Source organism: Streptomyces changanensis (genome assembly GCF_024600715.1).
Classification (GTDB): domain Bacteria; phylum Actinomycetota; class Actinomycetes; order Streptomycetales; family Streptomycetaceae; genus Streptomyces; species Streptomyces changanensis.
Genome location: NZ_CP102332.1, coordinates 4,735,869 through 4,793,057, shown reverse-complemented (window position 1 = coordinate 4,793,057; position 57,189 = coordinate 4,735,869). Strand labels below are relative to the sequence as shown.

Genomic DNA, 57,189 nt, shown 5'->3' with positions numbered 1-57,189 from the left:
ACAGGAGCCGACCGCAGAGGCGCTCGCCGCCGTCCGCGCCGACCTCGGGCTCGACGCCGGCCCGCTGACCCTGCTCGGCACCTGGCTCCGCGGACTGCCCGGCGGCGACCTCGGCACCTCCTGGGTCTCCGGCGCCGACGTCCTGCCGTCCGTCGCCGCGGGCCTGCGGGTGTCGCTGGGGCTGATGGGCGCCGCGCTCGGCGTGGCACTGGTGGTCGCCGCCGTGCTCGCCGCGCCGACCCTGGTCCGCGGGCGCGGCACGTCTGGCGCCGTCGCCGCGGTGCTCGCCGCCCTGCCGGAGTTCCTCCTCGCCGCGGTGCTCCTCGTCGTCGGCGCGGTCTGGCTCGGCTGGTTCCCCTCGGCGGGCTGGCGGGGCCCGGCCCACCTCGTCCTGCCGGCCCTCGCCCTGGGCGTACCGGCCGGGGGGCTGCTGGGGCGGCTGGCCGCCGACGCGATCCCGGCCGTGCTCGGTGAACGGTGGGTCGAGCTGTGGCGCGGCTCCGGGGTGAGCCGCGCCCGGATCACCCTGGCCGCGCTGCGGCGGGCCCTGCCGCCGCTGGTCCCGCAGTGCGGCATGGTCGTGGTCGGGCTCACCGGGGGCGCGGTCGCCGTCGAGACGGTGTTCGCGGTGCCCGGGATCGGCCGTACGGCGCTGGGCGCGGCCCGGTCGCAGGACCTGCCGCTCCTCCAGGGCGCCGTCCTCGCCCTGCTGCTGCTCGGTCTGTCGGTCGGCGCGGCGGCGGCGCTCGTACGCCACCGGCTGCTCGGCCCCGGGCTGCGCGACGCCGCCCTGGCCCCTCCCCCGCCCCGGCGCGTGCGGATCGGGCCCGCCGTGCCCGCCGTACTGGCCGCCGTGCTGGTGGCGGTGGTCGCCTGGGGGCTGCTGCGCGACCCGTACACCGTCGACACGGCGGCCCGGCTCGCCCCGCCGTCGCCGGCGCACCCCCTCGGCACGGACGGCCTCGGGCGGGACGTGCTGGCCCGGCTCGGCCACGGCGCCGCCTCGACCGCCGGGACGGCCGCCGCCGTGTGCGCGCTGAGCCTCGTCGTCGCGCTGCTGCTCGGCTTCCTCCCCGGGGTGGCCGCCGGAGCCGCGGACGTCGCCAACGCCCTGCCGCCGGTGGTCGTCGGCATCCTCGTCGCGGCGGTGGCCGGGCCCGGCACCGGCGGCGCGGCGACCGCCGTGGCCCTGGTCTCCTGGCCGCCGCTGGCCGCGCACGCCGCCGCGCTCGTCCAGGAGGTCCGCGCGTCGGGCTTCCTGCTGGCGCAGCGCGCGATCGGCGCCGGGCCCGGCTGGGTGCTGACCCGGCACGTGCTGCCGTCGGTGGCCGGGCCGGTCGCCCGCCACGCCGTGCTGCGGCTGCCGGGCGTCGCGCTGGCCCTGGCCTCCCTCGGCTTCCTCGGCCTCGGCGCCCCGCCGCCCTCCCCCGAGTGGGGGCTGCTGCTCGACGAGTCGCGGGCGTACGTGGAGCGCGCCCCGTGGGCCGCGCTCGCCCCGGCGGTGGCCCTGGCGTGGCTCGCCGCGCTGGCGGTCTCGCTCGCCGCGTACGCCTCATCCGACCGCGCCCGCCCGGCCGGGCACCCCGGCGCGGCACCCCGCGTCCGCCCCCCGTCCCCCGCTCCGTAAGGCAGCACCGCGTGCCCACTGACGACCTCCCCGCGCCCACGGCCGGTGCCGACCACACCCCTGCCGGCGCCCCCACCGGTCCGTCCGGACCGCCGCCACCGCCGCCCGGCGACCGGTCCGCGGCCCCGTCCGAACCGCCACCCGCGGATGCGGCGCTCCCGCCCCACACCCACGGCGCCGGCCCGGCACCGGCCGACGCACCCGTCCCGCCCGTCGGTCCGCCCGTCGGCCCGCCCGCGCACCGGACGTCCCGGCCGTCCGTCGACCGGGGCGCGGACGCGACGGTGGCGCCGTCCGCCCACGCGTCCGCCCGCCCGCCCGCTCCCCCCTCCGCCGGCCCGACGGTCCCGGCGTCGTCCGTCCGCCCGACCGTCGACCCGGCCCTCCCGCCGCTCGTCTCCGTACGGGACCTGCGGATCTCCGTCGGCGGGGTCGAGGTCGTGCGGGGTGTGGGCTTCGACGTCCACGACGGCGAGGTGTTCGCCCTGGTCGGCGAGTCCGGTGCCGGCAAGTCCCTCACCGCGCGGTCCCTGCTGGGGCTCGCCCCGCCCGGGGCGCGGACGGCCGGCAGCGTCCGGCTGCGCGGGACCGAACTGGTCGGGGCGCGGCGCGCGCGGCTCGCCGCGCTGTGGGGCCGGCGCGTCTCCCTCGTCCCGCAGGACTCGCTCTCCGCCCTCTCCCCCGTCCACCCCGTCGGCGACCAACTCGCCGCCGCCGTACGGTCCGTGCGCGGCGTCTCCCGCGCCGCCGCGCGCGCCCGCGCGGCGGCCGCCCTGGACCGCGTCGGCGTCCCTGCCGCCCGCGCCGGGGCGTACCCGCACGAGCTGTCCGGCGGCATGCGCCAGCGGGCGGTCATCGCGATGGCGACCGTCAACGAACCCGACCTGCTCGTCGCCGACGAACCGACCACCGCGCTCGACCCCGACCGCCGCGCCCTGGTGCTGGAGCTGCTCGCCGAGCAGCGGGCGGCGACCGGTGCGGCGCTGGTCCTCGTCACCCACGACCTGGACGCCGTCCGCGACCACGCCGACCGGGTCCTCGTCCTGTACGCGGGACGGCACGTCGAGTCCGGAGCGGTGGCGACCGTTCTGGAGCGCCCCCGCGCCCCGTACACGGCCGGGCTCCTCGCCTGCCTCCCCACCGCGCCCCGGCCCGCGGCCGGCCGGAGCCGGTACCTGCCGACGATCGGCGGCGCGCCGCCCCCGCCGGGGGAACCGGCGACAGGCTGCGCGTTCGCGCCGCGCTGCCCGGCGGCCGACGCCGGATGCCGCGCGCGCACGCCCCTGCCGCGTCCGGTGGACGGCCGCGACGTCTCCTGCCACCGGGCCGAGCACCTGCCCGGAGCGCCCGGCGAGCTCTTCGCGGAGGCGCTGTGACCCCCCTGCTCGACGTCCGTGACCTGGTGGTCCGTCACGGCCCGGTGGTCGCGGTGGACGGCGTGTCGTTCTCGCTGGGCGCCGGGGAGACCCTGGCGCTGGTCGGCCCCTCCGGCTGCGGCAAGTCCTCGACGGCCACGGCCGTGCTCGGGCTGCGCCGCCCGGACGCGGGCGAGGTGTGGTTCGAGGGCCGCGAGATCACGCGCATGACGGAACGACAGCTCAGGCCCCTGCGCCCGGCGATGCAGCCGGTGTTCCAGGACCCCTACGGTTCGCTCAGCCCCCGCCTGCGCGTCCGCGACGCGGTCGCCGAACCGCTGCGCGTGCAGGGTCGCTGGGACCGGGAGACCGGGCCCGCCAGGGTCGCCGAGCTGCTGGAGACGGTGGGCCTCGACCCGGCGCTCGGGGACCGGCGGCCGTACGAGCTGTCCGGCGGCCAGTGCCAGCGCGCCGGCATCGCCCGGGCGCTGGCGAGCGACCCCCGCCTGCTGGTGCTGGACGAACCGGTGTCGGCGCTCGACCCGGGCGTCCGGGCGGGCGTGCTCAATCTGCTCGTGGACCTGCGGGAGCGGCTGGGCCTCGGGTGCCTGTTCATCTGCCACGACCCCGCGCTCGTACGCCACTTCGCCGACCGGGTGGCCGAGATGCGGGCCGGGCGGATCGAGCGGTTCTCGTGAGCCCCCTGGCGCGGCTGCTCGTCGGCAGCCAGTTCGCGTTCAACGTCGGCTTCTTCGCCGTGCTGCCCTACCTCGCCCAGCACCTGGGCGGCACGCTCGGCCTGGGCGGCTGGCTGGTGGGGCTGGTCCTCGGGCTGCGCACCTTCAGCCAGCAGGGGCTGTTCGTGGTGGGGGGCGCGCTCACCGACCGCTTCGGGCCGCGCCCGGTGGTCCTGGTCGGGTGCGCGCTGCGGGTGGCGGGGTTCGGGTGGCTCGCCGTCGCGGAGGCGGTGGGGGCGGTGGTCGGGGCGGTGGTGCTCGTCGGCTTCGCCGCGGCGCTGTTCTCGCCCGCCGTGGAGTCGGAGGTGGTCCGCGAGGCGGTGCGGCTGGAGCGGGCGACGGGCCTGCCCCGTACCCGGCTGCCGGCCCGGTTCGCCGCGGCGGGCCAGGCGGGCGCGCTGGCGGGGCCCGTCCTGGGGGCGGTCCTGCTGTCGGGCCGGTTCCGTGTGGCGTGTCTGGCGGGCGCGGTGGTCTTCGCGCTGGTGCTGGCCGGGCACGCGCGGCTGATGCCGCGCCGGCCCGGGACGGCGGGCCCGGAACGGACCGCGGCGAACGGTACGGGAGCGGATCGCACCGGCCCGGACCGTACGGAACCGGGGGCCGGGCCGGGCGCCGGCGGCGTCCTGCGCCACCGGGCGTTCCTGGGGCTGACGGCGGCGTACGCGGCCTACCTGCTCGCCTACAACCAGCTGTACCTGGCGCTCCCGGCCGAGGCGGACCGGGCCACGGGGTCGCAGACGGCCGTGGGGTGGCTGTTCGCGCTGTCGTCGGTGCTGGTCGTCGCCGGGCAGCTGCCGCTGGAGCGGTGGGTCGCCGCGCGCTGGTCCTGGCGGACGACGGTACGGGCCGGACTGGTGGTGGTCGCGGGCGCCTTCGCCGCCGCGGGGGCGCTGCGGCCGGTGGGCGGGCTGTGGTCGGCCGTGGTGTTCGTGGTGCTCCTGGCCGTCGGTCAGATGCTGGTGTCGCCGGCGGTCCGGGCCTGGCTGCCGGAGCTCGTGGACGAGCGGCGACTGGGCCTGTACACCGGCGCCATGTCGTCCCTCGCGGGGCTGGTGGTGCTGGTGGGAGGGGCGCCCGCCGGGGCGCTGCTGGCCGGCCCCTGGTACTGGCCGGTGTTCGCCGCGCTCACCCTGCTGGGCCTGGCGGCCGTTCCCCGCACCGGCGCGGCGGACCCGTCCCGCCGGCCCGCCCCCGCGCCCTCCGTCTGAGCGGGGCGCCCGCGACCGGGCCGTCCGGTCCACGCCGGGCGGAGACGCACCGGTGCCCCCGTCCGCGGATCGCGGACGGGGGCACCGGAGGGTCCGTCGGGCTCCCGACGCGGGCGCTCGACGCGGGGCGCCGGACGCCGGGCGGGCTCAGACCAGGTTGACCGAGCGGGCCGAGACGGCGCCGACCTCGTCGGCGAGCTCCGTGAGGACCGCCGGCGGCACCGTGTCGTCGACGGTGAGGACCGCCAGGGCCTCGCCGCCCTCCTCGGAGCGGGAGACCTGCATGCCGGCGATGTTGAGGCCGGCCTCGCCGAGGATGCGGCCGACGGTGCCGACGACACCGGGACGGTCCTCGTAGCGGAGGACGACCATGTGGTCGGCGAGCGCGAGGTCGACGTCGAAGTCGCCGACGGCGACGATCTTCTGGAGGTGCTTGGGCCCGACCAGCGTGCCGGATACGGCGACCTCCTCGCCGCTGCCGAGGGTGCCGCGGACGGTGAGGACGTTGCGGTGGTCGGGGGACTCGCTGCTCGTGGTGAGCCGCACCTCGACGCCGCGCTCCTGCGCGAACAGCGGGGCGTTGACGTAGCTGACCGTCTCGTCGACGACGTCCTCGAAGACGCCCTTGAGCGCCGACAGCTCCAGCACCTTGACGTCGTGCTGGGTGATCTCGCCGTACACCTCGACGTCGAGGCGGACCGCGACCTCGCCCGCCAGGGCGGTGAAGATCCGGCCGAGGCGCTCGGCCAGCGGCAGGCCCGGCTTGACGTCCTCGGCGATGACGCCGCCCTGGACGTTGACCGCGTCCGGGACCAGCTCGCCGGCGAGGGCGAGGCGCACCGAACGGGCCACCGCGACACCGGCCTTCTCCTGCGCCTCGTCCGTGGAGGCGCCGAGGTGCGGGGTGCAGACGACCTGGTCCAGCTCGAACAGCGGGGAGTCCGTGCAGGGCTCCTTCGCGTACACGTCCAGGCCGGCGCCCGCGACGCGGCCCTCCTTCAGCGCCGCGTACAGCGCCTCCTCGTCGACGATGCCGCCGCGCGCGGCGTTGACGATGCGGACGGTCGGCTTGACCTTGTGCAGCGCCTCATCACCGATGAGACCCAGCGTCTCGGGGGTCTTCGGGAGGTGGACGGTGATGAAGTCGGCGACCTCCAGCAGCTCGTCGAGGGAGAGCAGCTTGACGCCCATCTGCGCGGCGCGCGCCGGCTGGACGTAGGGGTCGTAGGCGACGACCTTCATCCCGAAGGCGGACATGCGCTGGGCGACCAGGACGCCGATGCGGCCGAGGCCGACGACGCCGAGGACCTTCTCGCTCAGCTCGACGCCGGTGTACTTGCTCCGCTTCCACTCGCCGTTCTTCAGCGCGGTGTTGGCCTGCGGGATGTTGCGGGCCGTGGCGACGAGCAGGCCGCAGGCGAGCTCGGCGGCGGTGACGATGTTGGACGTCGGGGCGTTGACGACCATCACGCCGGCCTTGGTGGCGGCGGAGACGTCGACGTTGTCCAGGCCGACGCCGGCGCGGGCGACGACCCGCAGCCGCTTCGCGGCGGCGATGGCCTCCGCGTCGACCTTGGTGGCGGAACGGACCAGGACGGCGTCGACGTCGGCGATGGCGGGGAGCAGCTCACCGCGGTCGGCACCGTTGCAGTGCCGGATCTCGAAGTCGGGGCCGAGCGCGTCGACGGTGGCGGGCGACAGCTCTTCAGCGATGAGTACAACCGGCTTATTCAGGTGCGAGCTCACGTGAGGTCCTCACAAGTCCAGTGCGGACGGCCGTCCCGACGGCCGCAGGCGGTGGAGGGGGCTTGCCGCGTGGAAGACGCACGACGCTGTGGGCCTGACGCGTATGGGTGTGCAGTGCTGCTGTCCGGGGCCGCCCCCGGTCTCCCGGGGCGCCCCGGGAACCCCCGAACCGCCGGGTACAAGGGCGCGGGAGTGAGCCTCAGTGTAGTGGCGGCGGCGGCTGATTTCTGCGCCTCGTCGGCAGGATCACCCACACGGGGCTGGACGCCGTGGACAAGCCCGGGCAGGGCGGGCACGGGCCCCGGACGGGCCCCGGGCCCGGCCGCCGGAAGGGCGGCGGGCGGGAGGGCCCGGTGACGGGGGGTGGGACGGCGGCGGGGCCGGGCGGTGTGCCCGGCCCCGCCGCGGCGGCTCACGCCTTGTCGTCGTCCACCCAGCTCATGAGCTTGCGCAGCTCCTTGCCGGTGGTCTCCAGCAGGTGCTCGGAGTCCTGCGTCTTGTACTCGTCGTACTTCTTCAGGCCGCCGTGGTACTCGTCCATCCAGTTCTTGGCGAAGGTGCCGTCCTGGATCTCGGAGAGGACCTTCTTCATCTCGGCCTTGGTGGCGTCGGTGACGATGCGGGGGCCCGTGACGTAGTCGCCCCACTCGGCGGTCTCGGAGACCGACCAGCGCATCTTCTCCAGGCCGCCCTCGTACATCAGGTCGACGATGAGCTTCAGCTCGTGGAGGCACTCGAAGTAGGCGATCTCCGGCTGGTAGCCCGCCTCCACCAGCGTCTCGAAGCCCGCCTTGACGAGCGCGGAGGCACCGCCGCAGAGCACGGCCTGCTCGCCGAAGAGGTCCGTCTCGGTCTCCTCGGTGAAGGTCGTCTTGATGACGCCCGCACGGGTGCCGCCGATGGCCTTGGCGTAGGAGAGGGCGAGCGCGAAGGCGTTGCCGGTGGCGTCCTGCTCGACGGCGGCGATCGCCGGGACGCCGCGGCCCTCCTCGTACTGACGGCGGACCAGGTGGCCCGGGCCCTTCGGGGCGACCAGGGCGACGTCGACGCCGGCCGGGGGCTTGATGAAGCCGAAGCGGACGTTGAAGCCGTGGGCGAAGAACAGCGCGTCGCCGTCCTTGAGGTTGCCCTTGATGGAGTCCTCGTAGACCTGGGCCTGGATCGGGTCCGGGATCAGGATCATGATGACGTCGGCCTCGGCGGCGGCCTCCGCCGGGGTCACCACACGCAGGCCCTGCTCCTCGGCCTTCGCCTTGGACGTGGAGCCCTCGTGCAGGCCGACGCGGACGTCGACACCGGAGTCGCGGAGCGACAGCGCGTGGGCGTGGCCCTGGCTGCCGTAACCGATCACCGCGACCTTGCGGCCCTGGATGATGGACAGGTCGGCGTCGTCGTCGTAGAACAGCTCGGCCACTGGGTTTCTCCTTGGGTGTTCGGTGGTGCGTCCCACCGTACGGTGGGCGGGGATGAGGGCGTCGGGGGGTCTCGCCACGCGGACTGCGCGGACTACGCCGAGCGGTCGAGGGCGCGCAGCGACCGGTCGGTGATGGACCGGGCACCACGCCCTATGGCGATCGTGCCCGACTGGACGAGCTCCTTGATGCCGAACTGCTCCAGCATCTTCAGCATCGCCTCCAGCTTGTCACTCGATCCGGTGGCCTCGATGGTCACCGCCTCGGGCGAGACGTCCACGGTCTTGGCGCGGAACAGCTGGACGATCTCGACGATCTGGGAGCGCGTCTCGTTGTCGGCGCGGACCTTCACCAGGACGAGTTCGCGCGCGATGGCGGCGCTGGGCTCCAGCTCGACGATCTTCAGCACGTTGACCAGCTTGTTGAGCTGCTTGGTCACCTGCTCCAGCGGCAGGTCCTCGACGTTGACCACGATGGTGATGCGGGAGATGTCGGGGTGCTCGGTGACGCCGACGGCGAGCGAGTCGATGTTGAAGCCGCGGCGGGAGAAGAGCGCGGCGATCCGGGCGAGGATGCCGGGGGTGTTCTCCACCAGGACGGAGAGCGTGTGCTTGGACATGTGTCTCGTACCTTTCATGACTGCTCTCTGACGCCTCAGTCGTCTTCGCTGTCGCCGAAGTCGGGGCGGACCCCGCGGGCGGCCATGACCTCGTCGTTGGAGGTGCCGGCGGCGACCATCGGCCACACCTGGGCGTCCTCGTGGACGATGAAGTCGACGACGACCGGGCGGTCGTCGATGGCGTTGGCCTCGGCGATGACCTTGTCCAGGTCCTCGGGGCGCTCGCAGCGCAGGGCGACACAGCCCATGGCCTCGGACAGCTTCACGAAGTCGGGGATGCGGGTGCCGGCGCTCGGCTGCCTGCCGTCCGCCTCCGGGCCGGAGTGCAGGACGGTGTTGGAGTAGCGCTGGTTGTAGAAGAGGGTCTGCCACTGGCGGACCATCCCGAGGGCGCCGTTGTTGATGATGGCGACCTTGATCGGGATGTTGTTGAGGGCGCAGGTGACCAGTTCCTGGTTGGTCATCTGGAAGCAGCCGTCGCCGTCGATGGCCCAGACCGTGCGGTCCGGGGCGCCCGCCTTGGCGCCCATGGCCGCCGGGACGGCGTACCCCATGGTCCCGGCGCCGCCGGAGTTCAGCCAGGTGGCCGGCTCGTCGTACTGGATGAAGTGGGCGGCCCACATCTGGTGCTGTCCGACGCCCGCGGCGAAGATCGTGCCGGCCGGGGCGAGCCGGCCGATGCGCTCGATGACCTGCTGGGGGGCGAGACTGCCGTCCTCGGGCTGGTCGTAGCCGAGCGGGTAGGTCTCGCGCCAGCGGTTCAGGTCCTTCCACCAGCCGGTGTAGTCACCGGTGTTGCCGGCGGTGTGCTCGGCCTGGACGGCCTGGACCAGGTCGGCGATGACCTCGCGGGCGTCGCCGACGATCGGGACGTCGGCGGCACGGTTCTTGCCGATCTCCGCCGGGTCGATGTCCGCGTGGACGATCTTGGCGAAGGGGGCGAAGCTGTCGAGCTTGCCGGTGACGCGGTCGTCGAAGCGGGCGCCGAGGGCGACGATCAGGTCGGCCTTCTGCAGGGCGGTGACGGCGGTGACCGCGCCGTGCATGCCGGGCATGCCGACGTGCAGCGGGTGCGAGTCGGGGAAGGCGCCGAGCGCCATCAGCGTGGTGGTGACCGGGGCGCCGGTCAGCTCGGCGAGGACCTTCAGCTCGGTGGTGGCGCCGGCCTTCAGGACGCCGCCGCCGACGTACAGGACGGGGCGCTTGGCGGCGGTGATCAGCTTCGCGGCCTCGCGGATCTGCTTGGCGTGCGGCTTGGTCACCGGGCGGTAGCCGGGCAGGTCGGTCTGCGGCGGCCAGCTGAAGGTGGTCTTCGCCTGCAGGGCGTCCTTGGAGATGTCGACGAGGACGGGGCCCGGGCGGCCGGTGGAGGCGATGTGGAAGGCCTCGGCGATGGTGCGCGGGATGTCGTCGGCCTTCGTGACCAGGAAGTTGTGCTTGGTGATCGGCATGGTGATGCCGCAGATGTCGGCTTCCTGGAAGGCGTCGGTGCCGATCGCCTTGGACGAGACCTGGCCGGTGATCGCGACGAGCGGGACGGAGTCCATGTGGGCGTCGGCGATGGGGGTGACGAGGTTGGTCGCGCCCGGGCCGGAGGTGGCCATGCAGACACCGACCTTGCCGGTGGCCTGGGCGTAGCCGGTGGCGGCGTGGCCCGCGCCCTGCTCGTGGCGGACCAGGACGTGGCGGACCCGGGTGGAGTCCATCATCGGGTCGTAGGCGGGGAGGATCGCGCCGCCGGGGATGCCGAACACCGTGTCGGCCCCGACTTCCTCGAGAGAGCGGATGAGGGACTGGGCGCCCGTGACGTGTTCGACGGTGGCGGAGGGCTGTCCGCCGGAACGGGGCCGCGGCTGCGGGTGGTGGGCCCCGGTGGCCTGCTCGGTCATCGCAATCTCTTCTCGGAGCTGAGGGTGGTGGCGAGGGTTTTCAGCGGGTCTGTCGGTGTGTGTCAAGGTCTGTCGTGAGGCGCCGATGCAACAAAAAACCCCTCGTGCCGTGAGGCAAGCGAGGGGAGCGCGCCGGTGTGGGTCCGCAGGGCCGTGGATCGGGACCTGCTCAGCCGACGCGCTTTCCAAGTACGAGAATTCGGGTGCGCATGGAACCGACCCTCCACCCGGCGCACCGTCAGTGTCAAGTGGGTGGGACACGCGTCTCATTATGTGAGCGCATCGACGGGAGGGCGCTGGGTGGGAGCGCGCCGCCGGTCAGCACGGGCAGGGGGATCCCGCCCGGTACGGGGAAGTCGTCCCGGACCAGGGCGCGCCGCAGCCGGTGCTCGTCGAGCGGCCCGGAGAAGGCCGCGCCCTGGGCGTGCGTGCAGCCCATGGCGCGCAGCGCGTGGACCTGTTCGGGGACGTCGACGCCCTCGGCCACGGACTGGAGCCCGAGGTCGCCGGCGATCCTGAGCAGTCCACTGGTGATCTTGTGCAGCCGGGCCGACTCGACCACGCCCTCCACCAGGCCCCGGTCCAGCTTCAGTATGTCCACCGGCAGCCGGCGCAGGGCGTTGATCGCGGCGTACCCGCTGCCGAACCCGTCGAGGGCGATGCGCACGCCGAGCCTGCGGAGGGCGACCAGGCGCTGTTCGAGGTCGTCGAAGGAGAGGCGCGGGTCGCTGTCGGCGAGCTCCACGATGAGCGCCCCGGAGGGCAGGCCGTGCCGGGCGAGAAGGGCCTCCACGGTGGCGAGGGGCGCGGACCGGTCGAGGAGGCGGCGGGCGGGGACGCGGACCGAGACGGGCGTGCGGTGGCCGAGGCGGTGCCGCTCGGCGGCCTGGGCGACGGCCTCCTCCATGAGCCACCGGGAGAGCTCGGCCGTGCGCTCGCCGCCGTCCTCGGTGACGCGGAGGAACTCGGCGGGGGTGAAGAGGATGCCCTGGGCGGAGCGCCAGCGGGCCTGGGCGGCGACGGCGGCGACCCGGCCGGTGGCGAGGTCGACGACGGGCTGGTGCAGGAGGGCGAACTCCCCGTCGTGCAGCGCGGTGCGCAGCCGTGCGGCCACCTCGGTCCGGCGGACGACCTCCGCCTGCATCTGCGGGGCGTACAGCTCGACGCGGTTCTTGCCGCCCGCCTTGGCGCGGTACATGGCGAGGTCGGCGTTGCGCAGGAGGTCGCCGGCGCTGATGCCGGGCTCGGCGAAGGCGACGCCGATGGACGCGGCGACCCGCACCTCCGAGCCGTCCACTTGGTACGGCTGGGAGAGGGTGAGGCGCAGCCGGTCGGCGATCTCGTGGACCTGGAACTCGCGGGCGGCCGGGTCGTGGCCGGCGTCGCCGGCGATGAGCGCGGCGAACTCGTCGCCGCCGAGCCTGGCGGCGGTGTCCCCGGCCCGCACGGACTCCTGGAGGCGGCGGGCGGCCTGGATGAGGAGCTCGTCGCCCGCCTGGTGGCCCAGGCGGTCGTTGACGCCCTTGAAGCCGTCCAGGTCGATGAAGAGCACGGCCGTGCCGGAGTCACCGCAGCGGCGGCCGCCGAGGGCCTGCCGGACGCGGTGGGTGAAGAGCGCGCGGTTGGGCAGGTCGGTGAGCGGGTCGTGTTCGGCGTTGTACTGGAGCTGCGCCTGGAGGCGGACCCGTTCGGTGACGTCGCGGCTGTTGAAGATGAGGCCGCCCTGGTGGCGGTTGACGGTGGACTCGACGTTGAGCCAGTCGCCGGTGCCCGACCGGAAGCGGCACTCGATGCGGGTCGTGGGCTCCTGCTCCGGCGAGGCGGCCAGGAACCGCCGCACCTCGTGGACGACGCCGCCGAGGTCGTCGGGGTGGATGAGGGCGGACAGCTCCGTGCCGACCAGTTCGTCGGCGTCGCGGCCGTAGACACCGGAGGCGGCGGGGCTCACGTAGCGCAGGACCCCGCTGGGCGCGGCGATCATGATGACGTCGCTGGAACCCTGCACGAGCGAGCGGAAGTGGCTCTCCTTCTGCGCCAGCTCCTGGGTGAGGGCGATGTTGTCCAGCAGCATGATCCCCTGCCGGACGACGAGGGCCAGCACGACCGTACAGCCGGTGAAGACGACGACGCGGTCCACTCGACGGCCCTCGATGACGGAGTACAGGATGCTGAGCGTGCACACCGCCGCGGCGAGGTACGGCGTGAGCGCGGCGAGCGACCCGGCGATGGGGCGGCTGGCGTGCCGCTGCGGGCGCGGGTCGCGCTGCGGGGGCGCCGCCTCGGGCGCCCCGCGGGGCCCCCAGGGGGCGTAGGCGAGGAGCAGGGAACCCGCGAACCAGCCGGCGTCGAGCAGTTGCCCGGAGCGGTAGGTGTCGCGCAGCAGCGGCGAGGTGAACAGCGCGTCGCACAGGACCGTCAGGGCGAGTGCCGCGATGGCGGTGTGGACCGCGGAGCGGTTCTCCTTGGAGCGGCAGAAGTGCAGCGCGAGCACCATGCTGACGAGCACGATGTCGAGGAGCGGGTAGGCGAGGGAGAGCGCCGTGCGGGCGACGCTCTCGCCCTCGAAACGCGCCGTGTGCGCGAGCGCGAGGCTCCAGGAGAGCGTGAGGAGGGAGCCGGCGATGAGCCACGAGTCGAGGCCGAGGCAGACCCAGCCGGCCCGGGTGACGGGGCGCTTGGCGAGGACCAGCAGGCCGACGATGGCCGGCGGCGCGAAGAGCAGGAAGAACAGGTCGGCGAGGGACGGGCTCGGGACCGGCCGGTCGAGCACCACCTCGTACCAGCCCCAGACCGCGTTGCCGCAGCCGGCCATGGCGGAGGAGAGCGCGAAGAGCATCCAGGCCGGGCGGAAGCGGCCGGCGTGTGCGCGCGCGTAGCGGAAGCAGGAGACGGCCGCGGCCAATGCCGCGGCACTCAGCCCGAAATCGCCCATGAACAGCGCCACTTCCTCCGAGCCCCAGCCGAACAGGGCCCCGACCGCGTACGCGGCGCACAGGAGGGCGAGGAGCAGCTGCCCCGGCGTACCGCCCGTGCCGCCCGGTCCGTCGCCGGGCCCTTCGCCCCGGCCGCCTCCGCCGGCGACCGGCCGGCGCTCGATGACCACGCCGGGGGCGCTCACCGGGAGGCCCCCGTCCGGATCGTGCCGGCGCGGGGGATCCGTCCGCCCCGCCGCCTCGGATCGTTGCTGGCTGGTCCGCGCATCGCCCGTCGCCCCCCTCGGATTCTGATCGGCCATCACGTCGGTGTCGCTCGTTCCCCGGCGTCGGTTCCCGTGCTCGACGCGCCCCCGGATCGCGACGATACACCAGGTTCGTCACTCAGGGACAGGGGCCTTATACGCTGCGTAACGATCAAGATGCTTATAGACACGGAGCGCACTCGGGGCGCTCCGGAGCGTGTCGGTCCGGGTGTATGCGCCGCAGGCACGCGACGCCGGTACGTTCCGTCGGTGTGTGCGGGCGGAACATGCCCCGCGTACCCGCTGCCGGTACGGACCACACGGGCTTTCCGGACCTCCTCCCGGGGCGCGGGGCGTGGGGCACGAGTGAGGGCGGAGGCGCGGCGGGGGCGGGCTAGCCGGTGGTGAGGACGACGTTGCGCAGCGGTTCCCCCGCCGTGAACCGGGTCAGCTGGTCGGCTATCAGACGCTTCGCGCGCGGCATGAACGCCGAGGTCGAGCCGCCCACGTGCGGGCTGATCAGCACGCCCGGCGCGTGCCACAGCGGGTGGCCGGCGGGCAGCGGCTCCGGGTCGGTGACGTCGAGCGCCGCGGTGAGACGCCCGCTCGCCGTCTCCGCCAGCAGGGCCTTGGTGTCCACCACGGGCCCCCGGGCGACGTTGACCAGCAGCGCCCCGTCCTTCATCCGCGCCAGGAAGCCGGCGTCGACCAGGTGGTGGGTCTCCTCGGTCAACGGCGTGGACAGGATCACCACGTCGGCGTCCGGCAGGAGCGCGGGCAGATCGGACAGGGCGTGCACCGGGCCGCGCTCGGTGGTGCGCGCGGAGCGTGCGACGCGCACGACCCGCGCACACTCGAAGGGCGCGAGCCGGTCGTCGATGGCCGCGCCGATCGACCCGTACCCGACGATCAGCACCGACCTGTCGGCGAGCGAGGGGTAGAAGCCGGCCCGCCACTCCTCGCGGTCCTGGCCCCGGACGAAGCCGGGGAGGTCGCGCAGCGAGGCGAGCACCAGGGCGAGGGCGAGCTCGGCCGTGCTCGCCTCGTGCACGCCCCGGGCGTTGCACAACGCCACCCCGGGCGGCACGTCGCCGAGCCCCGGCGTCACGTGGTCGATGCCGGCCGACAGCGTCTGCACCACCCGCAGCGAGGTCATCGCCGCGAGCGGCCGCACCGCGACCTCCGTGCCCTTCATGTACGGCACCACGTAGAAGACGCAGTCCGCGGGGTCGGCCGGGAACTCCGGGCCGCCGTCCCAGAAGCGGTAGGCCAGGCCGGTGGCGGCCGGGTCCGGCAGGCCCGCGACCTCCGCGGCGGGGACGGGCAGCCACACGTCCCGGGTCATGTCGTCCACATCGTCAGCAGTCATGCCAGGAGGCTAAGCGAAGCGGGCGGCGGGCCATTGGTTAGTTTTTGCGGGAGCGCACAGGGAGGTACGGGGAGTTGGAGCGCAGGACACTCGGGGCGACCGGGCTGGAGGTGGGGGCCGTCGGCCTCGGCTGCATGCCGATGAGCTGGGCCTACAGCGCCTCCCAGCAGCGCGGCGACCGCTCGCTCGGCGCCGTGCACGCCGCGCTCGACGCCGGGGTGACCCTGCTCGACACCGCCGACATGTACGGGCCCTTCACCAACGAGCTGCTGCTCGGCCGGGCGCTCAGGGGGCGCCGGGCGGAGGCGTTCGTCGCGACGAAGTGCGGGCTGCTCGTGGGTGACGGGCACATCGTGGCCAACGGCCGGCCGTCGTACGTGCGGCGGGCCTGCGACGCGTCGCTGCGGCGGCTGCAGACGGACGTGATCGACCTGTACCAGCTGCACCGGGCCGACCCGGAGGTGCCGGTGGAGGAGACCTGGGGCGCCATGGCGGAGCTGGTGACCGCGGGGAAGGTACGGGCGCTCGGGTGGTGCGCGGTCGGCGTGCGCGGCTCCCGGCGCGGCGCGTCGGACCTGTACGACGGAACGATCCGCCAACTGGAGCGCGTCCAGCAGGAGTTCCCGGTCAGCGCCGTGCAGGCGGAGCTGTCGGTGTGGTCGCCGGAGGCGCTCGCCCGGCTGCTGCCGTGGTGCGCGGCGCGGGGCGTGGGGTTCCTGGCGGCGATGCCGCTCGGCAACGGCTTCCTGACCGGGACGCTCACCCCGGGCGGCGGGTTCGAGCCGGAGGACCTGCGCGCGCGCCACCCGCGCTTCACCGCCGAGATGATGGCGGCCAACCAGCCGCTGGTCGCGGGGTTGCGGCGGGTGGCCGAGCGGCACGGCGGAGAGGCGGCCGGGGCGACGCCGGCGCAGGTCGCGCTCGCCTGGGCGCTGGCACAGGGGCGGCACGTCGTCCCGGTGCCGGGCACGAAGCGGGGGCGCTGGGCGGTGGAGAACGCCCGGGCGGCACGGCTGGCGCTGACGGCGCGGGACCTGGCGGAGATCGCCGCCCTGCCCCCGGCACGCGGCTCCTGGGACTGAGGCGGAGGACCGGGGCCGAGCGGCGCCGGGAGGCGGGGCGGACGCCGGGGCCGAGCGACGCCGGGAGGCGGGGCGGACGCCGGGCCGGGCGGCGGGACACGCCCTAGGGTAGGCGGCGACGAGCTCCACTCCGCCCCGGGGAAGGAACCAAGAACCGTGCGACGTCCCGCTGTGACGGCCGTTTCGGCCACAGCCGCGCTGCTGCTGGCGACCGGATGCTCGGGCGGGGGGAGCGGCCCGGCGGGTCCCGCGAGCGCCCCGCCGCCCCGTACCGCCGCGTCCGCGTCGGCCTCCCCGACGGCCTCGGCGTCGCCCTCGCCGTCCGCCCCGCCCGCCAAGGGGTCGGTGCGGGTGGTGTCCACGGTGGCCCAGGGGCTGAAGTCACCGTGGGGGTTGGCCGCCCTGCCCGGTGGGGACCTGCTGGTCTCCTCGCGCGACGGGGGCACCATCACGCGCGTGGACGCGGAGAGCGGCGAGCTGACCGTGCTCGGCGAGGTGCCGGGCGTGGCCCCCGGCGGGGAGGGCGGCCTGCTGGGACTGGCGCTCTCCCCCACGTACGCCGAGGACCACCTCGTCTACGCGTACTTCACCACCGAGTCCGACAACCGCGTGGCACGCATGCTGTACGACGAGACGGCGCCCCCCGGGCGGCAGTTGGGGGCGCCCGACACGGTCCTGCGGAACATCCCGAAGGGCGTCGTCCACAACGGCGGCAGGATCGCGTTCGGCCCGGACGGGATGCTGTACGTGGGCACCGGTGACAGCGGCGACACCGGGCTGGCGCAGGACAAGGAGTCGCTGGGCGGCAAGATCCTGCGGATGACCCCGGACGGGCAGCCCGTGCACGGCAATCCGGAGGCGGACTCGGTCGTCTACTCGTACGGCCACCGCAACGTGCAGGGCCTCGCGTGGGACGCGCAGAAGCGGCTGTGGGCGGCCGAGTTCGGCCAGAACACCTACGACGAGCTGAACCTCGTCCGGCCGGGCGGCAACCACGGCTGGCCCGAGACGGAGGGCAAGGGCGGCGGGGGCGCGTTCGTCGACCCGGTGGTCCAGTGGCCCGTGGCCGACGCGTCGCCGAGCGGCATCGCCGTCGCGCGGGGCTCGGTGTGGATGGCCGCGCTGCGCGGCGAGCGGCTGTGGCGGGTCCCGCTGGCGGGCGGGGAACCCTCGGCGGCCCCCCAGGCGTTCCTGAAGGGGACGTACGGCCGGCTGCGCACGGTGCTGGCCGCGGGCGGCGACCGGCTGTGGCTGGTCACGAGCGAGACCGACACCCGTGGCACGCCCGAGGCCGGCGACGACAGGATCCTCCTGCTGGAGGTCAGGTGAGAGGCGGCTGCCCATGTTCGGCAACGCGATGGACGAGCTGTTCGCACCGGGTCGCAAGCACACCGACGAGGAGGCGCGGCGCCTGGTCCTCAGCCGCGTCGACGTCGGCGACAGCGACCCGGGGAGCGGGCCGATAGACCTCGCCTCCGGCCAGGTGACGGTGCGCCCGGCGGGGCCGGCGGAGACCCCGGACGGCTTGTGACCCGGCCGCCCGCGGGGCGGGGCGCCGGGCGGCGGGACGAGGGGCCGCCCGCCGAGGACCGGCTCGACCGGGGGCCGGTACGGGGGGCGGAGGCCCCGCCGCCGACGCCACGGGCGGCGGGACCGGGAGCCCGGCGGGGCGCCTCGTGGCGGGACCCGGCGGGCACGGCGGATGCCGTGGGGGGCGGCCGGTGTCGGCGGTGGCCCCGTCGGCGTGCGACCGGAGGAGCCGCCGTCGCGGCGGGCTACGGTACGAGCTCCCCGTCCCCGCTGGTGCGCTTCCCGGGGATTCTCACACGCGCCGGGCCGGGCATCTCGGGTGGATCGGGGGGTTCGATGCTGATGCGGGGCAGCACCCGGTCCAGGGAGCGGGGCAGCCACCAGTTGGCGCCGCCGAGCAGGTGCATCAGCGCGGGCACGAGCAGCGTCCGCAGGACGAACGCGTCGAGCGCGACCGCCGCGGCGAGGCCGATGCCGAACATCGCGATGACCCGGTCCCCGGAGAGGACGAACGCCAGGAAGACGGCGATCATGATGACCGCGGCGGAATTGATCACCCGGCTGGTCTCGGCGAGGCCGACGCGGACGGCCCGCCGGTTGTCCCCGGTCTCCAGCCACTCCTCGTACATGCGGCTCACCAGGAACACCTGGTAGTCCATGGACAGCCCGAAGAGCACCGACACGGCGATCACCGGCAGGAACGGTTCGATGGGACCCGCCCGTCCGAGGCCGAGCAGTTCGCTGCCCCACCCCCACTGGAAGACGGCGACGACGACGCCGAACGCGGAGGCGACGGCGGCGACGTTCATCACGGCGGCCTTCAGCGGGATGCCGACGGACCGGAAGGCGAGCAGGAGCAGCAGGCAGCCGAGGGTGATGACGACGCCGACGAAGAGCGGCAGCTTGCCGACGACGACCTGGGCGAAGTCGTCGTACGCCGCGGTGACGCCGCCGACGTGGACGTCGAGGGAGCTGCCCGCCTCGGCGGTGGGCAGGACGTCCTGGCGGAGCCGGTCGACCAGGTCGCTGGTCTCCTGCGACTGGGGCGCGGAGTCCGGGACGACGGTGACCACGGCGGTGTTGCCGCTGCCGCTGTAGCTGACGGGGCCGACGGAGTCGACGCCGGGCGTGGCGGGCAGCCGGGCCGCGAGCTGGTTCATGGCGATGCGGTCGCCGGCGCCCTCCAGCTCGGCGACGAGGGTGAGGGGCCCGTTGACGCCGGGGCCGAAGCCGTCGCCGTCCGGGCCGCCGGCGAGCAGGTCGTACGCCTGCCGGGTGGTGGCCGACGCGGGGTCGTTGCCCTGGTCGGAGGTGCCCAGGCGGAGCGAGAGCGTGGGCAGCGCCAGGACGAGCATCACGACGGCGGCGACGGCGCCGAGCTTCTTCGGGTGGCGCTCGACGAACGCGGACCAGCGGGCGGCGAACCCGGTGGGCGGCTCGGGCTGCGGGCCGTGCTCGGCGAGGCGGCGGCGCTCGCGGCGGGAGAGCGCGCGCATGCCGATGAGGGAGAGCAGGGCGGGCAGCAGCGTCACGGAGGCGACGACGGTGAGGACCACGGTCAGGGACGCCGCTATGGCGACGCCGTTGAGGAAGCCCAGCCGCAGGGTGAGCATGCCGAGCAGGGCGATGCAGACCGTCGCGCCGGCGAAGACGACCGCACGGCCGGTGGTGGCGACGGCGCTCTCGGCGGCCTCGGTGACGCCGAGGCCGCGCTTGAGCCCCTTGCGGTGCCGCGTGACGATGAACAGGGCGTAGTCGATGCCGACGCCGAGCCCGATGAGCATGCCGAGCATCGGGGCGAAGTCCGCGACCGTCATGACGTGGCCGAGGAGGGCGATGCCGGAGGCGGCGGTGCCGACGCTCACCAGGGCCGTGGCGATCGGCAGGAGGCTGGCCGCGAGGGAGCCGAAGGCGAGGAAGAGCACGACCGCGGCGACGGCGACGCCCACGATCTCGGCGGTGTGCCCGCCGCCGCCCCCGGTCAGGGCGGCCACGCTGCCGCCGACCTCGACCCGGACGCCGTCGCCGGCGGCCTGGCGGGCGGTGTCGACGAGGGCGTCGGCCCGCGCCGCGTCGACGTCCTCGACGCGCTGGTCGAAGGTGACGGTGGCGTAGGCGGTCCGGCCGTCCTCGCTGATCCCGCCGTGGGGCGTGCCGGAGTCCCGCGTCGCCGCGTCGGCGCCGGTCGCGCTCGCCGCCGCGGTTCCGGTTCCGGTCCCACCCCCTGTCGCCGTACCCGTACCGGTCGTGGACGCACCCGAGGCCCCTGCGGCGGTCCCGGCCGCGGTCGCGCCCGCCGTACCGGTCGTGGTCGCGCTCTGCGCCGTGGGCCGCCCGGGGGCCTTCGCCCGCGGGGGTGGGCCGTCCGCGGGCGCGGGGAGCCCGGCGGGGCCGTACGGGGAGGTGACGACCGCGACGCCCGGCAGGGCGGCGACCGCGTCGAGCATGGGGGCGATCCGCTGTGTGACCACCGGGGAGCGCACGTCGCCGCGGTCGGTGTGCCAGACGACGGTGGCGGTGTCTCCGCCGCCGCCCGGGAACGCCTCGCGGAGCACGGCCGTCGCGCGGCCGGACTCGGTGCCCGGGGCCTCGTACTCGTTCGAGTACGCGGTGCCCGCGACGCCCGTGGCCGCCGCGGCGCCGCCGAAGGCGGCGAGCCAGAGCAGGACGACGACGAGTCGGTGGCGCACACACCACCGGGCGATGGCTGCCAAAAGGTTCGCTCCCTGAGGTCCGCGGCCCTTCGCCGGGAACCTCCCGGGGGGAACACTCGACCCTGTGAAAGCCAACTTTGGCAGCGATAAGAGATCGTTTGTCCTGTTCGTGGGCTTCGTCACAGCTCCGGATGCAGGGCTACAGCGGCGGCACCGGGGTCCCGTCGGCGACACCGGCCCGCCCGGGGAACGCGGAAGGCGGCGCACCGTCGACCGGTGCACCGCCTCCCCCGCCGTCGGCGCCGTCACGACGGCGCCGGCGGATCAGCCCTCGCTGACGCCCAGCTGCTCCAGGATCAGCTCCCGGACGCGGGCGGCGTCGGCCTGGCCGCGCGTGGCCTTCATGACCGCGCCGACCAGCGCGCCGGCCGCCGCGACCTTGCCGCCGCGGATCTTGTCCGCGATGGCGGCGTTCCCGGCGATGGCCTCCGCGACCGCCGAGGTCAGGGCGCCCTCGTCGGAGACGACCTTCAGGCCGCGCTTCTCGACCACGGTGTCGGGGTCGCCCTCGCCCGCGAGCACGCCCTCGATGACCTGGCGGGCCAGCTTGTCGTTGAGGTCGCCGGACGAGACGAGCGCGGTGACCCGGGCGACCTGCGCCGGGGTGATCGCCAGCTCCTCCAGGGCCGTGCCGGACTCGTTGGCCTGCCGGGACAGCTCGCCCATCCACCACTTGCGGGCCTGGTCGGCCGGGGCGCCGGCGTCGATCGTGGCGATGATCAGGTCGAGCGCGCCGGCGTTGAGGATGGCCTGCATGTCCAGCTCCGAGACGCCCCACTCCTCGCGCAGCCGGTTGCGGCGCACGCGCGGCAGCTCGGGCAGCCCGGCGCGGATCTCCTCCACCCACGCACGGGACGGCGCGACCGGGACGAGGTCGGGCTCCGGGAAGTACCGGTAGTCCTCCGCCTCCTCCTTCACGCGGCCGGAGGTGGTGGAGCCGTCGTCCTCGTGGAAGTGGCGGGTCTCCTGCACGATGGTGCCGCCGCCGGAGAGGACCGCGGCGTGCCGCCGCACCTCGTAGCGGACGGCCCGCTCGACGGAGCGCAGCGAGTTGACGTTCTTCGTCTCGCTGCGGGTGCCGAACTTCTCCGTGCCGATGGGGCGCAGCGACAGGTTGACGTCGCAGCGCATCTGGCCCATCTCCATCCGCGCCTCGGACACGCCGAGGGCGCGGATCAGGGAGCGCAGCTCCGCGACGTACGCCTTGGCGACCTCCGGGGCGCGGTCACCGGCGCCGACGATCGGCTTGGTGACGATCTCGATGAGCGGGATGCCCGCGCGGTTGTAGTCGAGGAGGGAGTGCGAGGCGCCGTGGATGCGGCCGGTGGCACCGCCGACGTGCGTCGACTTGCCGGTGTCCTCCTCCATGTGCGCGCGCTCGATCTCGACGCGGAAGACCTCGCCGTCCTCCAGCTGGACGTCCAGGTAGCCGTCGAAGGCGATGGGCTCGTCGTACTGGGAGGTCTGGAAGTTCTTCGGCATGTCCGGATAGAAGTAGTTCTTCCGGGCGAAGCGGCACCACTCGGCGATCTCGCAGTGGAGGGCGAGACCGATCTTGATGGCGGACTCGACGCCGGTGGCGTTGACCACGGGCAGCGCGCCGGGCATGCCGAGGCAGACCGGGCAGGTCTGGCTGTTCGGCTCGGCGCCCAGCTCGGTGGAGCAGCCGCAGAACATCTTGGTGCGGGTGCCGAGCTCGACGTGCACCTCGAGGCCCATCACGGGGTCGTAGGTGGCGAGGGCGTCCTCGTAGGACACCAGGTCAGTCGTGGCGATCACGGTGGAACTATCCCTCTCAGCCGAACAGGACGTCGTCGTCGCCGATGCGCTTCAGCTCGCGCACCAGGATGGCGAGGCCCGTCGCGATGGCGGCGGCGGACACGACGGCGTCCAGCAGCATCAGCGTGTCGCTCTCGGTGCGCGCGTGGCGCAGCTGCTTCACCACGCTGACGGCGCCGAACGCGGTGGTGCCGATGGACAGGTACGTGCCGGTCCGGGACTTCTTGAAGCCCTTGGCCTTGCTCAGTGCGCTCACAGCGTGTCTCCGTTCGCTCGTGCGTCGCTCACAGTGCCGGAGCCTCCTCCAGCAGCGGGTGGCCCCAGCGCGCCGTGAACGCGGCCTCGACCGCGGCGCCCACCGTGTACAGGCGGTCGTCCTTCATGGCCGGGGCGATGATCTGGAGGCCGACCGGCAGGCCGTCCTCCGGCGCCAGACCGCACGGCAGCGACATGGCGGCGTTGCCCGCGAGGTTGGTCGGGATGGTGCACAGGTCGGCCAGGTACATCGCCATCGGGTCGTCGGCGCGCTCGCCGATCGGGAAGGCGGTGGTCGGCGTCGTCGGGGAGACGATCACGTCGACCTGCTCGAAGGCCCGCTCGAAGTCGCGCGTGATGAGCGTGCGGACCTTCTGCGCGGAGCCGTAGTACGCGTCGTAGTAGCCGGAGCTGAGCGCGTACGTGCCGAGCATGATGCGGCGCTTGACCTCGTCGCCGAAGCCGGCCTCGCGGGTGAGGGAGGTGACCTCCTCCGCCGAGCGGGTGCCGTCGTCGCCGGTCCGCAGGCCGTAGCGCAGGCCGTCGAAGCGGGCCAGGTTGGACGAGCACTCCGACGGCGCGATCAGGTAGTACGCGGAGAGCGCCAGGTCGAAGGAGGGGCAGTCCAGCTCGACGACCTCGGCGCCCAGCTCCTTCAGCAGCTCGACGGACTCGTCGAACCGCTGCAGGACGCCGGCCTGGTAGCCCTCGCCGCGGAACTGCTTGACGACGCCGACGCGCATGCCGGTGACGCTGCCGTTCCGCGCGGCCTCGACGACCGGCGGGACGGGTGCGTCGATGGACGTGGAGTCCATCGGGTCGTGCCCGGCGATCACCTCGTGCAGCAGGGCCGCGTCGAGGACGGTACGGGCGCAGGGGCCGCCCTGGTCCAGGGAGGACGAGAACGCGACCATGCCGTAGCGGGACACCGCGCCGTACGTCGGCTTGACGCCGACCGTGCCGGTGACGGCGGCGGGCTGGCGGATGGAGCCGCCCGTGTCCGTGCCGATGGCGAGCGGCGCCTCGTACGAGGCGAGCGCCGCGGAGGAGCCGCCGCCGGAGCCGCCGGGGATCCGGGTGAGGTCCCAGGGGTTGCCGGTCGGGCCGTAGGCGCTGTTCTCGGTGGAGGAGCCCATGGCGAACTCGTCCATGTTGGTCTTGCCGAGGATGACGACGTCGGCGGCGCGCAGCCGGCCGACGAGGGTCGCGTCGTACGGCGGGAGCCAGCCCTCCAGGATCCGGGAGCCGACGGTGGTCGGCATGTCCCGGGTGGTGAAGATGTCCTTGAGGGCGAGCGGCACGCCGGCGAGCGGGCCGAGCGCCTCGCCGCGCTCGCGCTTCTCGTCCACGGCGCGCGCCTGGGCGAGCGCGCCCTCGCGGTCGACGTGGAGGAAGGCGTGGACCTTCTCGTCGACCGCCTCGATGCGCGCGAGGTGGGCCTCGGTGACCTCGACGGCGGTGAGCTCGCCGGAGGCGATCCTCGCCGCGAGCTCGGCGGCCGTCAGCTTCGTGATGGTGCTGTCCGTCATGTCGGTCAGTCCTCCCCGAGGATCTGCGGCACCTTGAAACGCTGCTGCTCCTGCGCGGGGGCTCCGGAGAGCGCCTGCTCGGGGCTGAGCGACGGACGGACCTCGTCCGCGCGCATGACGTTCGTCAGCGGCAGCGGGTGGGAGGTCGGCGGGACGTCTTGGTCGGCGACCTCGGAAACGCGGGCGACCGCGCCGATGATGTCGTCGAGCTGGGTGGCGAAGTGGTCGACCTCTTCGCCCTTCAGCTCCAGACGCGCCAGCCGGGCGAGGTGGACGACCTCCTCGCGCGTGATGCCAGGCATGCAGCGATCCTCAGGGGTGAGTGAGCGGTTTTGGCCCAATCCTATGGGGCGTGCCGCGATGCCCGTGAAACGGTTTGTGCCGCGCTACGTCACCGGGTGGCTGGAGGGGCGGTCCGACGGGGACGGCGGGAGGGCGGCCTGGGGGCGGTGCCAGCCGTGTTCGCCGCGGGCGCGCAGCCACGCCGTGGTCTCCTGGGGCGGCATCGCGGCGGCGACCAGCCAGCCCTGGACCGCGTCGCAGCCCAGGTCGCGCAGCCGCTCCCAGGTCTCGTCGTCCTCGACGCCCTCGGCGACGACGAGGAGGCCGAGGGAGTGGGCGAGGTCGACCGTGCAGCGCACGATCTCGGCGTCCTCGGTGTCGACGGCGAGGCGGGCCACGAACGACCGGTCGATCTTGAGCTCGCTCACCGGGAGGCGGCGCAGGTGGACCAGGGACGAGTAGCCGGTGCCGAAGTCGTCCAGGGACATCTTCACGCCGTGGGCGGTGAGGGCGGCGAGCGTGTCGGCGGCGCGCTGCGGGTCCTCCAGCAGCACGTGCTCCGTTATCTCCAGCTGGAGCGCCCCGGCGGGGACGCCGTGCCGCGCCAGCCGGGCGGCGACCGCGCCGGCGAAGCCGGGGCTGTGGACGTCGCGTGGGGAGACGTTCACCGCGACGGGGACCTCCAGGCCCTGGGCGCGCCACCGGGCGACCTGGGCGAGGGCGGTCTCCAGGACGTACTCGGTGAGGTGGGGCATCAGGCCCGAGGACTCGGCGATGGCGATGAACTCGTCCGGGGGGACCCGGCCGCGCTCCGGGTGCACCCAGCGCACCAGCGCCTCCAGTCCGGCGACGTGGCCGTCGAAGCGGACCTTGGGCTGATAGTGCAGCTCGACCTCGCCGGCGTCCAGGGCGCGGCGCAGGTCGCCGAGGAGGCCGAGGCGGTCGGGGGTGTTGGAGTCGCGCTTGGACTCGTACACCTCGACGCCCGTGCGGTCGCGCTTGGCCTGGTACATGGCGACGTCGGCGCGCTGGAGGAGCCCTTCGGCGTCCAGGGCGTGGTCGGGGAAGACGGCGACCCCGGCGCTGGCCTCCAGGACGAGCGTGAGCCCGTCGAGGTCGAGCGGCGAGGAGAGGTCGGCGGCGAGGTGCCGGGCGACGCGCTGGGCGCTGGTGGTGGAGTCGGCGGTGGGCAGGAGCACGGCGAACTCGTCACCGCCGAGCCGGGCGGCCTCAGCCCCGCGGGGCAGGGCGAGGCGCAGGCGCTCGGCGATCTGCAGCAGGAGCCGGTCGCCGGCGAGGTGGCCGAGGGTGTCGTTGACCGACCGGAAGCGGTCGAGGTCGATGAGGACGAGCGCGGCGCGGGTGCCGTCGGCTTCGGCGGCCTCCAGGGCGGACCAGGTGCGTTCGAGGAGCCAGTGGCGGTTGGGGAGGCCGGTGAGCGGGTCGCGCAGCTGCTCCTCGGCGCGGGCCCGGGCGATCCAGAGCGTGGAGTCGAGGGCGATTAAGGGCACGGCGAAGAGCGGCAGCAGCACCGGCAGCGAGACGGCGACGACGCAGATGAGCGGGGCGATGCCGAGGAGGGCGACGGCGACGAGGCCCTGTCGGAGCAGCGCCGTGCGGGCGGCGGTGGGCAGGCTCCCGACCTGGGGGGCGAGGGTGTACCACAGGAGGAGCCGGGTCACCACCAGGTAGGTGGCGGCGGCGAGCGAGACCTCCGGTACGGCGGCGATCCCCCATTCGAGGGGCTCCCAGGGCCGTTCGACGGACGGGACGTCGCCGAAGGCGGCGAGGACGAGCGCGGCGGCGCCGATGCCGAGGACGTCGGCGGCGCCGTGCAGCAGGCCCTGCCGCCAGCGGTGCCGGCGGGCGGCGCTGACGAGCACGACGACCGCGAGGCTGACCAGCCCGGCCGGCACCCAGCCGTACAGGATGAGGACGGCGAGGGTGAGGGCGGCGCCGGAGCCCGTGCCGCCCCACCAGCGGTCACGGCCGAGGGCGACGAGGTGGCCGACGACGATGCCCGTGAGGACGGCCAGGGACCAGCCGGTGGCTCCGCCGGGGAAGAGGGCGTGTCCCTGGCTGACGGCGCGGTGGAAGCCGCTGGCGAGCGCGACGCCCGCGAGGACCACCACGAGGGCGGGGAGCCTGGCGGCGAGGCCCTGGAGGGCCGCGGCCGCCGGGCAGGCGCGCGGACGCGGTCGTGCGACCGGGTCGGCACTCTCGGTCGGTTTCATTCCGTCCCTCTCACAGCCGGCGGTGCCGTTGCCTCTGCCTCGTGGTGGCCCGTCGTCACACCACCACGACCACCGCGAACGGACGTTCCCATGGCGGCCGCGCACGACAGGCGCACGTCACAACAGTAGGCCGCGGAGCGCTTTCGCGGGCGGCGCTCTACAGCTCTTGCCCGAATGAGACCCGGCCACCCGTAACCGTCCGGTATGCGCTGAACGGGTTATGATTTCCGGCCTGTTACCGCCCTTCGCGGCCGGTTCCGGTCTACTCCTCGACGGGGACGGCCACCTCCCGGGCCGCGTCGGGCCCCTGGGTCAGCAGCACCGTGAAGCCGTCCTCGTCCAGGACCGGGACCTTCAGCTGCATCGCCTTGTCGTACTTGGAGCCCGGACTGTCGCCGACGACCACGAACGAGGTCTTCTTGGAGACGGAACCGGTCACCTTGGCGCCGACGCTCTGGAGCGCCTCTTTCGCGCCATCCCTGGTGTGATTCTGCAGGGTGCCGGTGACGACGACCGTGAGCCCCTCCAGCGGTCGGGGGCCCTCGTCCTCCCCGGTGCTCTCCTCCTCCATCCGGACGCCGGCGGCGCGCCACTTGCGCAGGATCTCGCGGTGCCACTCCTCGGCGAACCACTGCTTCAGGGAGGCGGCGATGGTGGAACCGACACCCTCGACGGCCGCCAGCTCCTCCTCGGTGGCCGCCTCGATGCGGTCGAGGGAGCGGAACTCGCGGGCGAGGGCCTCCGCCGCCACCGGTCCGACGTGGCGGATCGACAGGGCGGTGATGACCCGGGCGAGCGGGCGCCGCTTGGCCTCCTCGATGTTGCGGAGCATCGCGAGGGCGTTCTTGCGCGGCTCGCCCTGCTGGTTGGCGAAGACGGTGACGACCTTCTCCTCGCCCGTCTTCGGGTCCCGCTTGGGCAGGCCGCTGTCCTGGTCCAGGACGTACGCCTTGATGGGCAGGAGCTGCTCGATGGTCAGGTCGAACAGGTCGCCCTCGTCGACGAGCGGCGGGTCGGCGGGCTCCAGCGGACGGGTGAGCGCGGCGGCGGCCACGTAGCCGAAGTTCTCGATGTCGAAGCAGCGGCGCCCGGCGAGGTAGAAGAGTCTTTCGCGTAGCTGTGCGGGACACGTCCGGCCGTTCGGGCAGCGCAGGTCGACGTCGCCCTCCTTCATCGGCTTCAGTGGCGTCCCGCACTCGGGGCACTCGGCCGGCATCACGAACTCGCGCTCGCTGCCGTCCCGCAGGTCGACGACGGGGCCGAGGATCTCCGGGATGACGTCGCCCGCCTTGCGCAGCACCACGGTGTCCCCGATGAGGACGCCCTTGGCCTTGACCACGTCCTGGTTGTGCAGCGTGGCGAACTCCACCTCGGATCCGGCCACGGTGACCGGCTCGACCTGCGCGTACGGCGTGACGCGGCCGGTGCGGCCGACGCCGACGCGGATGTTCACCAGGCGGGTGTTCACCTCCTCCGGGGCGTACTTGTACGCGATGGCCCAGCGGGGGGCGCGCGAGGTGGAGCCGAGCCGCCCCTGGAGGCGGATCTCGTCGAGCTTGACGACCACGCCGTCGATCTCGTGCTCCACGGAGTGGCGGTGCTCGCCGAAGTGGGCGATGAACTCCCGCACCCCGTCGAGGGAGTCCACGACGCGGTTGTGCCGGGCCGTCGGCAGGCCCCACCCCTGGAGCAGCCCGTACGCCTCGGAGAGGCGGTCGAGGTCGAGGCCCTCGTGGGCGCCGATGCCGTGCACCACCATGTGCAGCGGACGCGTGGCGGTGACGCGCGGGTCCTTCTGGCGCAGGGAGCCGGCGGCGGCGTTGCGCGGGTTGGCGAAGGGCTTGTCGCCGGCGGCGACCAGACGGGCGTTCAGCTCCTCGAACTTCTCCATCGGGAAGTACACCTCGCCGCGGATCTCCACGAGGTCGGGGACGCGGTCCCCCCGGAGCCGGTCGGGGATGTCGGCGATGGTGCGGACGTTCGGCGTGATGTCCTCGCCGGTCCGGCCGTCGCCGCGGGTCGCGGCACGCGTCAGCCGGCCCTTCTCGTACGTGAGGTTGACGGCGAGGCCGTCGACCTTCAGCTCGCACAGGAAGCGGTGCTCCGCGGCGCCGACGTCCCGCGCGACGCGCTCGGCCCAGGCGGCGAGCTCCTCGTCGTCGAAGGCGTTGTCCAGGGAGAGCATCCGCTCCCGGTGCCGGACGGCCGTGAACTCCGTCTCGTACGCCCCCGCGACCTTCTGCGTCGGCGAGTCGGGCGTGCGCAGCTCCGGGTACCGCTCCTCCAGCCGCTCCACGGAGCGCAGCAGCCGGTCGAAGTCGGCGTCGCTGATGACCGGCTGGTCCTTCACGTAGTACCGGAAGCGGTGCTCCTCGACCTCCTCGGCCAGCCGGGCGTGCTCCTCCCGGACGTCCGCCGGCACCACGTCGCGCTGCTCGTGCTGTTCGACAGCCACGTCGATCCTCCCGTTACTCAGGGTTGTCCGCGAGGGACTTCGCCGCCTTGACACAGTGCGCCAGCGCACTGCGGGCGTAGGCGGGCGAAGCACCCGCGAGCCCACACGTGGGAGTGATCACCAAGGACTCCGCGAGGGTCCCCGGTTGCAGCCCCAGCCTGCGCCACAGCGTCCTGACACCCATGACGCTACCGGCAGGGTCCGACAACGGGCCGTCGGTGGAGGGCACCACGCCCGCGAAGAGCTTCGTCCCTCCCTCGACCGCCTCCCCGATCGCCTCCTCGTCACGCTCGGTGAGCAACCCGAAATCGAACGAGATGCCCGCGGCGCCGGCCCGGCGCAGCAGGGCGAACGGCACGTCGGGGGCGCACGAGTGGATGACGGCGGGCCCGTCGTGGGCGCCCGTCACCTCGCGCAGGGCGCCCTCGACGACCTGACGGTCGACGGCGCGGTGGGTGCGGTAGCCGCTGGCGGTCTTGACGTGTCCCCGCAGCACCGCGGTGAGGGACGGCTCGTCCAGCTGCAGCACGATCCGCGCGCCCGGGACGCGGCGGCGCACCTCCGCCAGGTGGCCGCGCAGACCCTCGGCGAGCGACGCGGAGAGGTCGCGGCAGGCGCCGGGGTCGCTGAGGGCGGCCTCGCCGCCGCGCAGCTCCAGCGCGGCGGCGAGCGTCCAGGGGCCGACGGCCTGCACCTTGAGCGCGCCCTCGTACCCCTGGGTGAACTCCTCCAGTGCGTCCAGGTCCTGTCGCAGCCACGCGTGGGCCCGGCGGGTGTCGCGGCCGGGTCGGTCGCCGACCCGCCACCCGCTGGGCTCCACGCGCGCGTAGACCTCGACGAGCAGGCCCGCGGTCCGGCCGATCATGTCGGCGCCGGGGCCGCGGCCGGGCAGTTCGGGCAGGTGGACGAAGTCCTCGAAGGACCCGGTCACGGCCTTGGCGGCCTCGCGCGCGTCGCCGCCCGGCATCGAGCCGACCCCGGTGGCCGGACCCCATTTGATCTCGTCGCTGTCGTTGTTCTGGCTCACCCGGGAAGGGTACGCGCCGCTTGCCGGACGGGCTTCCTAGTGGCCCGGGCGGACGGTCAGGTCCTGGATCTCCGCGTCGCGGGGCAGGTCGACGGCCGTGAGGATCGTCGTCGCGACCGACTCCGGGTCCATGAGGCGGGAGGTGTCGTACTCCTTGCCCTCCTGCTGGTGGACCTTGACCTGCATGGGGCTGGCCGTACGGCCCGGGTAGACGGAGGTGACGCGCACGCCGTGGGGGCGCTCCTCGGCGCGCAGCGCGTCGGCGAGGGCCCGCAGGCCGTGCTTGGAGGCGGCGTAGGCGGACCAGTCGGCGTTCGCGTGGAGGCCCGCGCCGGAGTTGACGAACACCACGTGGCCCTGGGAGACGCGCAGCTGCGGCAGGAGAAGCCGGGTCAGCTCGGCCGGGGCGACGAGGTTCACGTCCAGCTGCGCGCGCCACGCCTTGGTGGTGAGCTCGCCGACGGGGCCGAGGTCCACGATGCCGGCGATGTGGAGCAGCGTGTCGAGCCGGTCGGGCAGCTCCTGGTGGGAGAAGGCCCAGGAGAGCCGGTCGGGGTTGGCGAGGTCCCCGACGAGCGTGCGGGCACCGGGGTGGAGCTCCGCCAGCTCCTTCGCGCGCCCGGCGTCCCGGGCCAGCAGGATGAGATCGTCCCCGCGCGCGTGGAGGCGGCGGGCGACCGCCGCGCCGATGCCGGAGCCCGCGCCGGTGATCAGGTGTGTGGTCATGGGGCCATGCTCGCACCCGGGCGGCCGGGGGGTCCCGGCGGCCGGTGGGTGCCGGGGCCGGTAGGGCCCGGGGGCCGGTGGGTGCTGCGGGGTGGCGGGGCCTTCGGGGTGCCGAGCGGACGACGGCCCGCCACCGGAGTCCGGGCCGCCGTTGGGCTGCGGGGGCCCGGGGGCCCCTCTACCGGATGCCGGCGGACTCCTCCAGGTAGGCGAGGGCGGAGACGGCGTCCTCCGCGAAGAACACCAGCTCGGTGAGGGGCAGCGGCAGGAACCCCTCCTCGTCCATGCGGCGGAACTGCTGCTTCAGCCCGTCGTAGAAGCCGGCGGTGTTGAGCAGGACGACGGGCTTGGTGTGCAGGCCGTGCTTCTTCAGCTCCAGGATCTCGGTGGCCTCGTCCAGCGTCCCGGTGCCGCCGACCATGACGACGATCGCGTCGGCGCGGGCGAGGAGCTGCGCCTTGCGCTCGGCGAGGTCCCGGGCGACGACCATCTCGTCGCAGCCGGGGCGGGCCTTGTGCTGCAGGAACTCCACCGAGATCCCGACCAGCCGCCCGCCCGCCGCCTGCACGCCGTCGGCAACGACCTTCATCAGCCCGGCGTCCGAGCCGCCCCACACGAGGGTGTGGCCGCCCTTGCCGAGGAGCTCGGCGAACTCGTGGGCCGCGGTCGTGTAGCGCTCGTCGAGGTCGGCGGCGGAGAGGAAGACACAGATGTCCATGGGCTCACGGTACGGGCCCGGTCCGGGAACCCACCCGCCGCGGGGGCCGTTGACCGGACATGACGCCTCCAGGACACCGCATCACGGTCGGCCCGGCGGACGGGCCGGTACGGGTCGAGCGGGACGGCCGGGTCCTCGCCGACAGCGAGCGCGCCCTCGCCCTGCGGGAGACGGGCTGCCCCGTCCGGTACTACCTGCCGCCCGAGGACGTGGCGACCGAGCTGCTGGTCCCCTCCGGGACGACGACCTACTGCCCGTTCAAGGGCACCGCCTCCTACTGGTCCCTGCCGGGCCGGCCGGACGCGGTGTGGGCCTACCTCGACCCGAAGCCGGAAGTCGCCGCCATCCGGGGCCACTTCTGCTTCTACGGGCAGGAAGGTGACCCAAGGGGGCCGGAAGGGTCCTGACGGGACCCCGGCGAGGCCGGAGCGGGCCGGCGGGACGCGGGGGGGGCCGGCGAGGCCGCAGCGGGCCGGCGGGACGCGGGCGGGGCCGACGGGGCGGGAGCGGGGGCCGGCGGGGCGGGAGCGGGGGCCGGCGGGGCGGGTGGTTCGGCCGGGCTTCGGCCCGGACCGATGAGTTGCGCGCCGTCCGCCGGTCTGCCCCGGCATGGACGATGTGAGGACGACACCGGCCGGCCCCGCCGCGACCGCCGGGGGCCGGGTGACGTCGGCGGACGGCACCCCGATCGCGTACCGCCGGTGCGGCGGGGGCCCGCCGCTGGTGCTGGTCGGCGGTGCCCTGTCGCCGGGCGGGTGGGAGCGGCGGCTCGCGGAGCTGCCGGCGGGCCGGTTCACGACGTACACGTACGACCGGCGCGGGCGCGGCGGCAGCGGGTGCGGCGCCGCGGGTCACGCCCCGGAGCGCGAGGTCGAGGACCTGGCCGCGGTGGTCGCCGTGGCGGGCGCCGGCGCGGGGGTGCACGGCACGTCGACGGGCGGGGCGCTCGCCCTGGAGGCGGCCGCGGCGGGGGTCCCGGTGGGGCGGCTGTCGGTGTACGAGCCGCCCTACGGCGCGGACGACGACGCCCACGACGGCGTACCGGCGTGGCGCCTGGCGGGCATCCACGCGCGCGTACTGGTCGTGGACGGCGGGGCGAGCCCGCGCCGGCTGCGCGACACGGCCCGCGCGGTCGCCGGGGCGCTGCCGTACGGGCGGCACACGACGCTCACCGGCCAGACGCACACGGCGGCGCCGCACGTGCTGGCCCCGGTGCTGGCGGGCTTCTTCGCCCCGTGACGGCGGCGGCCGGTGCCGGGCGGCCCGGCCCGGTGACGGCGGGGGCTACCCCGGGGCGGCCCCCGCCTGCTGACGACGGCGTCCGCCGCGGCGGACGTCAGGCGGTGGTGGGGCGGGGGCGGGTGCCGCGGACGGTGGCCGGTGGCCCGGGCAGGTGCGGGCCGGGCGTCAGGCGACGGCTGGTCCCTGCGTCAGGCGATGGCTCGGCCCGGTATCAGGCGGTACCTGAGCCCGGCTGGTCAGGCGGTGGCCGGGCCCGGCGTCAGGCGGTGGCGGGGGCGGTCGTGCGGCGGGTCGTCGTGGCGATGGTGGCCGAACCGACCACGCGGGTGCCGTCGTAGAGGACGATCGCCTGGCCCGGGGCGACGCCGCGGACCGGCTCGGTGAAGGTGACGCGCAGCTCGTCGCCCTCCACCGACGCCGTCACCTCCGTCTCGCCGCCGTGGGCGCGCAGCTGCGCGGTGTACGTGCCGGGGCCCTCGGGGGCGCGGCCGCACCAGCGGGGCCGGATCGCCGTGAGGGCCGTGACGTCCAGGGCCTCGGCGGGGCCGACGGTGACGGTGTTGTCCACGGGCGAGATGTCCAGGACGTAGCGGGGCTTGCCGTCCGGCGCCGGGTGCCCGATGCGCAAACCCTTGCGCTGGCCGATGGTGAAGCCGTACGCGCCGTCGTGGCTGCCGACCCTCGTGCCGGACTCGTCGACGATGTCGCCCTCCGCCTTGCCCAGGCGGGACGCCAGGAAGCCCTGCGTGTCGCCGTCGGCGATGAAGCAGATGTCGTGGCTGTCGGGCTTCTTCGCGACGGCGAGGCCCCGCCGCTGAGCCTCGGCGCGGATCTCGTCCTTGGTGGTGACCGTGTCGCCCAGCGGGAACAGGGCGTGGGCCAGCTGGCGCTCGTCGAGGACGCCGAGGACGTACGACTGGTCCTTCGCCATGTCGGAGGCCCGGTGCAGCTCGCGCGTGCCGTCAGCGAGGGTGACCACCTTGGCGTAGTGGCCGGTGCAGACGGCGTCGAAGCCGAGCGCCAGGGCCTTGTCCAGGAGGGCGGCGAACTTGATCTTCTCGTTGCAGCGGAGGCACGGGTTGGGGGTGCGGCCCGCCTCGTACTCGGCGACGAAGTCCTCCACCACGTCCTCGCGGAACCGCTCCGCCAGGTCCCAGACGTAGAAGGGGATGCCGATCACGTCGGCGGCGCGGCGGGCGTCGCGGGAGTCCTCGATGGTGCAGCAGCCCCGGGCACCGGTGCGGAAGGACTGCGGATTCGCGGAGAGCGCGAGGTGCACCCCCGTCACGTCGTGCCCCGCCTCGGCGGCGCGGGCGGCGGCGACGGCGGAGTCCACACCGCCGGACATGGCGGCGAGGACACGGAGGGGGCGCGGGGAGGTGTCAGTCATAGCCCCACCAGGGTACGGGGCGCCGGGAACCGTCGTCGCGTGAGTAAGCGTTCACGGTCACATGGGCAGTGGAGAGAGTGCACGGGTGGGGCGGCGCGCCCTGCTGATCGGCGGCGGGGCCGCCGCGGTGGGCGCGGCGGCGCTGGGGTGGGACGAGCTGCGGCGCGCCTGGTGGCGGCTGCCCGGTACGGAGCGCAAGCGGGTGGAGGGCGCGCTGGACCACGCCGGCGCGCAGTGGACGGCGGCGGCGCGGGCGAACTGGCGGCGGGCGGACCGCCCGGACGACTTCGGCATCGACCGGGTGGTGGTCCACGTCGTGCAGGGCAGCTTCGCGACGGCGCTGCGGGTCTTCAAGAACCCGGGGCACGGCGCGGCGGCGCACTACGTGGTGGGCAAGGACGGGCGGGTCGCGCAGATGATCCGCGAACTGGACGTGGCCTTCCACGCGGGCAACCGCGACATGAACGAGCGGAGCATCGGCATCGAGCACGAGGGGTTCGTCGACCGCCCGCAGGACTTCACGGAGGCGATGTACGCCTCGTCGGCCCGGCTGACGGCCGGGATATGCGCCCGGTACGGCATACCCGTCGACCGGGAGCACATCATCGGCCACGTCGAGGTGGAGGGCACGGACCACACCGACCCCGGGCCGCACTGGGACTGGGACCGGTACCTGCGGCTGGTGCGGCGCGCCGCGACGGCGCCCGCCACGGCGCCGCCCCCCTCACCCCGGGCCTGAGCCGGACCCCGGGGGCCGCCCTCCGGACCCGGAGGCCGCCGTCCGGAACCGGGGGCGCCCGCTGGGCCGGGGCGCGTCCGACGAACCCGGGGCCGCCCGCCGGGCAGGGGGTGCCCGTCGAGCCCGAGGCCGCCCACCGGACCGGGGGCCGCCCACCGGACCCCGGGGCCGCCTCCGGCGCCGAGGCCGCCCACCGGACCCGGCCCGAGCGGCAGGGCAGGCCCGCTAGCTGAGGCCGGCGGTGCGGGCGCGGGCGACGGCCGGGCCGATGGCCCGGGCGAGGGCGTCGACGTCGGCGCGGGTCGAGGTGTGGCCGAGGGTGAAGCGGAGCGTGCCGCGGGCCAGGTCGGCGTCGGTACCGGTGGCCAGGACGACGTGGCTGGGCTGGGCCACGCCGGCGGTGCAGGCGGAGCCGGTGGAGCACTCGATGCCCTGGGCGTCGAGGAGCAGGAGCAGGGAGTCGCCCTCGCAGCCGGGGAAGCTGAAGTGGGCGTTGGCGGGGAGCCGGTCGACGGGGTCGCCGCCGAGGACGGCGTCCGGGACGGCCGCGCGGACGGCGTCGACCAGCGCGTCGCGCAGGGCCCCGACCTCGCGGGCGAACGTCTCGTGACGCTCGGTGGCGAGCCGGGCGGCGACGGCGAAGGCGGCGACGGCGGGCACGTCGAGCGTGCCGGAGCGCACGTGGCGCTCCTGGCCGCCGCCGTGCAGGACGGGCACGGGGCTGTGCTCGCGGCCGAGCAGGAGCGCGCCGATGCCGTACGGGCCGCCGATCTTGTGGCCGGAGACGGTCATGGCGGCGAGCCCGGAGTCGGCGAAGGCGACGGGGAGCTGACCGACGGCCTGGACGGCGTCGGAGTGCAGCGGAACGTCGAACTCGCGGGCGACGGCCGCGAGTTCGCGGACGGGCTGGACCGTGCCGATCTCGTTGTTCGCCCACATGACCGTGGCCAGCGCGACGTCGTGCGGGTCGCGCGCGAGGGCCTCGCGCAGGGCGTCGGGGTGGACGCGGCCGTGGGCGTCGACGGGCAGGTACTCCACGGTGGCGCCCTCGTGCTCGCCGAGCCAGTGGACGGCGTCCAGTACGGCGTGGTGCTCCACGGGGCTGGTGAGGACGCGGACGCGGCGCGGGTCGGCCGCCCTGCGGGACCAGTACAGGCCCTTCACGGCGAGGTTGTCGGCCTCGGTGCCGCCGGAGGTGAGGACGACCTCGCTGGGCCGGGCCCCGAGCGCCTCGGCGAGCGTCTCGCGGGCCTCCTCGACGGTGCGGCGGGCCCGGCGCCCGGCGGCGTGCAGGGACGAGGCGTTGCCCGTGGCGGTCAGCTGGGCGGTCATCGCCTCGATCGCCTCCGGGAGCATCGGAGTGGTCGCGGCGTGGTCGAGGTAGGCCATGGTGACCCGATTCTACGAGCCCGCCGCGCGCCGCCGTCGGCGGCGTATCCGGCCATTCCCCGGGCCGCCCTCCCGGGCCGCCGCCGGGCCGTCGCCCGGGCCCCTCCGCCCGTCACCGGCCGGTCAGCCGAGGCTCCAGGAGACCGTGCCGTTGAGCGAGGTGAGGACGGCGAGGATCACCAGGTCGGCGGCGCCGAGGGCGAGGCCGAGGAAGGCGCGGCCCCGCCGGGCGGTGCCGCGGCGCAGGGACAGCAGGGCGAGGCCGATGGCGAGCGGCCCGAGCAGGATGTTGAGCACGAGCAGGCCGACGAGGCCCAGCACGAAGGCGGCGACGGCCATGCCGTCGGCGTCGCGGCGCGGGATGGGGTTCGGGGCCCCGGACCGGGCCTGGTCACCGGGGGGCCGGGTCTGGTGGCGAGTGGGGGTCACGGCGCGTTCCACGGCGACCCCCTTCAGTTCCGGTGCCGTCGGGCGCCGCGCTCGCGGGCCGCGAAGACGAGCAGCCACGCGGCGATGGCGGCGGCCGCCACGGCGGTGACGGGCGGGGGGACGAAGGCCGCGGTACCCATGAGCGTGCCGAGTACCAGCAGGGCTGCGACGAGGAAGAGCATCGGGTTGCCTCTCGTTGAGCGGACAACTGTGCACTGACTTTCCAGTCTAGTGACCGTGTACCCCTGGAGGCGGGGGAGGAACGGTTGTTTACTGCATGGCATGAGTCACAGCACCGGCGCCCCGGCGGCGGGCGTCCGGCAGGCGCGCAAACAGCGGACCCGCCGGGCCCTCATGGACGCGGCGCTCGCCCTGTTGGAGGACCAGAGCCTCGGGAGCCTGGGCCTGCGGGAGGTGGCGCGGACGGCGGGCATCGCGCCGACCGCCTTCTACCGGCACTTCGACGGCGTGGCGGACCTCGGCGTGGCACTCGTGGACGAGGCCCTGGGCAGCCTCCACGGCACGATCCGCACGACGCTCACGGCCACGGGGGACAGCGAGGAGCGGATCGCCGGGACGGTGGAGCTGATCGGCCGGCTGGTGGCGGACTCCCCCGCCCACGTGCTGTTCCTGGCGCGGGAGCGGCACGGCGGCGTGCGGCGGGTGCGCGAGGCGATCGGCGGCGAGCTGGACCGCTTCGCGGTCGAGGTGGCCGACACGCTGGCCGCCCTGCCGGAGGGACGCGGCTGGGAGCGCGCGGACCTGCTGATGCTGGCGCGGCTGTACGTCGACCTGATGGTGACGACCGCGTCGGCGCTCCTGGCGGCCGGACCGGATCCCACCGCCCGCGAGCGGGTGGCGGACGAGGCCCGGCGGCGGCTGCGGCTGGTGACGCTCGGCAGCCGCCACTGGCTGGACTGACGGCCCGTCCACGCCGCGCCCCCACCCCCGGGAGCCCGCACCTCGGCCGGGACCCACCCCCGGGAGCCCGCACCTCAGCCGGGACCCACCCCCGGAAGGCCCCGCACAGGCGGGCGCACGCGTCAGCGGCACCCCGGTACGGGCACGGGCGCGGCCCCCCGGCGTCAGCGGCGTACGGGTACGGCAACGGCCCGGGCGTCAGCGGCACCCCGGTACAAGCGCGGGCCCCGGGGTCAGCGGGGCGCGCGGGCGAGCTGGCGGGACTGCGCCACGAGCCGGTCGGCGCTGTCCCAGACCTCCGCGTCCTCCTCCAGGAAGCCGCCGGCGAGGTTGCGCGTGGTGATGGAGACGCGCAGCGGCCCGGGGGCGGGGCGGCAGCGGACGTGGGCGGTGAGCTCGACGGTCGGCGTCCAGCCGCTGAGGCCGAGGTCGAAGGCGGTGGGCGGCAGCGCGTCGACGGTCAGCAGCAGGGAGAGCGGGTCGGGGTCGCGGCCGTCGGCGAGGCCGAACCAGCCGCGCACCTCGCCCTTGCCGGAAGGGGCGCCGAGCGCCCAGCCGAGGGTGGCCGGGTCGAGCTTGATGTCGAGCAGCCGGGTGATCTCGGCGGAGCCCGGCAGCGGCTCGGGGGCGTCGGACGGACCGAGGCAGTGCTCGTACGGGGGGATGGCCGGCGGCTTGGCGCTGGTGCGCACGTCGTCGCTGAGGGCGTCGAGGTCGCCGTAGGTGGCGAGGACGCGGATGTGCTCGCGCTCGGTGCCGTCCTCGGCGCGCTGGTAGAGCGACGCCTGGCCGGTCGAGAGGGTGCGGCCGGTCCGGACGACCTCGGTGCGGATGACGGCGGGGCCGGGCAGCGAGGGCGCCAGGTAGTGGGCCGAGACCGAGAAGGGGTGCGGGTGCGGGAGCGCGTCGCCGAGGGCGCGGCCCAGCAGGGCGAGCAGGTATCCGCCGTTGACGACGCCGAAGATCGTCCAGTCGGCGGAGAGGTCCGTGTCGTAGACGCCCGGGGAGCGGAGGGCGACCGCGGTGTCGCGGTCGAACTGACTGCTGTCCATGCGCAGCACCGTACAACAGGAAACTACTAAGCGGTAGCTTTCTCGGGGGCCTCCTCCGAGGCGGTGGAGCGCCGGTTCCAGGCGCGCGGCGCCCGCCAGCGGTAGCGCAGCGCGAGCAGGCGCAGGACGAAGGCGGCGAGCGCGGCGACGGCGCTGGTGAACGGGTTGAGCATCTGGAAGTGGAGGAAGAGCACCACCATGGTCGAGCCGACGATCGCGGGCACCGCGTAGAGGTCGCGGTCCCAGCGCAGCAGCGACGGCGCCTCGTTGGCGAGCACGTCGCGCAGCACGCCGCCCCCGACGGCGGTCGCCAGCCCGAGGACCGCGGACTGGGTGAGCCCGAGCCCGTACTCGTACGCCTTGGTCGTCCCGGCCACGCAGAACAGCCCCAGTCCGGCGGCGTCGAAGGTGTTGACGGCCGCCTGGGTGCGCTCGACGACGGGGTGCAGGAAGAACACCAGCACCGTGGCGACCAGGGGCATCAGGAAGTACCCGAGGTCGGTGAAGGCCGCGGGCGGTACGGCGCCGATGATCAGGTCCCGCAGCAGCCCGCCGCCCAGCGCGGTGACCTCGGCGAGCACGGCCATCCCGAAGACGTCGAAGTTCTTCCGGACGGCGAGGAGCGCGCCGGAGATCGCGAAGACGAAGATCCCCGCGAGGTCGAGCGCGTGGAGCACGGAGGGGGTGAACAGAGACTGGAGCACCGCACTGTTGTACCGCGTGCCAGGCGGGTCGCGGCGCGCCGTCTCACCCGCCGGCCCGTCCCGGCCCGGCCCGCGGCCCGGTCCTCACGGCCTCCGACCCCGTCCGCCCGCCGCGCGGGCCGCCGCACCCGGCACCGTCCGCCCGCCACGCCGGCCGCCGCCACACCCGACACGCCCGTCCACCGGCACGGGCCGCCCAGGCCCGCGGTGCGGGTCGCCGCCCAGGCCCGCGCGGTGCGGGCCGGGCGGCGGCCATCCGGTACGGCGGGCGGCCCGCCGTCACACCGTCTTCTCCGCCGCGGTCTCCCCCGCGGTCCCCTCCGAGCCCACCGCCTCCGGCGCCTCCGCCGGGGCGGGTACGGTCCCCACGACGGCCTCCAGGCCGGTCGGCCGGGTCGGCTCCAGCTCCCCCGACGCGATCTCGGCCGTGAAGTGGCAGGCCACCTTGTGGCCGTCACCCGCGTCCGTCAGCACGGGCCGCTCCTCGGCGCACCGGGGCCGGGCCCAGGGGCAGCGGGTGTGGAAGCGGCAGCCGCTCGGCGGGTTGGCCGGGGAGGGCAGGTCGCCGCGGAGCAGGATGCGCTCGCGGCGGTCCTCGACCTCCGGGTCCGGTACCGGCACCGCCGACATCAGCGCCCGGGTGTACGGGTGCCTGGGCTCGGCGTACAGGGCGTCGCTCGGGGCCTCCTCGACGAGGGAGCCGAGGTACATCACACCGATGACGTCCGAGATGTGCCGGACGACGGCCAGGTCGTGGGCGATGACGAGGTACGTCAGGCCCAGCTGCTGCTGCAGCTCCTCCAGCAGGTTGATGACCTGGGCCTGGATCGACACGTCCAGGGCCGAGACCGGCTCGTCGCAGATGATGACGTCCGGCTCCAGCACGAGCGCCCGCGCGATGCCGATGCGCTGGCGCTGGCCGCCCGAGAACTCGTGCGGGTAGCGGGAGAGCGCGTTGGTGGGCAGGCCCACCCGGGCGAGGATCGCCTTGATCTTCTCCCGGCGCTCGTCCTGGTTCGCCCCGATGCCGTGCGCGATCATGCCCTCGGACAGGATCGACTCGATGTTCTGACGGGGGTTGAGGCTGCCCAGCGGGTCCTGGAAGACCATCTGGAGCCGGCGCCGGAACCGGCGCATCTCCTCCTCGGGCAGCTTCGCCAGGTCGGTGCCGTCGAAGAGGACCTCGCCGTCCGTGATGTCGACCAGCCGCAGGACCGCCCGGCCCAGGGTGGTCTTGCCGCAGCCGGACTCGCCGACCAGGCCGTACGTCTGACCGGCCTCGACGGTCAGCGAGACGCCGTCCACGGCGTACACGTGGCCGACGGTGCGGTTGAAGAGGACGCCCTTCCTGACGGGGAAGTGGACCTTCACTCCGTCCAGTGCGAGCAGGCTCACGCCGGTACCTCCTCGGCCGGTGCGTCGGGCATGACGGGGTTCACGCAGCGCACCTGGTGGCCCTCGGCGCGCGGCTCGGTGAGCTGGGGCGTGCCGGTGAGGCACTCCATCGTGTAGAAGTCGCACCGCGGCGCGAACGCGCAGCCGTCCGCCCAGGCGATCTTGTCGTTGATGGAGCCGCGGATGGGGCGGAGCGGCTCGCCGCGCGGGGCGTCCAGGCGGGGGATGGACCCCAGCAGGCCGTGCGCGTACGGGTGGGTGGGGTGGGCGAACAGCTCGCGGCGGCCCGCCGACTCCACGGCCTTGCCCGCGTAGAGGACGTTGACCTCGTCGCACAGGCCCGCGACGACCCCGAGGTCGTGCGTGATCATCAGCAGGGCCGTGCCCTCCTCCTCGACGAGCTCCTTGAGCAGCTCCAGGATCTGCGCCTGGATCGTCACGTCGAGGGCGGTCGTCGGCTCGTCGGCGATGAGCAGCCGGGGCGCGCACGCCACCGCCATGGCGATCAGGGCGCGCTGGCGCATGCCGCCGGAGAGCTGGTGCGGGTACTCGTCGAGCCGCCGCGCCGGGTCGGGGATGCCGACCCGGTCGAGCAGGTGGGCGGCCTCCTTGCGGGCGGCCTCCCCCTTCATGCCGCGGTGACGCTTGAGGATCTCGGTGACCTGCACGCCGATCGGGACGACCGGGTTCAGGGAGGAGAGCGGGTCCTGGAAGATCATGGCGAGCTTGCTGCCGCGCATGTCCCGGATCCGCTTGTCCCCCATGGTGAGCAGGTCCTCGCCGTCGAAGACGGCGCGGCCGCCGACGGTGACGCCCTTGCGCGGGAGGAGTCCCATGAGGGCGAGGGAGGTCACGGACTTGCCGCAGCCGGACTCGCCGACCAGGCCCACGACCTGGCCCTGGTCCACGGTGAAGGAGACCCCGTCGACGGCGGTGGAGGGCTTGCGGCCGCGTCCGCCGAAGGTGACGGTGAGTTCGTCGACAGTGAGCAGTGGCATGGCAGTTCAGCCTCGCAGCTTCGGGTCGAGGGCTTCGCGCATGGCCTCGCCGAGCAGGGTGAAGCCGAGGGCGGTGATGATGATCCCGACGGCCGGGTAGACCGCCATCATCGGCGCGTTGTCGAAGAACCGCTGCGCCTGGGAGAGCATCACGCCCCACTCGGGGACGGCCGGGTCCGGGTTGCCGAGCCCCAGGTAGGACAGGGCGGCGGCCTCGATGATCGCGGTGGCGAGGCTGAGGGTCGCCTGGACGATCACGGGGCTGAGCGAGTTGGGCAGGATCTGCGTGAGGACGATCCGCCGGCGGCGCACGCCGAGGGCCTTGGCCGCCAGCACGTAGTCCGAGCCGCCCTGGGCGAGCATCGAACCGCGCAGCAGACGCGCGAAGATCGGGATCTGCACGACGCCGACGGCGATCATCACGGTGGTCAGGGACTGCCCCATGACGGCCGCGACGGAGACGGCGAGGAGCAGCGACGGCAGGGACAGCAGGATGTCGATGAACCGCATGACGACGGTGTCGATCCGCCGGCCGGCCTTGCCGCCGAGGGTGGCGGCGGCGCCGGAGAGCATGCCGATCGTCGCGCCGACCACGAGGCCGATGAGCATCGACACGACGCCGACGAGCAGTGTCTGCCGGGCGCCGACGAGCATCCGGGAGAACATGTCGCGGCCGAGGTGGTCGAGGCCGAACCAGTTCTCGCCGCGGGCGCCGACGAACTTGCCCTGGTTGGGGAAGACCTCGCCGCGCCAGCTCTGCGCGGTCGGGGCGTGCGGGGCGACCCACGGGCCGATGACGGCGACGACGACGAACAGCGCGATGACCACGGCGCCGATGACCGCCATCTTGCTCGTCTTGAGGCGGCGGAACGCCTCGCGCCACAGGCTGGCGCCGCTCGTGCTCTCGTTGGCCTGGGTCAGCTCGGCGAGCCTGGCGATCTTGTCGGTCTTGGTGGACACGTCAGTTCACCCGCACTCTCGGGTCAATGAGGCTGTAGGCCAGGTCGACGAGGAGGTTGATGACGACGTAGATCATGGCGATGAACATGATGAAGCCCACCAGCACCGGGTAGTCGCGGGCGTCGATGGCGATCTTGATGAAGGAGCCGATCCCGCCGAAGTCGAAGACGGACTCGGTGAGGACCGCGCCCGACAGCAGGGAGCCGGTGAGCAGGCCGATGGCGGTGACGACCGGGAGGAGGGCGTTGCGCAGGACGTGGCGGAGGCGGACGACCCGCTTCTCCAGGCCCTTGGCCTCGGCGGTGCGGACGTAGTCCTCGCCGAGGACCTCCAGGACGCTGGCGCGCGTCATGCGGACGATCACGGCGAGGGGGATGGAGGCGAGCGTCACGGCGGGCAGGACGAGGTGCCACAGGGCGTCGCCGGCCGCGTCGAGCTCCCCGGTGAGCAGTCCGTCGAGGACGGCGAAGCCGGTGACCTCGGTCGCGTCGAGGCCGGTGGTCAGGCGCCCGTACGTCGGGAAGACGTGCAGGTTGACCGCGAAGATGCCCTTGAGGATCAGCCCGAGGAAGAAGACCGGCACGCAGATGCCGATGAGCGAGCCGGAGACCGAGGCGACGTCGAGCCAGCCGCCGCGGCGGCGGGCGGCGAGGTAGCCGAGCGGGATGCCGACGACCACGGCGATCAGCATGGCGGCGACGCTCAGCTCGACCGTGGCCGGGAAGCGCAGCGCGAACTCGTCCCAGACGGGCTGGCCGGTCTTGGTCGAGGTGCCGAGGTCGAGTTCGGCGATGCGCTTGAGGAAGCGGCCGTACTGCACCCACACCGGCTGGTCGAGGCCGAGCGCACGGTTGATGCGCGCCACTTCGGTGGGTGTCGCCCGTTCGCCCAGGATCGCCGAGGCGGGTCCGCCGGGCAGCCGGTTCAGCCAGAGGAAGAGGAGAACCGACAGGCCGAGCAGGGTGGGTATCAGCTGTAGCAGTCTTCGTACGACGAGTCGCAGCACCCCGCGTGCCCCTTTCTTGCGTGTGCGTCAGATGCGGGTCCGCCCGGCCACGCAGTGCTGTGGCCGGGCGGACCCGCTGGTGGATGGGGTTACTTGAAGGAGACCTCGGCGAAGTTCTCCTGCGTCAGCGGGGAGACCTTCGGCGGGTTGACGTCCTTGGCGAACGCGATGGCCGGCGGGGAGGACGAGACCGGGAGGCCCGGCAGGTACTCCATGATGATGTCGTTGGCCTTCTTGTACGCCTCGACGCGCTTGGCCGGGTCGGTCTCCTTGGAGGCCGCGGTGACCGCGTCGAAGACCTTCGGGTCCTTGAAGCCCCACTGCTTGTCGTACTCGGCGAACCAGGTGCCGATGAAGTTGTAGCCGTCGTTGAAGTCACCGGTCCAGCCGAGCATGTGCAGGGCGCAGGCTCCGGCCTCGGTGGCGTCCAGGTAGTCCGGCGCCCACTTCAGCGGCTTCGGGGTGACGGTGACGCCCGCCTTCTCCAGGTCGGCCTTCATCAGCTCGAAGATGTCCTGCGGGGCCGGCATGTAGGGCCGGGTGACCTCGGTCGGGTAGCAGAACTCGATCTTCAGCTTCGACTCGCCGGCGGCGGCCAGCAGCTGCTTGGCCTTGGCGGTGTCGAACGGGTACGTCTTCACCTTGTCCGAGAAGCCGGCGACCGTGTCGGGCATGAACTGCGTCGCGGTCTTGCCGCCCTCGGGCAGCTGCGTCTTCACGATGTTGTCGCGGTCGATGGCGTGCGCGAGCGCCTGCCGGACCTGCGGCTTCTTCAGCGCCGGGTGCTTCTCCTGCGACATGCCCACGTAGAAGATGTTGAAGACGTCACGCGTGGGGACCTGGAAGCCGCCCTTCTCCAGCGTCTTCACGTCGGCCGGGGAGACCAGGTCGTAGCCCTGGATGTCACCCGCCTGGAGCGCCTGGCGGCGGCCCTCCTCGGTGGAGATGGTGCGGAAGACGAGGTTCTTCACCTTCGCCTTGTCGCCCCAGTACTCGTCGAAGCGCTGGAGGGTGACCTCCTTGTTGCCCTTGTTCCACTTCGTGATCCGGTACGGGCCGGTGCCGGCGACCGTGCCGGCCTCCTGGCTGTACTTCGGGTACGAGATGGCGTCGTCCTTGCCGGTCGCCGCCTGCGTGGCGTACGCCTTCAGGGCCTTCGGCGAGTGGATCGCCAGCGCCTGGAGGGAGAAGCCGCCCGGCAGGTTGGCGGAGGGCGCGTGGACCTCGATGACCGCGGTGTTGGGGTCCTTCGCGGTGCAGGACTTGTAGTTCGCCTTGGGGGCGTCCTTGTCCTCGTTCTTCGCGAAGCCGCCCATGATGGACTGCCAGTAGTACGAGACCGCGCTGGACTGGTAGGTGCCCTTCCAGTTGAACCAGTGGTCGTAGTTGGCGCAGACGGCGGCGGCGTTGAACGCCTCGCCGTCGTGGAACTTCACGTTCTCGCGGAGGTTGAAGGTCCACACCGTGCCGGCGTCGTTGCTGGACCACGACTCGGCGAGGCCGCCGACGAGCTTGCTGCCGCCGGGCTCGTGCTCCAGCAGCGCCTCGAAGGCCTGGCGGGTGACCCGGAAGGTCTCGCCGTCGCTGGCGAGGGCGGGGTCCAGTGAGCTCGGGTCACCGGCACCGGCGAACACGAACGTGTCCTTGTCGCCGCCCTTGTCGCCGTCCTTGCCGCGCTCGCTGGCACAGCCCGTAGCGATCATTCCGACGGCGAGCGCCGCGGTGACCGCCCGGACCGTACGGGACTTGGATATTCGCATGGGCCACCCCTGGTCTGGCCTAGTGAATGAGGTCTTGACGGCCGAACACTACCGACGGGTGGCACGGCGGAGAACAGTCCGGATAGCGGTGATACCCAGTCGAGACCCGGACACTCGCCAAACCGGGCAGTTCCCGGACAAGACCCCTGGTGGACGTAACACCGCCGACACACGGGGGAGTTCGGGGCGGTCGCCGAGCGGCGCCTCAGCGCTGCTGCGGGTAGCCGTATCCGGCCGCGCCGGGGACGGGCGGGGCGAGGTGCGCCTCGCGGTCGTAGAAGGGGCGGGTGTGGGCGCGCAGCCACATGGCGACCGGGTCGTACGCGTCCGACATCGCGACCGTCGACACCGGCAGCCCGTCCGGGACGGCGGCGACGGACTGGCGCATCATCTCGCGCACCGCGTCGACCGAGGCCCGGCCCGTGTCGTAGAGGTCGAGGCCGATCGCGAGGTAGGGCGTGCCGAGCGACGGCTGGACCCAGGCGCGGCGCAGGGAGCGGACGGCCGGGGTGCGGTGGGCGTTCTGCGTGAGCAGGGCGTAGAACTGCGGCAGCTCGATGGCTGGCTCGCTGAGCCGGAGGGGCCCGGCGGGCATGCGGTCCAGGCCGGTGGCGATACGGCGCAGGTCGGCCCAGGGGATGCCGACGCCGCCGCCCGGGGCGTGCGGGTTGAGCCAGATTCCCCAGCGGTCGGGGTAAAGGGCGCGGGCGACGTCGCGGACGGCGACGACCTCGTGGGCCCGGTTCCAGCCGGAGGCGGCGAGCTCCTGGGCGGAGGTGACGCACGGGGCGTAGCCGAGGCCGTCGACCTCCATGTTCCCGTACTGGGCGTCGGGGCCGCCGGCCTCGCCGTGCCACAGCAGCATCCGGACGGCGGCGTCGGCGAGGGCGTGGAGCAGCGCCTCGTACGCGTCGTAGCGGCCGGGCGCGACCTGCCCCAGCAGGTGCTCGACCTGTCCCCCCGCAGCCGACTCCGCCCGACCGGGGGAGCCCCCACCGGCCGCCGCCGTGCCTGACGTGCTCACCTGGATCCCGCCCCTCGTCCGCAAGCCTTCCGGTCCAGCTTACGGGGGCCTGGGGTCAGGAACCGTGCGCGCGGCGATAGAAGGGGGCGACCTTTTCCCGCATCCAGTCGCCGACCGGGTCCTCGGCGACGTCGAGGAGGACGAGGTTGACCGGCCAGGGCACGGGGACGCGGCCGAGGGCCCGGCCGAGGGCGTCCAGCGGGGCGGTGCGGTCGGCCGTCTCCGGGGCGGTGAGCTCGACGCCGACGAAGAGGGCGGGCGGCTCCCCCTCGACGCTGGCCAGGGCGCGGCGGGCGGTGCGGACGAGGCCGGTCGCCTCGAACTCCGCGCCGGCGGCGCCGAGGAAGTCGACGGGGTCGTCCTGCCAGTCCGGCTCGAAGAGCCGCACGCGGCCGCCGCTCGCGGGCCCGTCGAGCGGGGTGCGGCCCGCGCGGCACAGTTCGGCGACGGCGGGCGGCGGGAGCGGTACCCCTATGGTGCCGCCGGGGTTCAGGGCGATCCCGAGCTGCGGGGGCAGGCCCCGGGCGAACTCGACGGCGGGGGCCACCGCGTACGCCATGTGGGCACCGGCGCAGGCGCGCAGCTGCGTCTCGGAGCTGAACACGGGGACGTACGGGAGGCCGTCGAGCTCCAGGGTGGGCAGGTCCAGGCCGGGGGCGCCGGGGCCGGCGGAGTCGGGGGCGCCGCCGCGGGGCAGCGGCACCCAGACGGGGCTGCGGCCGAGGACCTCGACGATGCGGGCGCCGGCCGTGCTCCGGCCGAGGGAGGCGGAGAGGACCTCCTCCAGCTCGTTGGCGGGCCATGCGGTGTCGACGGCTGCGGCTGTCGTGTCCACGGGCGTTCGTGCGTCCTTCCGGTCCGTCCGGTGCGTGCCGCAGCACCCTAGCGCGGGGCGTACGGGGCACCGGCGCCCCGGGCCCGGGCGGGCGGCCCGGTGCCGGGGCGGCCCGGTGCCGGGGCGGCCCGGTGCCGGGGCGGCCCGGTGCCGGGGCGGCCCGGTGGCGGGGCGTCCACGGGACGGGTCGGCCGGGGGACGCGGCCCGGCGGGAGGCGGGCCGGCGGGAGGCGAGGTGACGGGCGAGCCGACGGGCGGCGAGGTGGCGGGACGGGCGGTGGCGGGACGCGAGCCGACGGGCGGCGAGATGGCGGGAGCCGGGTCGACCGGAACGACGGAAGCGGGCGGGCGGCAGCTCGACGGGACGCGGGCCGGCGGGGGCGAGGCGGCCGGACGCGGGCCCGCGCGGGGCGAGGCGGGTCAGCGGAAGTGGATGCGGGTGAGGGCCGAGGCGGCGTCGCGGTCGAGGAGGACGGCGGAGGCGCAGCCCGCCGGCAGGTGCCCCCGCTCGGCGTCGCGCACCAGGCGCCCGACGGCCCTGCGGTGCCGGGCGAAGGCGTACGAGGACACGCCCCTGCCCCGCTCCCGCTGGCCGGCGCGGGCGGTGGGGGCGTCGACGTCGAGGAGCAGCAGGTGCAGGGAACGGCCCCGGCGACGGGCGTCGCGGGCGAGCCAGCGGCGCACCCAGGACTGGGTGCCGCAGTCGTGGACGACGACGCCCCCGCCGTCGCGCAGCCGCCGCAGCAGCCCGGCGTAGTGGGCGACGCGGACGAGCGGCCGGTACAGGGCGTACGGGAGGAGGCGCGGCATGCGCCGCTCCCAGCGCTCGCGGACGTCCTGCGAGTCGACGGCGCGGTCGGCGGCCGCGGAACGGATGAGTGTGGACTTGCCGCTGCCGGGAAGACCGGAGACTACGACCACGTCCCCCTCCCCGAAGAGCAGCTCGCGCGGGACCCGCCCGCCGCGCTCGCGCAGGTCGCGCAGGACCGGGGCGGCGGTCGTACGGGCGGGCAGCGCCGGCGGCGCCGGTACCCCCGCGGTCGTGGCGTAAGCGCCGGACCGCTGCAACGTCATGGCCCCTCCCGGGCTCGGCTCCCCCACAGCCTGCCCAAGAAGTGTAAAGAAACGGCAATGGGACACAAGTGATTTGCCGCCGGTCGAGGGTTTGCCGATCCGGACCCTCGTGCGATGATGTGCGCGCCGACAACCGCATACCGGCCGATCGAATCCGCGCGGGAGAGTTCCGGGCCCCCGTGGCCCGGGCGCCGAAGGAGCAAGTTCCTCCCTTGAATCTCTCAGGCCCCGCACCGCACGGATGAGGCAGATCTGAAAAGCGAGCCGTCCCCCGCACGCCGGGGCCGCGCGGCTCCACCCAAGGTGCAAGCCGCGCCCCGCACGGGGTCACGGCGAACCTCTCAGGTTCCGATGACAGATGGGGAGGACGTGTCCTCGCCACCCATGCCCCGGACCTGGGAGCCCTTTCCATGAGCACTTCCCCCCGCCGCACGGCCCTCGATGCGCTGCATCGTTCGCTGGGCGCGACCATGACCGACTTCGCCGGCTGGGACATGCCGCTGCGGTACGCCAGCGAGCGCGACGAGCACACCGCCGTACGCACCCGCGCGGGCCTGTTCGACCTCTCCCACATGGGCGAGATCACCGTGACCGGCGCCCAGGCGGCCGCCCTGCTGGACCACGCGCTGGTCGGCAACATCGGCGGCGTCGGCGTGGGCCGCGCCCGCTACACCATGATCTGCCGCGAGGACGGCGGCATCCTCGACGACCTGATCGTGTACCGGCTCGCCGAGCAGGAGTACATGGTCGTCGCCAACGCCTCCAACGCCCAGGTGGTGCTGGACGCCCTGACGGAGCGCGCGGCCGGCTTCGACGCCGAGGTGCGCGACGACCGCGACGCGTACGCGCTGATCGCCGTGCAGGGCCCCGAGTCCCCCGGCATCCTGAAGTCCCTCACCGACGCCGACCTCGACGGGCTGAAGTACTACGCGGGCCTGCCCGGCACCGTCGCGGGCGTCCCCGCGCTGATCGCCCGTACGGGTTACACCGGTGAGGACGGCTTCGAGCTGTTCACCGCGCCGGAGCACGCCGAGCGGCTGTGGCGGGCGCTGACGGAGGCCGGCGCCCCCGTCGGCCTGATCCCCTGCGGGCTGTCCTGCCGCGACACGCTGCGCCTGGAGGCGGGCATGCCGCTGTACGGGCACGAGCTGACGACCGCGCTGACGCCGTTCGACGCGGGCCTGGGCCGGGTCGTGAAGTTCGAGAAGGAGGGCGACTTCGTCGGCCGCGAGGCGCTCGAAGCCGCCGCCGAGCGCGCCGCGACCGCCCCGCCGCGCCGGCTCGTCGGCCTGGTCGCCCAGGGTCGCCGGGTGCCGCGCGCCGGGATGTCCGTGGTCGCCGACGGCACCGTGGTGGGCGAGGTCACCTCGGGCGCCCCCTCCCCCACCCTCGGCAAGCCGATCGCCATGGCGTACGTGGACGCCGCGTACGCCGAGGCGGGTACGAGCGGGGTCGGCGTCGACATCCGCGGTACCCATGAGCCGTACGACGTGGTGGCGCTGCCGTTCTACAAGCGTCAGAAGTGACGCCCGGCACACCCGTCACCCGCACGACTCCCCCGTTCACCACCACTCCCGCGCGTACAGGAGAATTCAGCTCATGAGCAACCCCCAGCAGCTGCGCTACAGCAAGGAGCACGAGTGGCTGTCGCCCGCCGAGGACGGCGTCGCGACGGTCGGCATCACGGAGCACGCGGCGAACGCCCTGGGCGACGTCGTGTACGTCCAGCTCCCCGAGGTCGGCGCCACGATCACCGCCGGCGAGACCTGTGGTGAGCTGGAGTCCACCAAGTCCGTCAGCGACCTGTACTCGCCCGTGACCGGTGAGGTCGTCGAGGCGAACCAGGCGGTCGTGGACGACCCGTCGCTGGTGAACACCGCTCCGTTCGAGGGCGGCTGGCTGTTCAAGGTGCGCGTCACGGACGAGCCGCAGGACCTGCTCTCCGCCGACGAGTACACCGAGTTCGCCGGCTGACCAGCCCGACACCCACACCCTTAGGGACCGCGTGATGTCGCTTCTGAACACCCCTCTCCACGAGCTGGACCCGGACGTCGCCGCCGCCGTCGACGCCGAGCTCCGCCGCCAGCAGGACACCCTGGAGATGATCGCCTCGGAGAACTTCGCTCCGGTGGCCGTCATGGAGGCCCAGGGCTCCGTCCTCACCAACAAGTACGCCGAGGGCTACCCGGGCCGCCGCTACTACGGCGGCTGCGAGCACGTCGACGTGGTCGAGCAGATCGCGATCGACCGCATCAAGGCGCTCTTCGGCGCGGAGCACGCCAACGTGCAGCCGCACTCCGGCGCGCAGGCCAACGCCGCCGCGATGTTCGCCCTGCTCAAGCCGGGCGACACGATCATGGGTCTGAACCTCGCCCACGGCGGGCACCTGACCCACGGCATGAAGATCAACTTCTCCGGCAAGCTCTACAACGTGGTCGCCTACCACGTGGACGACGCCACCGGTCAGGTCGACATGGCCGAGGTCGAGCGCCTCGCCAAGGAGTCCAAGCCGAAGCTGATCGTCGCCGGCTGGTCCGCCTACCCGCGCCAGCTGGACTTCGCCGCCTTCCGCCGGATCGCGGACGAGGTCGGCGCGTACCTCATGGTCGACATGGCCCACTTCGCGGGCCTGGTCGCGGCCGGGCTGCACCCCAACCCGGTGCCGCACGCCCACGTGGTCACCACCACGACCCACAAGACGCTGGGCGGCCCGCGCGGCGGCGTCATCCTGTCGACCGCCGAGCTCGCCAAGAAGATCAACTCCGCGGTCTTCCCCGGTCAGCAGGGCGGCCCGCTGGAGCACGTGATCGCGGCGAAGGCGGTCTCCTTCAAGGTCGCGGCGAGCGAGGAGTTCAAGGAGCGCCAGCAGCGCACCCTGGACGGCGCCCGCACCCTCGCCGAGCGCCTGGTCCAGCCGGACGTCACCGAGCACGGCGTGTCGGTCCTGACCGGCGGCACCGACGTGCACCTGGTCCTGGTCGACCTGCGCAACAGCGAGCTGGACGGCCAGCAGGCCGAGGACCGCCTCCACGAGGTCGGGATCACCGTCAACCGCAACGCGATCCCGAACGACCCCCGGCCCCCGATGGTCACCTCCGGTCTGCGCATCGGCACCCCGGCCCTGGCCACCCGCGGCTTCCAGGCCGAGGACTTCGCCGAGGTCGCCGACGTCATCGCCGAGGCGCTCAAGCCGTCGTACGACGCCGAGGCGCTGAAGGCCCGGGTCTCCGCGCTCGCCGCGAAGCACCCGCTTTACCCTGGTCTGTAGTCCTTACGGCGTTACGTACGCAACAGACTGATCTGCGGGGCACCGCGCACACTGGACAGTGAGTGCGGTGCCCCGTCCCTTGCCCCCCACCCCGTCCCGCCCCCGCACCCGTCCCGCTCCCCGCGTCCCAGGTCCCACCCCGTTGTCCCGCACCACCCCGGCAGACAGCGACGTCTTCCCACCAAGGAGTCCCCCGTGGCCATCTCGGTCTTCGACCTGTTCTCGATCGGCATCGGCCCGTCCAGCTCCCACACGGTCGGCCCCATGCGCGCCGCCCGCATGTTCGCGCGCCGCCTGAAGAACGAGGGCCTGCTCGCCCACACCGCCTCCGTGCGGTGCGAGCTGTTCGGTTCCCTGGGCGCCACCGGCCACGGCCACGGCACCCCCAAGGCCGTCCTGCTGGGCCTGGAGGGCGACTCGCCCCGCACCGTCGACGTGGAGACGGCCGACGCCGAGGTCGAGCGGATCAAGCGCGAGGGGCGCATCAACCTCCTCGGCGTGCACGAGATCCCCTTCGACTTCGACGAGCACCTGGTCCTGCACCGCCGCAAGGCCCTGCCCTACCACGCCAACGGCATGACCGTGTGGGCGTACGACGCCGAGGGCGCGACGCTGCTGGAGAAGACGTACTACTCGGTCGGCGGCGGCTTCGTCGTGGACGAGGACGCCGTGCAGGGCGAGAACCCGATCGTCCCCGATGACACCGTGCTGACGTACCCCTTCCGCACCGGTGACGAGCTGCTGCGCCTGACCCGCGAGACGGGCCTGTCGATCTCCGCCCTGATGCTGGAGAACGAGAAGGCGTGGCGCACCGAGCGGGAGATCCGCGAGGGGCTGCTGGAGATCTGGCGCGTCATGCAGGCGTGCGTCGAGCGGGGCATGTCCCGCGAGGGCATCCTGCCGGGCGGTCTGAAGGTCCGCCGCCGGGCCGCGACCACCGCCCGCAAGCTGCGCTCCGAGGGCGACCCGCTGGCGCTCTCCATGGAGTGGATCACGCTCTACGCGATGGCGGTCAACGAGGAGAACGCCGCCGGCGGCCGGGTCGTCACCGCCCCGACGAACGGCGCGGCCGGCATCATCCCGGCGGTGCTGCACTACTACATGAACTTCGTGCCCGGTGCCGACGAGGACGGCGTGGTGCGGTTCCTCCTCGCGGCCGGCGCGGTCGGCATGCTGTTCAAGGAGAACGCCTCGATCTCCGGCGCCGAGGTCGGCTGCCAGGGCGAGGTCGGCTCGGCCTGCTCCATGGCGGCGGGCGCCCTCGCCGAGGTCATGGGCGGCTCCCCCGAGCAGGTGGAGAACGCCGCGGAGATCGGCATGGAGCACAACCTCGGCCTGACCTGCGACCCGGTCGGCGGCCTCGTGCAGATCCCGTGCATCGAGCGCAACGGCATGGCGGCGGTGAAGGCGGTCACGGCGGCGCGGATGGCGCTGCGCGGCGACGGCAGCCACAAGGTCTCCCTGGACAAGGTCATCAAGACGATGAAGGAGACCGGCGCGGACATGTCGGTGAAGTACAAGGAGACCGCGCGCGGCGGCCTCGCGGTGAACATCATCGAGTGCTGAGCGTCGGCCGGGCCTCGGGGCCGTGGCGGACGCGGAGCGGCGCCCTCCGGGTCTCCCGGGGGGCGCCGCTCGGTGTGCGGGGGCGGTCAGGGCCGCCGCGGGTCGGTCAGGCCCTGTTCAGGCGCGACCAGAACTCGTCCCAGCTGAGCAGGCCGTCGCCGTTGGCGTCCTGGGCGTTGATGACGGCCTGGGCGACGGGCTCGGTGACGTTGAAGTCGCCGAGCTGAGCCATGACGCTCTTGTACTCGGCGGCCGTGATGAAGCCGTCGCCGTTGACGTCGTACCGGTCGAAAGCCTTGCGCGCAGACTCCATGTCCGCCATCGCTCCACCCCTTAAGGATCTGTGCAACTTCGGCGGCTAGCGTAACGGCAGGGGCTCAAGGTGCACCGCGGGGCCCCGGGGGCCGGTGGGGCGGGGCTCCGGGGGACGATGGCGGTATGAGCGACCATGTGGCCCGTGTGCTGTCCGCGGCGGCGCGCGGGGTGTTCCCGCCGCCCGACGGCTCCACCGTGATCGTCCCGCAGCCGAGCCGGCGGGACGCCGGCGTGTTGGCGTTCACGGCGCACTCGGTGGTGTTCGTGGACGAGGACCCGGCCTGGGTGCGGGCCGAGCTGGCGGCGTCGTCGGCCGATCCGCTGGCCGCGGCGATGAGCCCGGGCTTCCTGACGGCGCTGATGGCCCGGACGGGGCGCCGCATGGACACCGTCGACATGCTGACCGTCGCGGGCCGGCTGGACGGCCCGCCGCCGCTGCCGCTGCGCGAGGTGCGGGACCCGGATCACCCGCGGGTGGTCCGGGCGCGGGCGTACCGCGACGACGTGCGGGTGTGGGCCGCCGACGGCGGGGTGGTGGTCCTGGGGCGGGCGGTGGCGGGGCGCTGGGAGGCCGCGGTCGAGGTCGACGAGGCCGCCCGGGGGCAGGGCCTGGGCGTGCGGCTGGCGCTGGCCGCCCGCCATCTGGTGCCGGACGCGGCCGTGTGGGCGCAGCAGCCGCCGGGCAACGCCCGCAGTGTGCGCACGTTCCAGGCGGCCGGGTACCGCCCGGTATGCGCGGAGGCGCTGCTCGTCCCCCGTTGACCGCCGCGAGCGGGAGCGGTCGGGGACGAGACGGTGCGCGGGCCGGTCTCGGCGGGGCGGGGGCGGGCCGGGGGGCGCTGCTCGTACGCCGCTGACACCAGGCACGCACGGGGCCGGAGGCCGGGCGGAGCCGGGGCGGGGGGCCGACTCCGGGCAGGAACCGGAGGCCGGGCGGAGCCGGGGCGGGGGGCCGCCGGGCAGGAACGGCGGGCCGGACGGGGGCCGGAAGCCGGGCAGCAGCCGAAGGCCGGGCGGAGGCGGGGTTGCGGTGGGGCGTCAGCGGAAGACGCCCGTGTGCCCCAGCGAGTAGCGGCCGGGCTGGGGGTAGACGGCCAGGCCGCGGGGGCCGTCGCCGACGGGGATGCGGGCGAGTTGCCGGCCGGTCCGCGTGTCGATCGCGTAGACCTCGGAGTGGTACCGCCCGGAGAGCCAGAGCACCGTGCCGTCCGCCGAGACGCCGCCCATGTCGGGCGAGCCTCCGTCGGGCAGCCACCATTTCTTCGTCACCCGCTGCCGGGCGAAGTCGAAGACGGAGACGGAGCCCTCGCCGCGGTTCGGCACGTACATCTCCCGGGAGTCGCGGGAGACGTACAGGCCGTGGCAGCCCTTGCCGGTGGGCAGCAGGCGCGGGGTGGTGAAGGCGTCGCCGTCGAGGGCCCACAGGCCGTGCGCCATCATGTCGGCGACGTAGAACGTCCTGCCGTCGGGCGAGAGCTTCACGTCCTGCGGCATGGCCCCGGCGAAGGGCAGCGCCAGCCGCGCGACGACCTCCTTGCGGCGCGTGTCGACCTTCAGCAGCTCGCCGGAGAACTCGCAGGAGACGACGGCGTACCGGCCGTCGGCGGAGAAGTCGGCGTGGTTGACGCCGTGGCAGGGGGCGGGCTCGGTGTGGCGGCGCTCCATGGTGTGCGGGTCGCGGAAGACGAGCTCCCGGTCGAGGGAGGCCATCACGACGGCGTAGCGGCCGTCGGGGGTGAAGTAGAGGTTGTACGGGTCGCGGACCGCGACGTCCCCGCCGCGCCGCCGGCCCGTGGCCGGGTCGAGGGGGGTCAGGGTGTGGCCCTGGTCGTTGGTGACCCAGAGGGTCTTCAGGTCCCAGGACGGCACGACGTGCTGGGGGTGCTTGCCCACCGGGACGGTGTCGACGACGCGGTAGGTCGCGGGGTCGATGACCGAGACGGTGCCGGAGAGCGTGTTGGGGACGTAGACCCGGGAGGGGAAGTCCCGGACGGCCGGGGAGAGCCGGCCGGGGCGGGCGGCGGCGTAGACGTCGCGGGGGTCGAGCGGGGGCGGCATGCCGGGCAGGGGGCCCGTCCCGGTGTCCGGGGCGGTCGTGGTCGCGGTCGCGTGCGGCCGGCCGGGCGGCGCCGCCGCCCCCGGACCGGCGGGCGATCCGGCGGGCGCCCCCGCGCCGCCGCACCCGGCGAGGAGGGCCAGCACGGCGGCCGTGAGGAGGCCGGTGGTTCGCTTGCTGAGGTGCACGGTCACGCGACCATTTAAGGATGGTGCGCCCGGTACCTCCCGGATTGACCTGTCACGCTCCTCTGCGGATCGGTCGGTGACACCGGCGGGGCGAGGAAAGTACTCGTTCTGTTCGATAGTTATTCATGGTTTGCCAGGTGAGTGGCGTGTTTCACCTTGGATTGCTCTCCACTATGCCGGAAGGCTGACGTTTCGCACGGAATGCCGTTTTGGCGGGGAGCTCGTCGTCTGCCATAGTCGAGTCCTACGACCCCCTCGACCCGGGCCAGGTCGTCGACAGCGCCGTCGGACAACACCCCACCTCCGTCCGCGGCGCTCCACGAGGAGCCCCCGCGGCGCCGGACCACGGCGCACAAGGGGGCTCCGGTGCGTTCAGGGGTCGGCGGGCCGAGCGGGCCGCGGTACGAGCGGGTCGCGGCCCGAGGGGCGGCGGGCCGAGCGGGCCGAGCGGTACGAGCGGGTCGCGGCCCGAGGGGCGGCGGGCCGAGCGGTACGAGCGGTACGAGCGGGTCGCGGGGCGAGCGGGCGACGGTTCAGCGGTCGGCGACGCGGATCTCGAACCACGTGTTCTTGCCGCGCGGCAGCAGGTCCACGCCCCAGCGGTCCGAGAGCTTGTCGACGAGGAAGATCCCGCGCCCGCTCTCGTCCAGCTCCTGCACCGGCATCAGACAGGGCAGCCCCCGCGAGGGGTCGCGGACCTCGATCCTGATCCGGCCCCGGCGGCGGTGCATCCGTACCCCGAACGCCCGCGCCCCGGTGTGCCGCACGGCGTTGCCGACGAGTTCGGAGACGAGCAGGACCACGTCCTCGGCGACCTGCGGACCGAGCAACCAGTGGCGGAGCACGACGCAGCGGGCGATCCGGCGGGCCGTCGCGGCGGACTCGGGGAGCGACGGCAGCCGCACCTCCTCGACGGTGGGGTCCCCGTACTCCGCCAGCGCCTTGAGCGCCCGCTCCTCGTCCACGGACGGCACCCACCTCGCGGCGGTCACCCCGCCGCGCTCCCCCGGTCGCTCCACGCCTTCCAGCCCCGCCATGCCCCCCATGATGGCCGCCGGGCGGGGCCCACGGGGCGGTTCCGCGGGAATCGTCCGGCGGGCCCCGCGGCCCCGCCGGAGGCGTCCGACATATGACGGAGGCACCCGAGGGCCGCCGGAACCGCACTGACCAGCGGTGACGCGACGCACCGACGTGTTCACGGGACGGGGTGCCGCGGGGGCTCCCCATCCCGCGTCCCGGGGACTTCAAACCACCCCCAGGAGTGAACGTTCTCCCGGGTGTTCCCAGCCCCACCGACCGGGGACCGGCCCGGGCGGCGGCTGGAGGACCGGCCCCGGCGCCGGCTAGAGGAACTTGGCCTTGCCCGGGCCCTCCTCCACGAAGCTGCGCATGCCCCGCTCCCGGTCC

General features: G+C 74.2%; 50 protein-coding genes and 1 riboswitch (2 of these 51 running past the window's edge). Of the genes, 16 read left to right on the top strand and 34 right to left on the bottom strand.

What is annotated here, in order from left to right:
- The 4 genes in view from NRO40_RS21305 to NRO40_RS21290 are tightly spaced (at most 11 nt apart) and all read left to right on the top strand, a layout consistent with a single transcriptional unit that may run on beyond the window.
- Window positions 1-1,627, top strand: partial view of an ABC transporter permease subunit gene (locus tag NRO40_RS21305; RefSeq protein ID WP_058945394.1) — the 3' portion only. 80 nt of this gene lie to the left of the window's left edge; the window shows 1,627 of its 1,707 coding nt (coding positions 81-1,707); the start codon falls outside the window, past its left edge; the stop codon is at window positions 1,625-1,627.
- A gap of 11 nt (window positions 1,628-1,638) precedes the next feature.
- Window positions 1,639-3,003, top strand: a complete 1,365-nt coding sequence (locus tag NRO40_RS21300; protein WP_232791296.1) for an ABC transporter ATP-binding protein — start codon at window positions 1,639-1,641, stop codon at window positions 3,001-3,003.
- On the top strand, window positions 3,000-3,680 hold the full coding sequence (locus NRO40_RS21295; protein ID WP_058945392.1) for an ATP-binding cassette domain-containing protein: 681 nt from the start codon (window positions 3,000-3,002) through the stop codon (window positions 3,678-3,680). The genes NRO40_RS21300 and NRO40_RS21295 overlap by 4 nt, the downstream gene beginning before the upstream one ends.
- Window positions 3,677-4,927 (top strand): MFS transporter, encoded by a 1,251-nt coding sequence (locus NRO40_RS21290; protein ID WP_058945393.1) that lies wholly within the window; start codon window positions 3,677-3,679, stop codon window positions 4,925-4,927. The genes NRO40_RS21295 and NRO40_RS21290 overlap by 4 nt, the downstream gene beginning before the upstream one ends.
- Before the next feature lie 147 nt (window positions 4,928-5,074).
- On the opposite strand, the gene serA is transcribed toward NRO40_RS21290, so the two are convergent.
- The 6 genes from serA to NRO40_RS21260 all read right to left on the bottom strand — a co-directional run bounded on the left by serA (window position 5,075) and on the right by NRO40_RS21260 (window position 15,116).
- Window positions 5,075-6,673 (bottom strand): phosphoglycerate dehydrogenase, encoded by a 1,599-nt coding sequence (gene serA, locus NRO40_RS21285; protein ID WP_257375475.1) that lies wholly within the window; start codon window positions 6,671-6,673, stop codon window positions 5,075-5,077.
- A 412-nt stretch (window positions 6,674-7,085) separates the two neighbouring features.
- Window positions 7,086-8,087, bottom strand: coding sequence for a ketol-acid reductoisomerase (gene ilvC, locus NRO40_RS21280; RefSeq protein ID WP_058945527.1), 1,002 nt, complete (start codon window positions 8,085-8,087; stop codon window positions 7,086-7,088).
- Between the two features lie 92 nt (window positions 8,088-8,179).
- Window positions 8,180-8,704: an acetolactate synthase small subunit gene (ilvN, locus tag NRO40_RS21275; protein ID WP_257375474.1), complete on the bottom strand. Its 525-nt coding sequence runs from the start codon at window positions 8,702-8,704 to the stop codon at window positions 8,180-8,182.
- Between the two features lie 35 nt (window positions 8,705-8,739).
- Entirely contained in the window at window positions 8,740-10,593 is a 1,854-nt protein-coding gene (locus tag NRO40_RS21270; protein ID WP_058942673.1) for an acetolactate synthase large subunit, read from the bottom strand.
- A gap of 244 nt (window positions 10,594-10,837) precedes the next feature.
- Window positions 10,838-13,711, bottom strand: a complete 2,874-nt coding sequence (locus NRO40_RS21265) for a putative bifunctional diguanylate cyclase/phosphodiesterase (RefSeq protein ID WP_058942672.1) — start codon at window positions 13,709-13,711, stop codon at window positions 10,838-10,840.
- Between the two features lie 454 nt (window positions 13,712-14,165).
- On the bottom strand, window positions 14,166-15,116 hold the full coding sequence (locus tag NRO40_RS21260) for a 2-hydroxyacid dehydrogenase (protein ID WP_408057090.1): 951 nt from the start codon (window positions 15,114-15,116) through the stop codon (window positions 14,166-14,168).
- Window positions 15,117-15,214: 98 nt separating this feature from the next.
- Here NRO40_RS21260 and NRO40_RS21255 point away from each other — a divergent pair, with 98 nt between their 5' ends.
- The 3 genes from NRO40_RS21255 to NRO40_RS21245 all read left to right on the top strand — a co-directional run bounded on the left by NRO40_RS21255 (window position 15,215) and on the right by NRO40_RS21245 (window position 17,753).
- Entirely contained in the window at window positions 15,215-16,222 is a 1,008-nt protein-coding gene (locus NRO40_RS21255; RefSeq protein WP_058942671.1) for an aldo/keto reductase, read from the top strand.
- 156 nt (window positions 16,223-16,378) lie between these two features.
- Window positions 16,379-17,551 carry a PQQ-dependent sugar dehydrogenase gene (locus tag NRO40_RS21250; protein WP_408057036.1) on the top strand — a complete coding sequence of 391 codons (1,173 nt, stop codon included), beginning with the start codon at window positions 16,379-16,381 and terminating at the stop codon, window positions 17,549-17,551.
- A 13-nt stretch (window positions 17,552-17,564) separates the two neighbouring features.
- A complete protein-coding gene (locus NRO40_RS21245; protein ID WP_058942670.1) occupies window positions 17,565-17,753 on the top strand; it encodes a DUF6191 domain-containing protein in 189 nt (62 codons plus the stop codon).
- Window positions 17,754-17,997: 244 nt separating this feature from the next.
- Here the strand turns inward: NRO40_RS21245 and NRO40_RS21240 are convergent, their stop codons facing one another.
- From NRO40_RS21240 to NRO40_RS21195, 10 genes are all read right to left on the bottom strand, one after another.
- Complete coding sequence (locus NRO40_RS21240; protein ID WP_058942669.1) at window positions 17,998-20,466, bottom strand: MMPL family transporter; 2,469 nt, start codon at window positions 20,464-20,466, stop codon at window positions 17,998-18,000.
- A 264-nt stretch (window positions 20,467-20,730) separates the two neighbouring features.
- Window positions 20,731-22,245: an Asp-tRNA(Asn)/Glu-tRNA(Gln) amidotransferase subunit GatB gene (gene gatB / locus NRO40_RS21235; protein ID WP_107115113.1), complete on the bottom strand. Its 1,515-nt coding sequence runs from the start codon at window positions 22,243-22,245 to the stop codon at window positions 20,731-20,733.
- Between the two features lie 16 nt (window positions 22,246-22,261).
- Window positions 22,262-22,501, bottom strand: a complete 240-nt coding sequence (locus NRO40_RS21230; RefSeq protein ID WP_058942668.1) for a hypothetical protein — start codon at window positions 22,499-22,501, stop codon at window positions 22,262-22,264.
- Between the two features lie 28 nt (window positions 22,502-22,529).
- Window positions 22,530-24,029 (bottom strand): Asp-tRNA(Asn)/Glu-tRNA(Gln) amidotransferase subunit GatA, encoded by a 1,500-nt coding sequence (gatA, locus tag NRO40_RS21225; protein WP_058942667.1) that lies wholly within the window; start codon window positions 24,027-24,029, stop codon window positions 22,530-22,532.
- Window positions 24,030-24,034: 5 nt separating this feature from the next.
- Window positions 24,035-24,331, bottom strand: a complete 297-nt coding sequence (gene gatC / locus NRO40_RS21220; protein ID WP_058942666.1) for an Asp-tRNA(Asn)/Glu-tRNA(Gln) amidotransferase subunit GatC — start codon at window positions 24,329-24,331, stop codon at window positions 24,035-24,037.
- Window positions 24,332-24,415: 84 nt separating this feature from the next.
- A complete protein-coding gene (locus NRO40_RS21215) occupies window positions 24,416-26,545 on the bottom strand; it encodes a putative bifunctional diguanylate cyclase/phosphodiesterase (RefSeq protein ID WP_058942665.1) in 2,130 nt (709 codons plus the stop codon).
- A 262-nt stretch (window positions 26,546-26,807) separates the two neighbouring features.
- Complete coding sequence (gene ligA / locus NRO40_RS21210) at window positions 26,808-29,000, bottom strand: NAD-dependent DNA ligase LigA (RefSeq protein WP_058942664.1); 2,193 nt, start codon at window positions 28,998-29,000, stop codon at window positions 26,808-26,810.
- 13 nt (window positions 29,001-29,013) lie between these two features.
- Window positions 29,014-30,027 (bottom strand): methionine synthase, encoded by a 1,014-nt coding sequence (locus tag NRO40_RS21205; RefSeq protein ID WP_079047126.1) that lies wholly within the window; start codon window positions 30,025-30,027, stop codon window positions 29,014-29,016.
- Between the two features lie 36 nt (window positions 30,028-30,063).
- The gene (locus tag NRO40_RS21200) at window positions 30,064-30,753 is read right to left on the bottom strand and encodes an SDR family oxidoreductase (RefSeq protein WP_058942663.1); all 690 of its coding nucleotides are present in this window, start codon (window positions 30,751-30,753) and stop codon (window positions 30,064-30,066) included.
- 178 nt (window positions 30,754-30,931) lie between these two features.
- Window positions 30,932-31,471: an LOG family protein gene (locus NRO40_RS21195; RefSeq protein WP_058942662.1), complete on the bottom strand. Its 540-nt coding sequence runs from the start codon at window positions 31,469-31,471 to the stop codon at window positions 30,932-30,934.
- Between the two features lie 59 nt (window positions 31,472-31,530).
- Here NRO40_RS21195 and NRO40_RS21190 point away from each other — a divergent pair, with 59 nt between their 5' ends.
- Complete coding sequence (locus tag NRO40_RS21190; protein ID WP_058942661.1) at window positions 31,531-31,878, top strand: DUF427 domain-containing protein; 348 nt, start codon at window positions 31,531-31,533, stop codon at window positions 31,876-31,878.
- Between the two features lie 202 nt (window positions 31,879-32,080).
- Window positions 32,081-32,710 (top strand): alpha/beta fold hydrolase, encoded by a 630-nt coding sequence (locus NRO40_RS21185; RefSeq protein ID WP_058942660.1) that lies wholly within the window; start codon window positions 32,081-32,083, stop codon window positions 32,708-32,710.
- Window positions 32,711-32,972: 262 nt separating this feature from the next.
- Here the strand turns inward: NRO40_RS21185 and mnmA are convergent, their stop codons facing one another.
- On the bottom strand, window positions 32,973-34,103 hold the full coding sequence (mnmA, locus tag NRO40_RS21180; RefSeq protein WP_058942659.1) for a tRNA 2-thiouridine(34) synthase MnmA: 1,131 nt from the start codon (window positions 34,101-34,103) through the stop codon (window positions 32,973-32,975).
- Window positions 34,104-34,164: 61 nt separating this feature from the next.
- Between mnmA and NRO40_RS21175 the strand changes: the two genes are divergently transcribed.
- Entirely contained in the window at window positions 34,165-34,842 is a 678-nt protein-coding gene (locus NRO40_RS21175) for an N-acetylmuramoyl-L-alanine amidase (protein WP_058942658.1), read from the top strand.
- A gap of 225 nt (window positions 34,843-35,067) precedes the next feature.
- Here the strand turns inward: NRO40_RS21175 and NRO40_RS21170 are convergent, their stop codons facing one another.
- The 3 genes from NRO40_RS21170 to NRO40_RS21160 all read right to left on the bottom strand — a co-directional run bounded on the left by NRO40_RS21170 (window position 35,068) and on the right by NRO40_RS21160 (window position 36,842).
- Window positions 35,068-36,231, bottom strand: a complete 1,164-nt coding sequence (locus NRO40_RS21170; RefSeq protein WP_058942657.1) for a cysteine desulfurase family protein — start codon at window positions 36,229-36,231, stop codon at window positions 35,068-35,070.
- Window positions 36,232-36,354: 123 nt separating this feature from the next.
- Complete coding sequence (locus NRO40_RS21165; RefSeq protein WP_232791100.1) at window positions 36,355-36,660, bottom strand: DUF4190 domain-containing protein; 306 nt, start codon at window positions 36,658-36,660, stop codon at window positions 36,355-36,357.
- Window positions 36,661-36,683: 23 nt separating this feature from the next.
- Window positions 36,684-36,842, bottom strand: a complete 159-nt coding sequence (locus tag NRO40_RS21160) for a hypothetical protein (protein ID WP_198549356.1) — start codon at window positions 36,840-36,842, stop codon at window positions 36,684-36,686.
- Window positions 36,843-36,942: 100 nt separating this feature from the next.
- Between NRO40_RS21160 and NRO40_RS21155 the strand changes: the two genes are divergently transcribed.
- Window positions 36,943-37,581 (top strand): TetR family transcriptional regulator, encoded by a 639-nt coding sequence (locus NRO40_RS21155; RefSeq protein ID WP_058942656.1) that lies wholly within the window; start codon window positions 36,943-36,945, stop codon window positions 37,579-37,581.
- A 233-nt stretch (window positions 37,582-37,814) separates the two neighbouring features.
- Here the strand turns inward: NRO40_RS21155 and NRO40_RS21150 are convergent, their stop codons facing one another.
- The 10 genes from NRO40_RS21150 to NRO40_RS21105 all read right to left on the bottom strand — a co-directional run bounded on the left by NRO40_RS21150 (window position 37,815) and on the right by NRO40_RS21105 (window position 48,389).
- Window positions 37,815-38,633, bottom strand: coding sequence for a thioesterase family protein (locus tag NRO40_RS21150; RefSeq protein ID WP_058942655.1), 819 nt, complete (start codon window positions 38,631-38,633; stop codon window positions 37,815-37,817).
- A 26-nt stretch (window positions 38,634-38,659) separates the two neighbouring features.
- Window positions 38,660-39,337, bottom strand: coding sequence for a trimeric intracellular cation channel family protein (locus NRO40_RS21145; protein WP_058942654.1), 678 nt, complete (start codon window positions 39,335-39,337; stop codon window positions 38,660-38,662).
- A 279-nt stretch (window positions 39,338-39,616) separates the two neighbouring features.
- Window positions 39,617-40,732 (bottom strand): ABC transporter ATP-binding protein, encoded by a 1,116-nt coding sequence (locus tag NRO40_RS21140; RefSeq protein ID WP_058942653.1) that lies wholly within the window; start codon window positions 40,730-40,732, stop codon window positions 39,617-39,619.
- Window positions 40,729-41,730: an ABC transporter ATP-binding protein gene (locus NRO40_RS21135; protein WP_058942652.1), complete on the bottom strand. Its 1,002-nt coding sequence runs from the start codon at window positions 41,728-41,730 to the stop codon at window positions 40,729-40,731. The genes NRO40_RS21140 and NRO40_RS21135 overlap by 4 nt, the downstream gene beginning before the upstream one ends.
- Window positions 41,731-41,736: 6 nt before the next feature.
- On the bottom strand, window positions 41,737-42,690 hold the full coding sequence (locus NRO40_RS21130) for an ABC transporter permease (protein ID WP_058942651.1): 954 nt from the start codon (window positions 42,688-42,690) through the stop codon (window positions 41,737-41,739).
- Between the two features lies 1 nt (window position 42,691).
- Window positions 42,692-43,696 (bottom strand): ABC transporter permease, encoded by a 1,005-nt coding sequence (locus NRO40_RS21125; RefSeq protein ID WP_058942650.1) that lies wholly within the window; start codon window positions 43,694-43,696, stop codon window positions 42,692-42,694.
- 89 nt (window positions 43,697-43,785) lie between these two features.
- Entirely contained in the window at window positions 43,786-45,456 is a 1,671-nt protein-coding gene (locus tag NRO40_RS21120; protein WP_058942649.1) for an ABC transporter substrate-binding protein, read from the bottom strand.
- 205 nt (window positions 45,457-45,661) lie between these two features.
- Window positions 45,662-46,480 (bottom strand): enhanced serine sensitivity protein SseB C-terminal domain-containing protein, encoded by an 819-nt coding sequence (locus NRO40_RS21115; protein ID WP_079047124.1) that lies wholly within the window; start codon window positions 46,478-46,480, stop codon window positions 45,662-45,664.
- Window positions 46,481-46,535: 55 nt separating this feature from the next.
- On the bottom strand, window positions 46,536-47,315 hold the full coding sequence (locus NRO40_RS21110) for an enhanced serine sensitivity protein SseB (RefSeq protein ID WP_058942648.1): 780 nt from the start codon (window positions 47,313-47,315) through the stop codon (window positions 46,536-46,538).
- 420 nt (window positions 47,316-47,735) lie between these two features.
- A complete protein-coding gene (locus NRO40_RS21105) occupies window positions 47,736-48,389 on the bottom strand; it encodes an AAA family ATPase (RefSeq protein ID WP_058942647.1) in 654 nt (217 codons plus the stop codon).
- Between the two features lie 149 nt (window positions 48,390-48,538).
- A riboswitch (glycine riboswitch) is annotated at window positions 48,539-48,635 on the top strand.
- 164 nt (window positions 48,636-48,799) lie between these two features.
- Between NRO40_RS21105 and gcvT the strand changes: the two genes are divergently transcribed.
- The 4 genes from gcvT to NRO40_RS21085 all read left to right on the top strand — a co-directional run bounded on the left by gcvT (window position 48,800) and on the right by NRO40_RS21085 (window position 53,223).
- Window positions 48,800-49,915, top strand: a complete 1,116-nt coding sequence (gene gcvT / locus NRO40_RS21100; protein WP_058942646.1) for a glycine cleavage system aminomethyltransferase GcvT — start codon at window positions 48,800-48,802, stop codon at window positions 49,913-49,915.
- A gap of 73 nt (window positions 49,916-49,988) precedes the next feature.
- Window positions 49,989-50,363, top strand: coding sequence for a glycine cleavage system protein GcvH (gcvH, locus tag NRO40_RS21095; protein WP_058942645.1), 375 nt, complete (start codon window positions 49,989-49,991; stop codon window positions 50,361-50,363).
- Between the two features lie 34 nt (window positions 50,364-50,397).
- Window positions 50,398-51,657 (top strand): serine hydroxymethyltransferase, encoded by a 1,260-nt coding sequence (glyA, locus tag NRO40_RS21090; protein ID WP_058942644.1) that lies wholly within the window; start codon window positions 50,398-50,400, stop codon window positions 51,655-51,657.
- A gap of 195 nt (window positions 51,658-51,852) precedes the next feature.
- Window positions 51,853-53,223: an L-serine ammonia-lyase gene (locus NRO40_RS21085; protein ID WP_058942643.1), complete on the top strand. Its 1,371-nt coding sequence runs from the start codon at window positions 51,853-51,855 to the stop codon at window positions 53,221-53,223.
- 106 nt (window positions 53,224-53,329) lie between these two features.
- Here the strand turns inward: NRO40_RS21085 and NRO40_RS21080 are convergent, their stop codons facing one another.
- On the bottom strand, window positions 53,330-53,545 hold the full coding sequence (locus NRO40_RS21080; protein WP_058942642.1) for an EF-hand domain-containing protein: 216 nt from the start codon (window positions 53,543-53,545) through the stop codon (window positions 53,330-53,332).
- A 116-nt stretch (window positions 53,546-53,661) separates the two neighbouring features.
- Here NRO40_RS21080 and NRO40_RS21075 point away from each other — a divergent pair, with 116 nt between their 5' ends.
- Window positions 53,662-54,300: a GNAT family protein gene (locus NRO40_RS21075; RefSeq protein WP_058942641.1), complete on the top strand. Its 639-nt coding sequence runs from the start codon at window positions 53,662-53,664 to the stop codon at window positions 54,298-54,300.
- 276 nt (window positions 54,301-54,576) lie between these two features.
- Here NRO40_RS21075 and NRO40_RS21070 read toward each other — a convergent pair whose 3' ends face one another.
- The 3 genes from NRO40_RS21070 to NRO40_RS21060 all read right to left on the bottom strand — a co-directional run.
- The gene (locus NRO40_RS21070) at window positions 54,577-55,788 is read right to left on the bottom strand and encodes a YVTN family beta-propeller repeat protein (RefSeq protein WP_107115112.1); all 1,212 of its coding nucleotides are present in this window, start codon (window positions 55,786-55,788) and stop codon (window positions 54,577-54,579) included.
- 527 nt (window positions 55,789-56,315) lie between these two features.
- Window positions 56,316-56,819 carry an ATP-binding protein gene (locus NRO40_RS21065; RefSeq protein ID WP_058942676.1) on the bottom strand — a complete coding sequence of 168 codons (504 nt, stop codon included), beginning with the start codon at window positions 56,817-56,819 and terminating at the stop codon, window positions 56,316-56,318.
- 306 nt (window positions 56,820-57,125) lie between these two features.
- Window positions 57,126-57,189: the final stretch of an enoyl-CoA hydratase/isomerase family protein gene (locus NRO40_RS21060; protein ID WP_058942640.1), read on the bottom strand. 704 nt of this gene lie beyond the right edge of the window; only the last 64 of its 768 coding nucleotides appear in the window; the start codon falls outside the window, past its right edge — the gene reads right to left on this strand; the stop codon is at window positions 57,126-57,128.

Coding starts and splice junctions, on each gene's coding strand:
- NRO40_RS21260 (WP_408057090.1), bottom strand. CDS start 15,116: ATGACCCGGGACGTGTGGCTGCCCGTCCCCGCCGCGGAGGTCGCGGGC.
- NRO40_RS21200 (WP_058942663.1), bottom strand. CDS start 30,753: ATGACCACACACCTGATCACCGGCGCGGGCTCCGGCATCGGCGCGGCG.
- gcvT (WP_058942646.1), top strand. CDS start 48,800: ATGAGCACTTCCCCCCGCCGCACGGCCCTCGATGCGCTGCATCGTTCG.
- NRO40_RS21150 (WP_058942655.1), bottom strand. CDS start 38,633: ATGGACAGCAGTCAGTTCGACCGCGACACCGCGGTCGCCCTCCGCTCC.
- NRO40_RS21185 (WP_058942660.1), top strand. CDS start 32,081: ATGGACGATGTGAGGACGACACCGGCCGGCCCCGCCGCGACCGCCGGG.
- NRO40_RS21190 (WP_058942661.1), top strand. CDS start 31,531: ATGACGCCTCCAGGACACCGCATCACGGTCGGCCCGGCGGACGGGCCG.
- NRO40_RS21080 (WP_058942642.1), bottom strand. CDS start 53,545: ATGGCGGACATGGAGTCTGCGCGCAAGGCTTTCGACCGGTACGACGTC.
- NRO40_RS21065 (WP_058942676.1), bottom strand. CDS start 56,819: ATGGCGGGGCTGGAAGGCGTGGAGCGACCGGGGGAGCGCGGCGGGGTG.
- gatA (WP_058942667.1), bottom strand. CDS start 24,029: ATGACGGACAGCACCATCACGAAGCTGACGGCCGCCGAGCTCGCGGCG.
- NRO40_RS21195 (WP_058942662.1), bottom strand. CDS start 31,471: ATGGACATCTGTGTCTTCCTCTCCGCCGCCGACCTCGACGAGCGCTAC.
- NRO40_RS21155 (WP_058942656.1), top strand. CDS start 36,943: ATGAGTCACAGCACCGGCGCCCCGGCGGCGGGCGTCCGGCAGGCGCGC.
- glyA (WP_058942644.1), top strand. CDS start 50,398: ATGTCGCTTCTGAACACCCCTCTCCACGAGCTGGACCCGGACGTCGCC.
- NRO40_RS21270 (WP_058942673.1), bottom strand. CDS start 10,593: ATGACCGAGCAGGCCACCGGGGCCCACCACCCGCAGCCGCGGCCCCGT.
- gatC (WP_058942666.1), bottom strand. CDS start 24,331: ATGCCTGGCATCACGCGCGAGGAGGTCGTCCACCTCGCCCGGCTGGCG.
- NRO40_RS21135 (WP_058942652.1), bottom strand. CDS start 41,730: ATGCCACTGCTCACTGTCGACGAACTCACCGTCACCTTCGGCGGACGC.
- NRO40_RS21075 (WP_058942641.1), top strand. CDS start 53,662: ATGAGCGACCATGTGGCCCGTGTGCTGTCCGCGGCGGCGCGCGGGGTG.
- mnmA (WP_058942659.1), bottom strand. CDS start 34,103: ATGACTGACACCTCCCCGCGCCCCCTCCGTGTCCTCGCCGCCATGTCC.
- NRO40_RS21170 (WP_058942657.1), bottom strand. CDS start 36,231: ATGGCCTACCTCGACCACGCCGCGACCACTCCGATGCTCCCGGAGGCG.
- NRO40_RS21215 (WP_058942665.1), bottom strand. CDS start 26,545: ATGAAACCGACCGAGAGTGCCGACCCGGTCGCACGACCGCGTCCGCGC.
- ilvN (WP_257375474.1), bottom strand. CDS start 8,704: ATGTCCAAGCACACGCTCTCCGTCCTGGTGGAGAACACCCCCGGCATC.
- gcvH (WP_058942645.1), top strand. CDS start 49,989: ATGAGCAACCCCCAGCAGCTGCGCTACAGCAAGGAGCACGAGTGGCTG.
- NRO40_RS21105 (WP_058942647.1), bottom strand. CDS start 48,389: ATGACGTTGCAGCGGTCCGGCGCTTACGCCACGACCGCGGGGGTACCG.
- NRO40_RS21245 (WP_058942670.1), top strand. CDS start 17,565: ATGTTCGGCAACGCGATGGACGAGCTGTTCGCACCGGGTCGCAAGCAC.
- NRO40_RS21120 (WP_058942649.1), bottom strand. CDS start 45,456: ATGCGAATATCCAAGTCCCGTACGGTCCGGGCGGTCACCGCGGCGCTC.
- NRO40_RS21160 (WP_198549356.1), bottom strand. CDS start 36,842: ATGCTCTTCCTCGTCGCAGCCCTGCTGGTACTCGGCACGCTCATGGGT.
- NRO40_RS21175 (WP_058942658.1), top strand. CDS start 34,165: ATGGGCAGTGGAGAGAGTGCACGGGTGGGGCGGCGCGCCCTGCTGATC.